General features: G+C 44.1%; 45 protein-coding genes. 24 read left to right on the forward strand and 21 right to left on the reverse strand.

Annotated features, from left to right (window positions below; all coding sequences use genetic code 11):
- The first annotated feature begins 380 nt into the window (after window positions 1-380).
- The 8 genes from petA (at window position 381) to AB4135_RS09130 (ending at window position 10,833) form a co-directional block, all read left to right on the forward strand.
- Window positions 381-971, forward strand: a complete 591-nt coding sequence (gene petA / locus AB4135_RS09095; protein WP_020910985.1) for a ubiquinol-cytochrome c reductase iron-sulfur subunit — start codon at window positions 381-383, stop codon at window positions 969-971.
- Window positions 971-2,185 carry a cytochrome bc complex cytochrome b subunit gene (locus AB4135_RS09100; RefSeq protein WP_020910986.1) on the forward strand — a complete coding sequence of 405 codons (1,215 nt, stop codon included), beginning with the start codon at window positions 971-973 and terminating at the stop codon, window positions 2,183-2,185. Before petA ends, AB4135_RS09100 begins: the two co-directional genes overlap by 1 nt.
- On the forward strand, window positions 2,185-2,880 hold the full coding sequence (locus tag AB4135_RS09105) for a cytochrome c1 (protein ID WP_371992211.1): 696 nt from the start codon (window positions 2,185-2,187) through the stop codon (window positions 2,878-2,880). The genes AB4135_RS09100 and AB4135_RS09105 overlap by 1 nt, the downstream gene beginning before the upstream one ends.
- Window positions 2,881-2,989: 109 nt before the next feature.
- Window positions 2,990-3,619, forward strand: a complete 630-nt coding sequence (gene sspA, locus AB4135_RS09110) for a stringent starvation protein SspA (RefSeq protein ID WP_020910988.1) — start codon at window positions 2,990-2,992, stop codon at window positions 3,617-3,619.
- On the forward strand, window positions 3,619-4,074 hold the full coding sequence (locus tag AB4135_RS09115; protein ID WP_371992213.1) for a ClpXP protease specificity-enhancing factor: 456 nt from the start codon (window positions 3,619-3,621) through the stop codon (window positions 4,072-4,074). The genes sspA and AB4135_RS09115 overlap by 1 nt, the downstream gene beginning before the upstream one ends.
- 202 nt (window positions 4,075-4,276) lie before the next feature.
- On the forward strand, window positions 4,277-4,849 hold the full coding sequence (locus tag AB4135_RS09120; RefSeq protein ID WP_371992400.1) for an aminodeoxychorismate/anthranilate synthase component II: 573 nt from the start codon (window positions 4,277-4,279) through the stop codon (window positions 4,847-4,849).
- Window positions 4,850-5,267: 418 nt separating this feature from the next.
- Complete coding sequence (locus AB4135_RS09125; RefSeq protein ID WP_371992215.1) at window positions 5,268-7,751, forward strand: prolyl oligopeptidase family serine peptidase; 2,484 nt, start codon at window positions 5,268-5,270, stop codon at window positions 7,749-7,751.
- 178 nt (window positions 7,752-7,929) lie between these two features.
- A complete protein-coding gene (locus AB4135_RS09130) occupies window positions 7,930-10,833 on the forward strand; it encodes an insulinase family protein (RefSeq protein ID WP_371992217.1) in 2,904 nt (967 codons plus the stop codon).
- Window positions 10,834-10,961: 128 nt separating this feature from the next.
- On the opposite strand, the gene AB4135_RS09135 is transcribed toward AB4135_RS09130, so the two are convergent.
- Window positions 10,962-12,407 (reverse strand): DEAD/DEAH box helicase, encoded by a 1,446-nt coding sequence (locus AB4135_RS09135; protein WP_371992218.1) that lies wholly within the window; start codon window positions 12,405-12,407, stop codon window positions 10,962-10,964.
- A 371-nt stretch (window positions 12,408-12,778) separates the two neighbouring features.
- Here AB4135_RS09135 and AB4135_RS09140 point away from each other — a divergent pair, with 371 nt between their 5' ends.
- From AB4135_RS09140 to cydC, 4 genes are all read left to right on the forward strand, one after another.
- Complete coding sequence (locus tag AB4135_RS09140; protein WP_371992220.1) at window positions 12,779-12,991, forward strand: DUF3565 domain-containing protein; 213 nt, start codon at window positions 12,779-12,781, stop codon at window positions 12,989-12,991.
- A 173-nt stretch (window positions 12,992-13,164) separates the two neighbouring features.
- Window positions 13,165-13,515 carry a DUF3622 domain-containing protein gene (locus AB4135_RS09145; RefSeq protein ID WP_371992222.1) on the forward strand — a complete coding sequence of 117 codons (351 nt, stop codon included), beginning with the start codon at window positions 13,165-13,167 and terminating at the stop codon, window positions 13,513-13,515.
- Window positions 13,516-13,868: 353 nt separating this feature from the next.
- Window positions 13,869-15,686: a heme ABC transporter permease/ATP-binding protein CydD gene (gene cydD / locus AB4135_RS09150; protein WP_371992224.1), complete on the forward strand. Its 1,818-nt coding sequence runs from the start codon at window positions 13,869-13,871 to the stop codon at window positions 15,684-15,686.
- Window positions 15,686-17,425 (forward strand): heme ABC transporter ATP-binding protein/permease CydC, encoded by a 1,740-nt coding sequence (gene cydC, locus AB4135_RS09155; RefSeq protein ID WP_371992226.1) that lies wholly within the window; start codon window positions 15,686-15,688, stop codon window positions 17,423-17,425. The genes cydD and cydC overlap by 1 nt, the downstream gene beginning before the upstream one ends.
- 85 nt (window positions 17,426-17,510) lie before the next feature.
- Here cydC and AB4135_RS09160 read toward each other — a convergent pair whose 3' ends face one another.
- From AB4135_RS09160 to AB4135_RS09180, 5 genes are all read right to left on the reverse strand, one after another.
- Window positions 17,511-19,394 carry a methyl-accepting chemotaxis protein gene (locus AB4135_RS09160; protein WP_371992228.1) on the reverse strand — a complete coding sequence of 628 codons (1,884 nt, stop codon included), beginning with the start codon at window positions 19,392-19,394 and terminating at the stop codon, window positions 17,511-17,513.
- A 281-nt stretch (window positions 19,395-19,675) separates the two neighbouring features.
- Window positions 19,676-22,870 (reverse strand): bifunctional proline dehydrogenase/L-glutamate gamma-semialdehyde dehydrogenase PutA, encoded by a 3,195-nt coding sequence (putA, locus tag AB4135_RS09165; protein WP_371992229.1) that lies wholly within the window; start codon window positions 22,868-22,870, stop codon window positions 19,676-19,678.
- A gap of 261 nt (window positions 22,871-23,131) precedes the next feature.
- The gene (locus AB4135_RS09170; RefSeq protein WP_371992231.1) at window positions 23,132-23,707 is read right to left on the reverse strand and encodes a TIGR04211 family SH3 domain-containing protein; all 576 of its coding nucleotides are present in this window, start codon (window positions 23,705-23,707) and stop codon (window positions 23,132-23,134) included.
- Window positions 23,708-23,871: 164 nt separating this feature from the next.
- Window positions 23,872-25,140 (reverse strand): inorganic phosphate transporter, encoded by a 1,269-nt coding sequence (locus AB4135_RS09175; protein WP_371992233.1) that lies wholly within the window; start codon window positions 25,138-25,140, stop codon window positions 23,872-23,874.
- A 24-nt stretch (window positions 25,141-25,164) separates the two neighbouring features.
- Window positions 25,165-25,845, reverse strand: coding sequence for a TIGR00153 family protein (locus AB4135_RS09180; RefSeq protein WP_248973457.1), 681 nt, complete (start codon window positions 25,843-25,845; stop codon window positions 25,165-25,167).
- Window positions 25,846-26,076: 231 nt separating this feature from the next.
- Between AB4135_RS09180 and AB4135_RS09185 the strand changes: the two genes are divergently transcribed.
- Window positions 26,077-27,564, forward strand: a complete 1,488-nt coding sequence (locus AB4135_RS09185) for a CYTH domain-containing protein (protein ID WP_371992235.1) — start codon at window positions 26,077-26,079, stop codon at window positions 27,562-27,564.
- Between the two features lie 77 nt (window positions 27,565-27,641).
- Here AB4135_RS09185 and AB4135_RS09190 read toward each other — a convergent pair whose 3' ends face one another.
- From AB4135_RS09190 to AB4135_RS09230, 9 genes are all read right to left on the reverse strand, one after another.
- Window positions 27,642-28,334, reverse strand: coding sequence for a hypothetical protein (locus tag AB4135_RS09190; protein WP_371992237.1), 693 nt, complete (start codon window positions 28,332-28,334; stop codon window positions 27,642-27,644).
- Between the two features lie 682 nt (window positions 28,335-29,016).
- The gene (locus tag AB4135_RS09195) at window positions 29,017-29,808 is read right to left on the reverse strand and encodes a potassium channel family protein (RefSeq protein ID WP_371992239.1); all 792 of its coding nucleotides are present in this window, start codon (window positions 29,806-29,808) and stop codon (window positions 29,017-29,019) included.
- A gap of 50 nt (window positions 29,809-29,858) precedes the next feature.
- Window positions 29,859-30,188, reverse strand: a complete 330-nt coding sequence (locus AB4135_RS09200; protein ID WP_220736530.1) for a hypothetical protein — start codon at window positions 30,186-30,188, stop codon at window positions 29,859-29,861.
- Window positions 30,189-30,294: 106 nt separating this feature from the next.
- Window positions 30,295-30,948 (reverse strand): hypothetical protein, encoded by a 654-nt coding sequence (locus tag AB4135_RS09205; RefSeq protein ID WP_371992241.1) that lies wholly within the window; start codon window positions 30,946-30,948, stop codon window positions 30,295-30,297.
- Between the two features lie 11 nt (window positions 30,949-30,959).
- Window positions 30,960-31,649 carry a PspA/IM30 family protein gene (locus AB4135_RS09210; RefSeq protein ID WP_220736528.1) on the reverse strand — a complete coding sequence of 230 codons (690 nt, stop codon included), beginning with the start codon at window positions 31,647-31,649 and terminating at the stop codon, window positions 30,960-30,962.
- A gap of 12 nt (window positions 31,650-31,661) precedes the next feature.
- Window positions 31,662-32,075: a YjfI family protein gene (locus tag AB4135_RS09215; protein ID WP_220736527.1), complete on the reverse strand. Its 414-nt coding sequence runs from the start codon at window positions 32,073-32,075 to the stop codon at window positions 31,662-31,664.
- 91 nt (window positions 32,076-32,166) lie between these two features.
- Window positions 32,167-33,888 carry a polyamine aminopropyltransferase gene (locus AB4135_RS09220; protein WP_371992244.1) on the reverse strand — a complete coding sequence of 574 codons (1,722 nt, stop codon included), beginning with the start codon at window positions 33,886-33,888 and terminating at the stop codon, window positions 32,167-32,169.
- A 67-nt stretch (window positions 33,889-33,955) separates the two neighbouring features.
- Window positions 33,956-34,855 carry a DUF350 domain-containing protein gene (locus AB4135_RS09225; RefSeq protein ID WP_371992245.1) on the reverse strand — a complete coding sequence of 300 codons (900 nt, stop codon included), beginning with the start codon at window positions 34,853-34,855 and terminating at the stop codon, window positions 33,956-33,958.
- A gap of 13 nt (window positions 34,856-34,868) precedes the next feature.
- Window positions 34,869-35,828, reverse strand: coding sequence for a hypothetical protein (locus tag AB4135_RS09230; protein ID WP_371992247.1), 960 nt, complete (start codon window positions 35,826-35,828; stop codon window positions 34,869-34,871).
- Window positions 35,829-36,160: 332 nt separating this feature from the next.
- Between AB4135_RS09230 and glnE the strand changes: the two genes are divergently transcribed.
- The 5 genes from glnE to AB4135_RS09255 all read left to right on the forward strand — a co-directional run bounded on the left by glnE (window position 36,161) and on the right by AB4135_RS09255 (window position 41,634).
- A complete protein-coding gene (gene glnE, locus AB4135_RS09235; protein ID WP_371992249.1) occupies window positions 36,161-39,010 on the forward strand; it encodes a bifunctional [glutamate--ammonia ligase]-adenylyl-L-tyrosine phosphorylase/[glutamate--ammonia-ligase] adenylyltransferase in 2,850 nt (949 codons plus the stop codon).
- 225 nt (window positions 39,011-39,235) lie between these two features.
- On the forward strand, window positions 39,236-39,892 hold the full coding sequence (locus tag AB4135_RS09240; protein WP_371992251.1) for a DUF4347 domain-containing protein: 657 nt from the start codon (window positions 39,236-39,238) through the stop codon (window positions 39,890-39,892).
- Between the two features lie 123 nt (window positions 39,893-40,015).
- Window positions 40,016-40,408, forward strand: a complete 393-nt coding sequence (locus tag AB4135_RS09245; RefSeq protein WP_371992253.1) for a hypothetical protein — start codon at window positions 40,016-40,018, stop codon at window positions 40,406-40,408.
- Window positions 40,409-40,678: 270 nt separating this feature from the next.
- Complete coding sequence (locus tag AB4135_RS09250) at window positions 40,679-41,146, forward strand: nuclear transport factor 2 family protein (protein ID WP_371992402.1); 468 nt, start codon at window positions 40,679-40,681, stop codon at window positions 41,144-41,146.
- A gap of 101 nt (window positions 41,147-41,247) precedes the next feature.
- On the forward strand, window positions 41,248-41,634 hold the full coding sequence (locus AB4135_RS09255; RefSeq protein ID WP_371992255.1) for a DUF3224 domain-containing protein: 387 nt from the start codon (window positions 41,248-41,250) through the stop codon (window positions 41,632-41,634).
- Window positions 41,635-41,661: 27 nt separating this feature from the next.
- On the opposite strand, the gene zapE is transcribed toward AB4135_RS09255, so the two are convergent.
- From zapE to AB4135_RS09285, 6 genes are all read right to left on the reverse strand, one after another.
- On the reverse strand, window positions 41,662-42,849 hold the full coding sequence (gene zapE / locus AB4135_RS09260; RefSeq protein ID WP_371992257.1) for a cell division protein ZapE: 1,188 nt from the start codon (window positions 42,847-42,849) through the stop codon (window positions 41,662-41,664).
- A gap of 82 nt (window positions 42,850-42,931) precedes the next feature.
- A complete protein-coding gene (locus AB4135_RS09265; protein WP_371992259.1) occupies window positions 42,932-44,443 on the reverse strand; it encodes a M16 family metallopeptidase in 1,512 nt (503 codons plus the stop codon).
- Window positions 44,444-44,466: 23 nt separating this feature from the next.
- Window positions 44,467-45,894 carry a M16 family metallopeptidase gene (locus tag AB4135_RS09270; protein ID WP_371992403.1) on the reverse strand — a complete coding sequence of 476 codons (1,428 nt, stop codon included), beginning with the start codon at window positions 45,892-45,894 and terminating at the stop codon, window positions 44,467-44,469.
- Between the two features lie 125 nt (window positions 45,895-46,019).
- Window positions 46,020-47,558, reverse strand: coding sequence for a nitric oxide reductase transcriptional regulator NorR (norR, locus tag AB4135_RS09275; RefSeq protein WP_371992260.1), 1,539 nt, complete (start codon window positions 47,556-47,558; stop codon window positions 46,020-46,022).
- A 167-nt stretch (window positions 47,559-47,725) separates the two neighbouring features.
- Window positions 47,726-50,017: a nitric-oxide reductase large subunit gene (locus AB4135_RS09280; protein ID WP_371992262.1), complete on the reverse strand. Its 2,292-nt coding sequence runs from the start codon at window positions 50,015-50,017 to the stop codon at window positions 47,726-47,728.
- Between the two features lie 347 nt (window positions 50,018-50,364).
- Window positions 50,365-51,291: an LpxL/LpxP family Kdo(2)-lipid IV(A) lauroyl/palmitoleoyl acyltransferase gene (locus AB4135_RS09285; RefSeq protein ID WP_371992264.1), complete on the reverse strand. Its 927-nt coding sequence runs from the start codon at window positions 51,289-51,291 to the stop codon at window positions 50,365-50,367.
- Between the two features lie 101 nt (window positions 51,292-51,392).
- Between AB4135_RS09285 and AB4135_RS09290 the strand changes: the two genes are divergently transcribed.
- The 6 genes from AB4135_RS09290 (at window position 51,393) to AB4135_RS09315 (ending at window position 57,093) form a co-directional block, all read left to right on the forward strand.
- Complete coding sequence (locus AB4135_RS09290) at window positions 51,393-51,521, forward strand: hypothetical protein (protein ID WP_371992266.1); 129 nt, start codon at window positions 51,393-51,395, stop codon at window positions 51,519-51,521.
- 12 nt (window positions 51,522-51,533) lie between these two features.
- Window positions 51,534-52,397 carry a hypothetical protein gene (locus tag AB4135_RS09295; protein ID WP_371992268.1) on the forward strand — a complete coding sequence of 288 codons (864 nt, stop codon included), beginning with the start codon at window positions 51,534-51,536 and terminating at the stop codon, window positions 52,395-52,397.
- A gap of 551 nt (window positions 52,398-52,948) precedes the next feature.
- A complete protein-coding gene (locus AB4135_RS09300; RefSeq protein ID WP_371992270.1) occupies window positions 52,949-54,070 on the forward strand; it encodes a hypothetical protein in 1,122 nt (373 codons plus the stop codon).
- A 3-nt stretch (window positions 54,071-54,073) separates the two neighbouring features.
- Entirely contained in the window at window positions 54,074-55,804 is a 1,731-nt protein-coding gene (locus tag AB4135_RS09305) for a hypothetical protein (protein ID WP_371992271.1), read from the forward strand.
- Between the two features lie 608 nt (window positions 55,805-56,412).
- Window positions 56,413-56,535: a hypothetical protein gene (locus tag AB4135_RS09310; RefSeq protein WP_371992273.1), complete on the forward strand. Its 123-nt coding sequence runs from the start codon at window positions 56,413-56,415 to the stop codon at window positions 56,533-56,535.
- A gap of 429 nt (window positions 56,536-56,964) precedes the next feature.
- The gene (locus AB4135_RS09315; RefSeq protein WP_371992275.1) at window positions 56,965-57,093 is read left to right on the forward strand and encodes a hypothetical protein; all 129 of its coding nucleotides are present in this window, start codon (window positions 56,965-56,967) and stop codon (window positions 57,091-57,093) included.
- Window positions 57,094-57,671: the final 578 nt, after the last annotated feature.

Genomic DNA, 57,671 nt, shown 5'->3' on the forward strand with positions numbered 1-57,671 from the left:
CCTATTTTAGGACTAGACAAAAGATTTAATTTTTAGGCCTGAATTTTATTCCTACCTATTCAGTCAACTATTCTGCTGTATCCACAATAACATCACTTTAGATCGCATAAGTGGCTAATTTAGAACAAGATAATTAAAATGCATTTTCATGTTCTTTTAAGTTAATTTGCATAAAATGTTAGCCGAGATGCTTTCTTTTTGCGCAGAATGGCCACTAAAAGCAACATAGTTAACTTTGTTGTGTGTTTTAACTATGATCTGGTTCTAATTTTTGGCTATAATGAGCCCCGCCTCAAATTTAGATTTTTAATCTCTGGCTTAAGTCAGAATTTAAGAAACTTAATAAAACAAAAATTCCAACACTCTCTGGAGACAAGTGGATGAGCAATGCGCCAGTCGATACCGGACGTCGCAGATTTCTGACCGCAGCAACCGCCGTAGTAGGTGGTGCTGGTGCCGCTGCTGTAGCGGTTCCGTTTATAAAGTCATGGAATCCGAGTGCCAAAGCGAAAGCAGCAGGTGCGCCGGTTGAAGTAAACATAAGTAAAGTCGAGCCAGGTCAACTTATTCGAGTTGAATGGCGTGGTAAACCTGTATGGGTTGTTCGTCGTACACAGGAGATCTTAGATGGTCTACCTACTATTGACGCTCAGCTTCGCGATCCAGACTCTGTTGAACCACAGCAGCCTGTATACGCACAAAACCCAGGGCGTTCAATTAAGGCAGAGTACTTCATAGCCGTTGGCTTATGTACGCACCTAGGTTGTTCTCCAACTTACTTACCAGACACATTTGGTGAGCAAGTCGAGGGTGTTGCTTCAGGATTCTTCTGTCCTTGTCACGGTTCTAAGTTTGATATGGCTGGTCGCGTATTCCAAGGTGTACCTGCGCCACTCAACTTAGTTATCCCTCCACATCAATATATTGATGATGGCACCGTGATTATCGGTGTTGATAAAGGAGCTGCGTAATGGTTAAGAATATCATTGATTGGATTGATGCTCGTATCCCGATGACCGCGACGTATAATCGTCACGTAGGTCAATATGCGACACCAACCAACTTTAACTTTTGGTACTTTTTTGGCTCACTAGCCATGTTAGTACTTGTTAACCAACTGCTTACCGGTATTTGGTTAACAATGAACTATGTGCCAACCGCAGAAGGTGCATTTGCTTCAATTGAATACATCATGCGTGATGTTGAGTACGGTTGGTTGCTGCGGTATATGCACTCTACCGGCGCCTCGGCCTTCTTTGTGGTTATCTATCTGCATATGTTCCGTGGACTTATCTACGGCTCATACCAGAAGCCTAGAGAGTTACTATGGCTATTCGGTATGCTTATCTTCCTGGTGTTGATGGCAGAAGCGTTTATGGGTTACTTGCTACCTTGGGGACAGATGTCTTACTGGGGCGCACAGGTAATTATCTCATTGTTTGGTGCCATTCCCGTTATCGGTGATGACTTAACATTGTGGATCCGTGGTGACTTTGTTGTCTCCGGTGCAACCTTGAACCGTTTCTTCGCACTGCACGTTATCGCGCTACCGTTAGTACTTGTTGTGTTGGTGTTCTTACACCTAATTGCACTGCATGAAGTGGGGTCAAATAACCCTGATGGTATCGAGATTAAGAAGAACAAAGATGAGAATGGCTGGCCAAAAGATGGTATCCCATTCCACCCTTACTACACAGTTAAAGATATCATGGGCGTTGCTGGCTTCTTGATTGTCTTCTGTTATGTATTGTTCTTTATGCCAGAAGGTGGTGGTTACTTCCTTGAGAAGCCAAACTTTGAAGCGGCTAACCCAATGAAGACACCTGAGCATATCGCGCCAGTTTGGTACTTCACACCTTTCTACGCAATTTTACGTGCGATTCCTGATAAGTTAATGGGTGTTATCGGCATGGGCTTAGCCATTGCTGTACTGTTTATCTTACCTTGGTTAGATCGTTGTAGTGTTAAGTCAATTCGCTACCGCAGCATGGCTCACAAGCTGAACATTAGTCAGTTTGCTGTTTCATTTGTAGTATTGGGCTACTTGGGCGCCGTTCCAGCAACCCCAGCACTAACAATTGCAGCACGTATCTTTACGGTGACTTATTTTGGCTTCTTCTTACTACTATGGATTTACAGTAAGAATGAGAAAACTAAGCCAGTTCCAGAGAGGTTGACACACTAATGAAAAAATTATTGATTGCATTAGTCGCCTTGGTTCCAACTATGGCAATGTCTGCAGGCGGCGGTGCGCACCTTGAAAGTGCTAACATCGACCTGAATGACCAAGAGTCACTGCAACGTGGATTGGATCACTTCCAAAATAACTGTGCAGGTTGTCATAGTACTCAGTATCAGCGTTACGAGCGTGTAGCGACTGATTTGGGTATTTCGCTAGACGATATGCGTACTAACTATATCCATGATGACGCCAAAATTGGTGAGTTGATGGAAAATTCAATTCCAGAAGCAGATGCAGCTAAGTGGTTTGGTGCAACACCACCTGACTTAACTTTGGTTGCCCGTGTTCGTGGTGAAGATTGGATATATACATACCTAAAAGGTTTTTATAAAGATGAAAGCCGTCCATTTGGTGTGAATAATACCGTGTTCCCATCTGTTGGTATGCCGCATGTACTTGAAGAACTTCAAGGACTTGCTGTTAAACAGGAAGACGGCACTTTAGTTGCGACTGGCGGTGCCCTATCTGCTGAAGAGTATGATCAATATGTCCGTGATATCACTGGCTACTTGGTTTACGCTGGCGACCCAGTAAAACTTGAGCGTGAAAGCTTAGGTTGGTGGGTGATGGGCTTCCTATTTATTTTCTTTATTGTGGCCTACCTCTTAAAGAAAGAATACTGGAAAGATGTACACTAAGCCCTATTAAAGGGTAGAATGTATTATCCGCATATTGTAAACGGGGAGCTTTGCTCCTCGTTTGCTTTTGCATTTTTGCTTTTTGAATTGTGAATCCCGGAGGGTATCAATGGCTGTTGCTGCCAACAAACGCTCAATCATGACCCTGTATTCAGGCGCAGATGACCTTTATAGTCATCAGGTACGTATCGTTCTTGCTGAAAAAGGCGTAACGGTTGACGTATTGCAGGTTGATCCAGATGAGATCCCTGAAGACTTGATCGAGCTTAACCCGTACAACACTGTACCTACACTGGTTGACAGAGAATTAGTACTGTATAACTCACGCATTATTATGGAATATTTAGATGAGCGTTTTCCTCATCCTCCACTAATGCCTGTTTATCCGGTTTCACGTGGTCAAACTCGTCTTTGGATGCACCGCATCGAAGAAGACTGGTATGAGCTTGTTGAACGCATCAGAAAAGGCGATCGCGCTGAAGCGGCTCGTAAAGAGTTGACTGAAAGCTTAACCGCTATTGCGCCTATCTTCGGTGAAGTGCCTTACTTTATGAGTGAAGAGTTCGGTTTGGCTGATTGCTACTTAGGCCCACTATTATGGCGTCTACCAGTATTGGGTATCGAACTCGATAACCGTGCTGCAAAAGATATTAAAGCCTACATGACTCGCCTGTTCGATCGCGAATCATTTAAAGCTTCTTTGACAGAGACTGAGCGCGAAATGCGCATGGGTATCTAATGAAAGAGCTAACCCCGAATCGTCCATACTTGTTAAGGGCTTATTATGACTGGCTGATGGATAACCAGTTAACGCCCCATGTTGTTGTTGATGCTTATGTGCCTGGCACCCAAGTTCCGCAGCAGTATGTTAAAGATGGTCAGATTGTACTCAATATTACCGAGAGTGCTGTAGGCGGACTACAGATCACTAATGAGTTTATTGAGTTCAGTGCACGTTTTGGCGGTGTACCTCAACAGGTGTTGTTGCCTATGGCAGCAATCGTCGCCATCTATGCCAGAGAAAATGGCGCGGGTACTGTTTTTGATGTCGAAGAAGCATACCAATTAGAAGAAACTGAAGAAGCGGGGCTTTCTGTTGTAGAGGAACCCATTGCTGAAGTTAGCGAGCCTGAAGAGATCAAAGAAGAGGTTAAGGAACCTAAACGCCGTGGTCATTTGACCTTAGTAAAATAGGTTGTAACCAGACAGAAAAGCCAGTCATTCGACTGGCTTTTTTATTGGAAAAAATTCACGAAAAACTTGAGTGCAGTGAAGATGTGTCAACTCTGTGGTAGCATCTGCGCCCAACTACACTATTACTCAGTGGCATCAAAGGCGCGCTTCTCGCGCTTTGACATTAAATGGCGCTAAAGAAGAACAGGCTTACGGTACAGCTATGATCTTAATGATCGATAACTACGACTCTTTTACTTATAACTTGGTGCAATATTTTCAGCAATTGCAGCAAAGTATTATCGTTAAGCGAAATGACGAGCTTACCCTTGCAGATATAGAGTCTATTAACCCAACTCATATAGTGATCTCCCCTGGTCCATGTACGCCAAATGAAGCAGGACTCTCGCTAAAGGTCATACAAGAATTTGCTGGCAAAGTCCCTATTCTAGGAGTTTGTTTAGGGCACCAAGCCATCGCACAAGTTTTTGGTTCTGACGTGGTAAAAGCTAAAAGAGTGATGCACGGCAAAACCAGTAAAATCGTCCATAACGGAATAGGCCTTTTTGACGGGCTTAATAATCCATTAACAGTTACCCGTTATCACTCGTTATTGATTGATGCTGTCCCACCTGGCTTTGTATTAGATGCTTGGTATGACGACCCTATTCATGGCCGAGAGATAATGGCGATGAGTTGTGCCGCCAAGAAAATTTACTCTGTGCAGTTTCATCCAGAATCTATTTTGACTGAGCAAGGGCATAACTTGTTAGCCAATTTTATTGATATCACCTAAATTGCTACTATCTGTTACAAAGTTTACTCAATTTTAGACAAGTCCCTATAAGAAAGTGTGGTATAAAAGTCCGCAAAAATACTAATACCAATCAGTATAAAGGTTTTATCGCTCAGCGAGAGTTTAGCGGCTTTGAGGCAAGGTCATTAAATGCTCCTGCATTAATGACATTCACCACATCCATGTGGTTTGCAATGAATGAAGAGCATAGTTATTCTACGTTCAAGCTCATTAACGCAGAATCAAAGCCGCTAATACTCGCCTGTAAGGAGTGCTTTAGGCTTCCTACTTCAGTGTTGGATAAATGCAAATGGGAACAACCATTCTGTCAATTATCCGCCTTGAATTAGTTCGCCAAAAAACACTCTGGGTAGATCAACTACTTATACCGATTGGTATATAACAAAAGGGATGGATAATGAAAGACGTCATTCGTCATATCGGATTGAGTGCGCTAACAGTCGCTATTTTAGCGGGTTGCTCTTCGACAACGACTACAGATGCACCAGTAGTAGAAAAGAATCTCTCAACAAATGTTGTGGCTTTATCTGCACCGCCACAAGTAGACCAAGCGCTTACACTAAACCAAATCATGGCTAATCCTGATTGGATGGGGCTGCAAGCAAAGGGTGCATATTGGAGTGACGATGGTCAGTCAATCTACTTTGCTCGCCAAGCTCACGGTTCACCGACTCGCACTTATTACCAGCAAAGTATTACTGACTCGGTTGCTAGTGAACTGGCCTTAAATCAGCTACATGCTGCTGATCAAGAGTATGGCGTACTAGATAATAACAAAGCCCGTAAAGCCTATATCTATCAGGGCAACTTATTCGTTAAAGATCTCAGCTCGTCAAAAGTCACTCAATTAACACGTCAAAACACTAAAGTCGATGGCGTACGTTTTCTTAATAATGGCGATATCGCTTATTGGCAAGGCGATAACATTTTCAAGATAGACCATAACTCAGGTCTGTCAGAGCAGCTAGCAAACATCAAAATGGCAGCAGAGCCAAATGGGGTGCAAGAACCAACAAGCTATATTGCTAAACAGCAACATCGCCTAATCGAATATGTCGCTTTGCAACAAAGCAATGCTAAATCTAAGCAGCAGTATAAAGAGGCGCTAGCTAAAGCTGACCCGACAATGTCTGCCAAGACGTGGTATTTGGGCGATGCAGAAATGGTGACAGAATTGAGTCTATCACCAGATGGGCGCTATGTTTTGTTGTCACTGCGAGACAAGGATTATAGCTGGCGCTCAGACCATGACATTATGCCTAATTACCTTGGTAAGGATGGATATGTTGACGCCGTGCCTGCTCGCGCTCGCGTAGCGGAAGATACTCCACCTGGTGAACGCCTTGTGTTGCTTGACTTAGAAACACATAGCAAAAAAGATATCACTATCGAAGGTCTTACTGGCTTTGATGAAGATGTACTTGCCAGTGTGAAAGCTGAAAACGCCAAAGCGAAAGGCCAAAGCTATACAAGCGAAAAAGCTCCTCGAAAAATACAACGTATTCAAGATTGGGGCTGGTCACAAAGTGCTATGCAGTGGAGTCCATCTGGCGACAAACTCGCAGTAATGCTTGAAGCCGTTGACAATAAAGACCGTTGGATAGCGACAGTTGATCTTACTAAAGGCAACTTAAATACTGAGCACCGTTTACACGACGATGCCTGGATTAACTACAACTTTAATCAATACGGATGGTTACCTAATAGCGACAGCCTTTACTACCTTTCGGAAGAGACGGGTTATTCACATATCTATCTTAAAGCCAAAGGTCAGAAAGCGCGTGCTTTGACACAAGGCCAATACGTGGTGAGTGATATTACCCTCGGCCCTAAAGCGCAGTTTATTTATTACAAAGCCAACAAGAGCCACCCTGGTATTGATAATGTTTACCGAGTTGAGATTGCGACAGGTAAAGACGAGCAGTTAACGCAGTGGCAAGGGCAGTTAGATTACAGCTTAAGCCCTGATGGCAAACAGTTACTGCTTAATGCATCGACTCGCATCAAACCTGCTGAGCTATTTGTACAGCCACTTGGCGGCGAAATGAAGCAGCTAACAGATTACACCAGTGATGCCTTTAAAGATTACGCTTGGCAAGCGCCAGAGGTTGTTGCTGTACCGTCAACGCATGGTGCAGGTGAAGTGTATACACGGGTTTATTTGCCACAAGGGTACAGCAAAGACAATGCTGACAAGTATCCAGCGGTTATTTTTAACCATGGTGCCGGTTACTTGCAAAATGCTCACTACGGCTTCTCAGGCTACTTCAGAGAGTTCATGTTCCACAACTTGCTAGCACAACAAGGTTACGTGGTAATGGACATGGATTACCGTGGCTCAAAAGGCTATGGCCGTGATTGGCGTACTGCCGTTTACCGTCAAATGGGAACACCTGAGGTTGAAGATCTTAAAGATGGCGTGAGTTGGATGGCGGCAAACGTTAATGTTGATGCAGCTAAAGTGGGTACTTATGGTGGTTCATATGGTGGCTTCTTAACCTTTATGGCGCTATTTAATGAGCCTGAACTGTTCCAAGCGGGTGCAGCTCTGCGCCCTGTGACAGATTGGGCACATTACAATGCACCCTACACCTCGAATATCTTAAACACCCCAGATGTTGATCCGATTGCTTACGAGAGAAGCTCACCGATTGAGCATGCTCAAGGATTGCAGAAGCCGTTATTGATCATGAGCGGTGTATTAGATGACAACGTATTTTTTCAAGATAGCGTGCGTTTAGTACAACGTTTGATTGAACTGGAAAAACCGATGTTCGAAACGGCTATCTATCCTGTCGAGCCCCACGGTTTCCGTCAGCCATCAAGTTGGTTGGATGAATATCGCCGTATACATAAGCTTTTCGAGCAAGAGCTAAAATAGTAGTTGTTGCTTATCGACTTAAAAGGTTCCATTGATGGAGCCTTTTTTATTGATATCGTTAACAAATGTTTAACTTTTGAGTGTGCCAATAGCTGTCATTTCTAGCTTTACATATAGCCAGTGTATAAAGTATACCTTGTTGTGGTTAATATTTTGAACCGTACATCAAGGAAGAGCAATGACAACAACAAAACACTTATGTTTTACCTTTAGCTTATGCGCAGTGGCTATTTTTAGTAGTGCTTGCAGTAAACAAACACCCCCTCAAGAGACAAGCATTGCTGTCGCGACCGCGGCTATTGATACCGAATCTAACATCATTAATAAAAGCGTTAATGATAAGCGACATTACCGCTCGATCACCTTAGAAAACCAGCTTGAAGTGGTATTAGTATCAGATCCTAGCATTGAAAAGTCAGCCGCGGCGCTTAGCGTGGGGGTCGGCTCTTACCAAGAACCAGCTGATTTTGGTGGCTTAGCTCACTACTTAGAACATATGCTGTTTCTCGGTACCAAGAGTTACCCAGAGGTGGGTGAGTACAGCAAATTTGTCACCAAAAATGGTGGCGCAGTAAATGCCTATACACAACTTGATCATACAAATTATATGATTGCTGTGAACAATGCGGCCTATGATGAAGGCCTAGCCCGTTTCTCTGGTTATTTCTATGAACCCATACTGGATGCTACTTATGCAGATAAAGAGCGTAATGCGGTGCATTCAGAGTGGACCATGAAAGGGCCAAATGATTATGTGATAATGAGTGCATTAGATGGCGCAACACTCAATCAACAACATCCAATTTCACAGTTCAACTGGGGCAACCTTAACTCCTTGTCGGATAAAGGTGAGCGTACACTGCAAAAAGAGTTATTAGCTTTTTACGATAAATATTATTCCGCCAACTTGATGAAAGCCACGTTGATCAGCAATCGCTCACTCGATGAAATGGAAAAACTGGCGAATAAACACTTCTCGGCAATCATTAATAAAAACGTCGATAAGCCTGTGATTAGCACTCTCGCTGCGACAGACAAAGAGACGGCAAAGCTTATCCGTTATCTGCCGCAAACAGAGATCAATCAGCTGCAAGTGAAGTTCGTGATTGATAACAATATTACCCAGTTTGCGGTTAAACCGAATAAATTCCTGACTCACCTGATTAGCAGCGAAATGCCTGATACATTGGCTGCTAGATTACGCCAGTTGGGATTGATTGAAAACCTATACGCTTACGCAGAAGCCGACAAATATGGCAGCCAAGGCAGCTTTATTATTCATGCGGATCTTACTGCAGACGGTTTGAAAAATCGCGAATTAGTGGTTGGCACAATATTTAAATATTTATCCTTGCTACAACAAAAGGGCATTGATGAGCGCTACTTTAAAGAGATTAAGCAGTCACTTGATAATGATTTCCGTTTTATTGAGAAATATAATGATTATGCCTATGCGATGAGAATAGCTGCTGGACTACAAAAATACCCAGCGCAGTCAGTACTAAGCAGTGCCTTTGATTATGCGCGCTTCGATGCAGATGCGATCAACCAAGTGCTATCACAGTTGACGGTTGCTAATGCGCGAGTGCTCTATATCGATAAAAACCAAGCAGTCGATACCGACATGGATAACTTCAAAGGTCGCTATAAAGTCGAATCAATTGATAAGCAAATGAGTGACTCATGGCTCGCTAAAGCGGCGAGTATAGAGTTGGGTTTACCGAGCGTAAATCAGTTGATGCCGGAAAATTTTGATGTTGTAACCGCTAAATATCCGTCTCCGAAACTGATTGTCAATAGTGCCGAGTCAGAGGTGTACTTAACTCACTCTCAATTATTTAGTCAGCCGAAGGGTTATTTTGCTTTGAAGCTTAATAGCGCAGTCGACAAAAGCAGTGTTAAGCAGCAAGTTATGGCACAGTTGCTGATGAAGTCATGGCGCAATAGCGTTTTACCTGAGGTAGAAGGTGAGGCGCGTGCTGCTGGAGTTAACTTAGGGGTGTGGATTGATAATGGTTTGTCTACCTGGGTGAGTGGCTTTACTGACAAGCAGCCAGTGTTATTGAAAACAATGTTGACGCAGTTGCAAAGCGCCAACATAACCGAGGCTGAACTGCAGAACTTAAAAGCCGCACTAGCAGCGGAGTTACGCAGTAACCAGAAACAAATCGTTATTCAGCAATCATTCAAAGCTTTCAATAAACTACTCAACACCGATCAATTTGAAGATGCCAGTTTACTGGCGCAGATTGACTCGATAACAGCTGAAGCGCTGTTGGCATTTAGAAATGAGCTATTTAAAAATGGTAAGCCACGTGTTTTTGCCTATGGTAATTACCAAGAGGATCAGCTGGCGACTACGGTTAAGCAAATGGTTAAGCTATTGCCGCAACAGCGGGTTATTGAACCGGCTTATTTTTCGCCTCTAATTGAGCTAACCTCAGCGTCGATTGTCAATTTGCAAGCCGATATAGACATGACCGACGTGGGGCTAGTGGATGCAAAATTCACTAAGTTGACTCCAAAAACTGCTGCAACAGCGATGGTATTGCAAAATCTGCTGCAACCCAGTGCATTTAATCAACTGCGCACAGAAGAGCAGCTTGGGTATTCTGTTGGCTTCTTTAGTCAGAAAATGCGTGAACATGTATTGATGGCAATGTACATACAGTCGCCTGTAAAGGGGCCTGATGCATTACTCACTCGATTTAATGCTTTTAAAAATCAATTCTCTAAGGAACTCGCTGCCACAACCAATGAAAATATTGCTGCAATAAAAGACAGCGTTATGGTTGGGCTAACGCAGCCACCTAAAAACATTAGAGAAGAGGCACGTCCCCTTTATAAAGATTGGCTCGAATATAAAACAGATTTTGTTAGTCATGAACAGCTAATTGCAGCAGTAAAGCTGGTGAGTTTAGAAGATGTGCAAGCACTCTTTGTCGAACTGGCTGCTGAAGATAAATTGGCAAGAGTGGTCGTTCAGCTACGAGGCACCGAGTTTAAAGATGCCAAGTTTGCTGACTTTAACCAACAAAAGAAGGTCGTTAGTATTGATGAGTTCCATCAGCAAAAGCTGTAACGCTATCGGATCGGTATAAGAGATTTACTTTAGTTAATCTCTTAAAATCATCGCTATAAAAAAAGTCCTAATACATAACTGTATTAGGACTTTTTATTTTTAAGCTGTTGCCTTAAGGCTGAATATGACTAACCTTGCGTGCTGTTGTCATTGCGGCGAGTGCGGCGCTGACCGGATAACGGCGCTGAACCTGGCTTGCTTGATCTAGCGTGTCTTGGGTTCTTATCGTTCGGCTTATGACCACGGGCGGCTTCTCCGCTGCGTTGACCATCTTTATGTTCAGCTTTACCTGCACTATTTTGCTGACCACTGCCTTGGTTGCGGTTAGCGGGCTTGCCACTTGAATTGCCGCGTCTTGGGTTTGAGCTGCGTGAATTGCTATTACGCGGGCCTTTGTTTTGTCCATGAGACTTTTTGGTTAAGTCTGTTTCTGGCAATTTGTGTGTTGGCTCAAAACCTTCAATCACTCTGCGCTCAAGGTTTTGCTTGATAAGTAGTTCGATATCGCGAAGCAGTTTAATCTCTTCATCGCTAACCAGTGATACCGCTTGGCCTGTTGCGCCAGCACGACCTGTACGGCCGATACGATGAACATAATCCTCAGGCACGTTTGGCAAGTCAAAGTTAACGACTTGCGGTAGTTGGTCGATATCTAAGCCACGTGCGGCAATATCGGTTGCAACTAACACACGAACATCGCCACTCTTAAATTCTGCTAATGCTTTAGTACGTGCACCTTGGCTCTTATTACCATGAATCGCAGCAGCAGTAATACCTTTAGCATCTAGGCTTTTAGCGAGGCGGTTTGCACCATGTTTAGTGCGGCTAAACACCAATACTTGCTGCCAATCATGCTGCTTGATTAACTTGACCAATACTGCCGCTTTCTGACCTTTATCAACCGGACATATCCACTGCTTGACGGTATTAGCGGTCGCATTACGTGGCGTCACTGAGATTTCGACTGGATTGTTAACCAAACCTTTAGCCAGTTTACGGATATCATCAGAGAAGGTTGCCGAGAACATAAGGTTCTGACGTTTGGCTGGCAACACGGCAAGGATCTTTTTAATATCGTGAATAAAGCCCATATCAAGCATACGGTCTGCTTCATCAAGCACGAGTACTTCAAGTTGGCTAAAACTCACCGCCCGTTGGTTATAAAGGTCGAGTAGACGACCTGGAGTCGCAACCAAGATGTCAACACCACGGTTTAGCTTAGTAATTTGTGGGCCGATGCCAACGCCGCCAAATACAACAGCTGATTTAAGTGGTAATTGCTTTCCGTAGACCTCAACGCTTTCACCTACTTGCGCAGCTAGCTCGCGCGTTGGTGTTAATACCAAAGCTCTAACTTGTTTTGCCGGGGCTTTAGTGCCTTTTGAAAGTAACTCTAATAAAGGCAAGGTAAAACCTGCCGTTTTACCTGTACCGGTTTGCGCCGCAGCCATGACGTCTTTACCTTCAAGTACCGCTGGAATTGCTTGTGCTTGAATTGGAGAGGGAGTGTCATAGCCTTTATTGGCAACAGCTTTCAAAATTTGGGTAGATAAACCCAGTGACGCAAAACTCATAGATTGGTCTCATTTCGGCCAGCCAAGCTGGCGTAAAGCGCGCTGACTGCAGTTATAGGGGAGCTGGCATATGCTAGCGGCCGTGCAGCTTACAGGATCTGCTTAAAAAGCGCCATTTAATAAACGATAGCACTATTCTATTCATCATCGATTAAGTATAGGGTGAGTATTGAATGATTGTTTATCGTCAAATGCTGAAGATTGTAAGGAAATAGCACTAATTTGCACAAAATCTCTTATTTGTGTGATTTTTAGTCATTTAAAAGATGTTGTTTCGAGGCCGCACGTGTTAATCTCGCGCCCCTGAAAGATTATCTACTGACCTCAACCCAAACGTAGTCGAACATTTTCTGCTATTTAAGGCGTTTGTCTTGCTACAAGCCATTATTAATTATCATCTAGATGATGAACAACACTGGGTTGCTGAACTTGTTTGTGGTCATAACCAGCATGTGCGCCACCGTCCTCCTTGGGAGCGACGTGACTGGGTCACAAGTGTTAGAGGTAGACAATCGATGCTTGGTTATATGCTGTATTGCAAGCAATGCGAGCTGAAGGTGACAGAAAGTCAAAGTAGTGTTTAAGCTTAATTGCTCGTCACACAACTGATTTACGACTATGGTTTATTTTTGGCGTTAAATCGCTGACAGAATATTAAAGGTGATAGCTAAGCATGGCTCTAGCTGTTACTCATTGATTGGGCTCGAACTTTTATAGAGCTCAAAGTATTACGATTATTGTTAGGAAAATAAGTAACATGACACAAACAAAGAAGTATGATTTTCGCGTTGTTCAAGATAAAGAAACTTGGACTGGCCAGATCACTCGTCGCCAATCAGCTAGAAAAATAGTTGTTTCGAAAACCCAAAAAGGTTTTGCGACCGAAGCTGAAGCCACTGCATGGGGCGAAACTGAGCTTAAATCATTCTTAGAAAATCTTGTTAAGCGTAACGAGCGCAAAGCAAAAGCGCGTGAAGAGCGTAATAAAGCTGCCGATGAAAAAGAGTCAGCAGCAGATGCATGGCGCAGTGCACGCGATGAAAAAGCGGATTCAAACAACGATTTTGATGAAGACAACCTTGATTACGGCTCTGACGCTGAACGTTAATTGAGATGACTCGTTGCTAATCGCGACCAGTAGAAGAATAAACCGTGTAGAGCTTAGCTTGCACGGTTTTTTTATGGCTTGAACATAAGCTAATTGATTTTCAATTCACTTGTTTCTTTGATCTAGCTCAATTTTTGTGAGTCTAGTAACAAATACAGAACTGGCGTTTTATTCTGCGTTTAATGCCTGCGATACTACAACCTTATATACCTCAAGCCCGTTATTTGTTTTAGCGTGCGGAACTAACACTTAAGTCAGTCCTCTTAAGTACAGCTCCGTGGCGATAACCCTTAGCCGATTTATTTCGATAATTTATTAAGCTTACCTATCACATACAGTAGATCTGGAAACCAATGGATAAAACCGTAGAGAAAAAGCTCACTCACTGGCTCAAGCTACAAAAATCAGCCTGTGGTTATTACCTTAATTTGTCGATCTTATTTGGGGTACTAACAGGGATTAGCTTGATGTGCCAAGCGTGGTTAATTGCCACTATATTGCAGGGGATCATTATCGATGAACTGCCAAAGTCTGCTTTTACTGACCATTTTTGGCTGCTGCTATTGTTGACCATTTTCAGAGGCGTGCTGGCTTTTGCCAGAGAGCGTTCAAGTTTTAAGGCGGGTGCACAACTGCGGGTGCATATGCGGGCTGCGGTTATGGATAAGCTTGCAGCGCTAGGACCTGCTTTTATTCAAGGAAAACCTGCCGGAAGTTGGGCTAGCATCGTGCTCGAACAGGTAGAAGACTTACAAGATTTTTATGCGCGTTACCTGCCGCAAATTGTATTGGCGGGCTTTATCCCACTGATTATTCTAATCGTCGTGTTTCCTATCAACTGGGCGGCGGGGGCTATTTTACTGGCTACAGCACCACTCATTCCAATGTTTATGATATTGGTGGGAATGGGGGCTGCAGATGCCAACCGCAAGAACTTTGGCGCGTTGGCACGTTTAAGTGGCCATTTTATGGATAGGTTAAAAGGCTTATCGACTTTAAAGTTGTTTAATCAAGGCGCCAAAGAGGCAAAAGCGATTAAGAAGGCGTCCGAAGAGTTTAGGGAGCGCACCATGTCGGTATTGCGGATGGCATTTTTAAGCTCTGCAGTGCTCGAGTTTTTCGCGGCACTATCGATAGCGGTACTGGCGGTGTATTTTGGCTTTAGCTATCTGGGTCATCTTAACTTTGGTCATTACGGCAGCTCAATTAGTTTATTCACTGGTTTGTTTGTACTTATCCTCGCTCCTGAGTTTTACCAGCCGCTGCGCGATATGGGCACACACTATCACGCCAAAGCGCAAGCCATTGGCGCTGCAGAAGAGTTGATGGCGCTGCTTGAGCATCCTGAACAAGATCAAGCTGAACAGCTGGGAGATCGGGTTAACGTTGAGGGACCCATCCAAGTTGAGGCTGTTGATTTAGTCGTGTATAGCATGGACGGCGCTATGTTACTTGGCCCGATTAGCTTCTCCCTAGCGGCAGGTGAGCATATTGCGATTGTGGGCAGTAGTGGGGCAGGTAAAACCAGCTTACTTAGCGCTATTTTGGGTTTTTTACCCTATCAAGGCCAGTTAAAAGTTAATGGCATCGAACTGAATCAGTTACCTAAACCGGTGTGGCGTAAACAGCTGGCTTGGCTTGGGCAAGAGCCCCAGTTATTTTGCGGTACGGTGCGGGAGAATGTTGCCTTAGGCAAGACTGCGCAAGGACAAATATTAGCCGATGATGACATCAAGGCGTTATTAGCTAAAGCTCATATCCTCGATTTTATAGAGTCGCAACCTCTGGGGCTGGATTTTCCAATACAGGAGCAAACCGCTGGGCTATCGGTCGGTCAAGCGCAGCGCATTGCGCTCGCAAGGGCATTAGCGCAACAACCTAAACTCTTTGTTTTGGATGAACCGACAGCTAGCCTCGATAGTTTAAGTGAGCAAGCTGTGCAGCGAGCTTTAACCGCAGCGATGCAAGATAGTGGCTGTTTGATGGTCACCCATAGGCTAGAGTCGTTGCATGCAATGGATCGAGTACTCGTGATGGAAAAAGGTCTGTTAGTGCAACAAGGTACTTACGCGCAGCTTGTCGACGTCGACGGGGCATTTAAGCGGATGCTGGCGCAGTCTAATGCAGCCGAGTTCGCAAAAAGCCCGACTGAACTTAAGGAGGATAAGTGATGCAAGCATTACTTCCTTACATCAAGCGATTTAAAAGCCAGTGGTTTATGATGTTTATCGGACTATTTTTAAGTGTCACCACTTTAATGGCTGGTATTGGTCTTTTGTCGCTTTCCGGCTGGTTCTTATCGGCTACAGCTGTCGCGGGCTTAACAGTCGCAACAGCGCAAATGTTTAACTACTTCACTCCCGCTGGTGGAGTGCGATTCCTCTCGATTGTGCGCACCGCAAGCCGTTACGGTGAGCGATTAGCCACTCACGAAGCGACATTTAGTTTATTAACTGATTTGCGTTGCTGGGTATGGAATAAGTTAATGCCCCTTAGCGCTAAAAACTTACAAGGGATCCGCCGTGGCGATCTGTTGAATCGTTTAGTTGCCGATATCGACACCTTAGATCACCTGTATTTGCGCTTATTAACGCCGCTACTAGCCTCATTATTGATGTTAATGGGCTTGTACTTTTTTGTATCTTGGTTTGATGCCCAGCTTGCCGTTACCCTCTGCAGCATGCTGTTAGCGGTTTGGCTGCTATTACCGACAGTGTTTTACTTTCTGGGGCGGAAACCTGGGATCGAGCAGCTTGAAACTAAACGTCAGCTGCGGGTGCAGTTATTGGAATATCTACAAGGCCAAGCTGAATTAACTCTGTTTGGCGCTCAAGAGGTTTATCGACAGCGCTTGAACGCTGCTGAGCGTTTGATGATAGCGAGCCAAAGCCGGATGAATTTGGTGACATCCCTTAGCCAAGCATGTCTGATTTTTTGTCATGGGTTTGCGGTATTAGTGATGCTGTATATGGCTGCAGCAGGAGTCGGGGAGTCTGTCCCGCCTGGCCCCAAGCTTGCGATGATCGTGTTTATGACGATGGCGACGATTGAGATGATGATGCCTTTAGCGGGCGCATTTCAGCATCTGTCGGCCTGTAGCTCTGCTGCGACACGATTAAACCAAGTCGTTGAACAAACGCCTGATGTAACTTACGCCGCAGAAAGTCAACTTGAGATCAGCAAAGGGCATATTGAGCTGTCTGATATTGACTTTGGTTACGATGCTAAGCATCCAGTGCTAAGTGCGCTTAACTTAACTATTCCGGCAGGCGCTAAAGTCGCGCTGCTTGGGCAAACGGGTTGTGGTAAGTCGAGTTTACTGTCGTTAATCACCAGAGAATGGTTGCCACAAAGTGGGCAAGTGAAGCTCGATGATCGAGACGCAGCGGCTTATTCAGAACAAGCGTTGCGAGATGCTATGTCAGTGGTGAGCCAGCGTATCTATCTGTTTAGTGGCACTTTAAGAGACAATTTGGCAATAGCATTAGAAAATAGCAGCCGTAAAGATGATGACAAGTTAATTGCGGTATTGCAGCAAGTCGGTTTAGGGGCATTACTGCAAGGTGATAAACCACTCGATAATTGGATTGGAGAAGGTGGTCGCCAGCTTTCTGGTGGAGAACAACGCCGGATAGGCGTTGCAAGAGCGCTGCTTAGGGATGCGCCATTACTACTGCTTGATGAGCCTACAGAAGGGTTAGATAAACAAACTGAACGCGAGATATTGGAGCTACTATTTAGCTTTGCTAAAGGCAAAACAGTTCTCATGATTAGTCATCGTTTAACGGCCATGTCACGTATGGATACGATTCACCTGATGGAGCAGGGGCGTATTCGTTGCTCTGGTAACCATCAGCAACTGCTTGAAACTGATAGTTACTATGCCAGCTTGCAGCAAAAACTGATTTAGAGACTTAATTCTCAGTGTTGTCAATTTAAAAAGGGCAGGATGATAATCCTGCCCTTTTGTACTTTATATTTTGAGCGCTATAAATCTAGACTTTGAACTTAGCGACTCTATCGTTAAGCTCAGCGGCGATAGCAAGCAGTTCATCAGCATTACTTGCTACGCTATTGGTTTGGGTGGTTAGTAGGTTTGATACCTCTCTCACCGCTTCTGTATTACGACTAATGTCTTCAGACACTGCACGTTGCTCTTCTGCAGCTCCCGCTATTTGAGTTGCCATATCGGAGATCTCGGTAATCGATAACGTTAACCTTTCGAGGTTATCGAGTGCTTTCTCAGAATTATCAACGCTTTCAACTACGATATTGGTGCTGGTTTTCATATTACTTACTGCTAGTTGGCTGTTTTTCTGCAGCGTGATAATCATATTACGGATCTCTTCGGTAGAGTCCTGGGTGCGGTGACTTAGTACTCGTACCTCATCAGCAACCACTGCAAAACCGCGGCCCTGTTCACCGGCACGAGCAGCTTCAATTGCAGCGTTCAGTGCCAGTAGGTTAGTTTGCTCAGCAATAGACTGAATCGTAGCCAGTACCAAGTTGATTTCAGTGGTGTTCTGCTCTAACTCAATAATGACATTGGACGCTTGGTTAAGCTGCTGAGATAGCTGGTTGATGGAGCTATTGCTTTCGCGAATGATCTGCTGTCCTTGTTGGCAATTCTCTGCCGATACGCTGGCTGCACTGGCGGTGGATTCAGCATGATTGGCTACTTCGCCGGCTGTGGCTGACATCTCATGGATTGCTGTCGCTATTTGATCAATATCTTGATGCTGACTATCTATTTGCGCACTGGTCATGCCCACTAGGGTTGAAGAATCATTCGCTTGTTTAGTGAGTTCGTGTGCATTGTTGACGAGCGCAGCAACCATCTGTTGCAAGGAGTGCAAGAATGCATTCATGTGCAGTGATAACGTGCCAATCTCATCAGCTTGTTTGACTTCAAATCGTTGAGTTAGGTCACCTTGTCCTTTGGATAAGTCTTCCAGTGCCAAGGTCAGTTTTTGCAGCGGTGCAAACATGCGATTCAAAGCCAAAGTTGCTAACGCAAGAATGACAATAAATAATCCAGACATTATCACTAATACTCGGGTGATCTGTTTTTGGACACCGGCATAAGCTAACTGCTCATCTTCTACAATACCTAAGGTCCAATCTGTACCTGGTATTGCGGTTAATTGTACTAACTTATCGTGTTGATCACCGCGCCAATTAAGGGTGAGAAGCGCACCTGAACGGCGTGCTTGTTCTACGTTGTGAGAGTTAAAATAGGGATTAAGCTCGGTCGCTGGCTTAAATAGTTGTTGATGATCGTTAACGGCCAGTATTTTATTGCTGCCATCAATAAGAAATGCAAAACCGTTATTAGATACTACTAACTGTTCAACTTGTTCGGTTATCCCATCAACTGTCATATCGGCCGCAACAACGCCGCTGTTTGCGCCAGAAAAAGCTTTGGCCATTGTCACCACAATACTGCCATCAAAGTCGAGGTAGGGGTCAGTAAAGATAAGTTGCTGGCTGCGTTTCGCTTGTTGAAACCAAGGACGTGTGGTTGGATCATAATCACTAGGCCACACCTCATCTTGATTACCATAAACCACATCGCCATTATCAAGGCCTGCATAGACAGACATAAACCCACCCGCTCTAAGCGTCAGTAACATCTCCCGTTCGACGTCGACACTTTTGCTAATGAGAGATTCATTTGCCAGCAGTAAATTACTGCCCATTTGAATATTAGTGGCGATAAAGTTACTGGTGGCAGTACTTGTTTCATTAATTCTATGGGTAATGGTATTTGTCGTTTCTTCAATAAGTTGTGAGATAGATATGTAGGACTGTACAGCACTAATGAACGCACAAGTCAGTAGTATCGCAATTTGAATTTTTCGTTTAATTGTTAGAGTCATTGGATTGATTTTTATCTGCTGTGAAGTAGTGGTTATGCATACTGGTTACGCTTGTGTTTTTGGCGTTAATTGTGCGGCAGTTGCATGCCTTAAAGGGTATTTTGTGCTGATTGTACTTGAGGTAAACAGCAAGGTTTAGCTGAAAATGCTGCTTGAGATCACAGCCTTGAGATTGGGATTTCTAGGTGTTGTAACAATGACAAGTTAACCACAAAAAAAGCCAGGTGTTAGCCTGGCTTTTACTTCAAAACGAAATGTCTTGTTTGCTATATCGTCGCGATCTAGTCTTCACTGTCACCTAAAGACAACAATGTGGCGTTACCACCAATAGCAGTAATATTATTGGTTCTGGTTTTTTCAGTCACAAAGCGAGTTAGGTAGTGTGGACCACCTGCTTTAGGACCGGTACCTGATAAGCCTTGACCGCCAAATGGCTGCACACCAACGACGGCGCCAATTTGGTTACGGTTGATATACACGTTACCAACGTTAACTTTATCAGCCACTTCAAGTGCGTGACCTTCATTACGGCTGTGAATGCCAAGTGTTAAACCAAAGCCAGTAGAGTTTATCTCGTCGATAACTTTATTGAGCTCAGATGCTTTGTAGCGAATGACATGCAGAATTGGTCCAAAGTGTTCTTTCTCAAGTACCTTGATAGAGTCAATTTCGACTGCTGTTGGGGTAACGAAGTGACCGTTCTCTGTGCCAGCGGGTAGCTCTATTTGCTTGAGCAGCGTGCCAACTTGCTTAATATGGTCGATATGAGCATTTAGGTTCGCAGCTGCTGTAGCATCAATAACTGGACCGACGTCAGTTTTCACTGAGCTTGGATCGCCAATAGTTAGTTCTTCCATCGCGCCTTTCATCACATCGAGAACGCGTTCAGCAACGTCCTCTTGTAAGAACAGAACGCGAAGTGCTGAACAGCGTTGACCTGCACTGGTAAAGGATGATGCAACAACATCTGTTACTACTTGTTCAGGTTGTGAGGTTGAGTCAACAACCATTGCATTCTGGCCACCGGTTTCAGCTATGAGTGGAATAATGGCACCTTCACGCATTGCTAGCGTGCGGTTAATCAATTTTGCGGTGCCGGTTGAACCAGTAAAGCAAACGCCACCAATACGTTCATCGCTAGTGATAGCCGAGCCAACCGTTGCACCAGTGCCTGGAAGGAACTGTAACACTTCTTTTGGAATACCTGCTTCGTGGGCAAGTTGAACTGCACGATAGCCAACGATAGACGTTTGCTCTGCAGGCTTGGCGACAACAGTGTTACCTGCGGCTAATGCAGCAGCAACTTGACCTAAGAAAATAGCCAGAGGGAAGTTCCATGGGCTAATACAAACAAAGATCCCACGACCTTGCAGGAATAGCTCATTTAGCTCACCTGTTGGCCCAGGAAGAAGCTCTGGTTGACCCATCATCTTCTTAGCTTGTACTGCATAATAGCGACAGAAATCTACGGCTTCACGTACTTCGTCAATACCATCCTGAATACTCTTACCCGCTTCACGAGTACAAAGCGCAATCAGCTCTTCACGGTTCTCTTCAAGCAGGTCGGCAAGCTTCTGTAGCGCGTTTGCACGTACTTCAACAGGGGTTGAACACCAGCTAGAGAAAGAGGCATCAGCACCTGCAAGCGCTTGTTCAATCGCTTGATTATTGGCAAAGGCGACTTTACCAACCACTTTAGTGGTATCAAACGGACTGACAATCTCTTTCACTTCACCGCTGAGGGTTTCGCCGTTAACCAATGGTCCAGCAGACCAAGTTGTTTCTTTAAACTTTTCTATCGCCGCAAAAAATGGCGTAGATTCTGAAATGATGTTCATGTTGAGGCCCTTGGAGTTTTTACGCTCAGCACCGAAGATATCTTCCGGTAAGACGATTTTGTTGTTAGCCAGGGTTTTGTATCCCTTGAGTGTTGATAGTGGGTGTACTACCAGTGACTCAATAGGCGTATTGGGATCGACCAGCTTGTGCACAAATGATGTATTGGCACCATTTTCAAGCAAGCGTCGCACTAGGTACGGCAGCAGGTCTTTGTGGGCGCCAACTGGTGCATAGATACGTACTGTTTTCACGCCACTTTCTGCAAGCAGTGTGTCGTAAAGCTCTTCACCCATGCCATGCAGGCGTTGGAACTCGTAGTTTCTATCGCCAGCCATTGCGGTAATTGAGGCAACGGTTTGGGCGTTGTGGCTAGCAAATTGCGGGTAGATAGCTCCACGTGTCGAATCTGACAGCAAGTATCTAGCACAAGCAAGATAAGATACATCGGTACCCGCTTTGCGGGTATAAAGCGGGTAACCCGCTTCACCGTTTTCTTGTGACCACTTAAGTTCGCTGTCCCAATATGCACCTTTAACAAGACGCAGAGGAATTTCATCGCCTTGAATTTTAGCTAGGCGCGTCAACCAACAAAGTACCGGAAGGGCGCGTTTTGAATATGCCTGAACGACAATGCCCAGTAGTCCCCAGCCTTTAGCTGCTTGTGAATTATAGAGACGTTGGAATAGCTTGAGTGATAGTTCGAGGCGATCCATCTCTTCAGCATCAATCGATACACCGACGTTTAGTGAACGCGCCTGCTTGATTAGCAAGATCAACGTATCGTGCAATTCAGTTAGCGTTCTGTCTTCGTTGGCAACTTCATAGCGTGGGTGTAACGCTGAAAGCTTAATTGAAATAGTAGGGCGCGGTGCCTCTGACTCGTCATACTCTTGCGCACCTAGTGCTGCAATGGCGCTTGAATAGTCGTCAAAATATTTTGCCGCATCTTTTTTGGTTAATGCCGCTTCACCTAGCATATCGTAGCTGTGGGTATAACCCAGCTTGCGCTTATCAACGCTATTTTTTAGCGCTTCTTTCACACTACGGCCTAGTACAAATTGTTTGCCCATAATCTTCATCGCTGCAAGCATGGCTTGGCGGATAACAGGCTCGCCCATTTTATTGACTAAACGGTTTAATAGGTTGCTCGGTCGGCCATCTGTTTTTTGGTCAAGCTTAACGATTTTACCGGTAAGCATTAAGCCCCATGTAGAGGCGTTGACCAACACAGAATCGCTCTTACTTATGTGTTCATCCCATTTTGCACCTGATAATTTATCTTCAATCAAGGCGTCAGCTGTTGCTGAGTCAGGAATACGTAAAAGTGCTTCAGCAAGACACATTAAAATAATGCCTTCCTGAGTTTCTAAGCTATATTGCTGCAAAAATGCGTCAATACCGACCATCAGGCCTTTTTTATCGTATTGACGAACTTTATTGACTAATTCGTGTGCACGGTTTGTCACACGGTCGATCTCTTCATCGCTGGACGGAACCAGTTTTATCAATTCTGATAAATATTGTTCTTCGTCAACGATGTAATTATCGCTGATCGCTTTGAACAGTTCGTTGAGATCGGCTGAGTCATAATGACCAGCTAGTACTTCACTCGCTTTGAACATATTAATCACTTCCATCTTGGCCGTAAGGCATATTGCTGGGATGTTGTCGCGACAAGAGCTTTGTTGTTATTTTTGTATACAATCTAAGGTCTCCGCGCGGCCGATTATACCTGCAAAATGTGACGAGCGACACCTTTGTGAATTGTTGTGTGATGTTTGTTTGATCTGGCGGTGTGGGTATGTGGGCTAGGCCACTTGTAGCGGGAGTTGTTGCGAATAAAATAAAAAGCCAGTGTTTAAAAACACTGGCTATAAACGGCGGATATTACTGTTTTTTTACCAACGATTTTTAGGCTTGCGCTGTGGTCTTGGCAGATAAACGATAATGATCCCCAAAATGAGACCGCCAGCAGCGATAAAGCCACCTTGCTTCCACATTTCGAAACGTTCATTTTTTTGCATACTGGCAAGTTTCACTTGAGCACTATCTCGCTCCTGCGTCGCGCTTGCTAATTCTCTTTGGGCTTTAGATAGCTGAGACTTTATTTGATTTAACTCTTGTACGCTCGCATCCGTTGTCGTCAGAGCTGTAGATAAGTCAGCTTTAGTCTGTTCAAGCTCAGCTTGAAGTGCTGGCAGTTGCTCACGCAGGCTGACCTTAGCGCTAAGCATTTTTGTTTGAACCCAGCCCTCACGACCCTTGTGGTCAATAATCTTGCTGTAATCGCCTTGTGCTTCGCCTAATGAAGTTACCTTCTGACCTGCTTCTACACTGCCTAGTATCCGGAACTGTGTTCCCGGGCCACCATGGAGGTAAATAAAAACATCATCTGAGATGTAACTTGTTTGGTTTGCAGCAAATAAAGAGGGGGAAAGCAGTAACGCTCCCACAATAGTTAAAATTCTTAACACCAATCTATTCTCATCAATGAAATTTAGCCAACATGCTAGGGATTTAAAGGCCCTAATGCAAGAGGCAATAAGGGGCATAAAACGCAAAAAGGGAGCTTGATACAAATATTATCAAACTCCCTTGATGAAATAGCAGAGTATTTCTATGCCATTAGTGCATGTATTTAGTTAAAAATACCTTTAATCATGAAGAAGAACATGATTGAAAGTGCAGCACCAGCTGGTAATGTCACAACCCAAGACACAACAATGTTACGTACAACACCAATATTAATTGCAGCAATACCACGTGCCATACCGACACCTAGCACAGCACCAACTAAGGTTTGTGTTGTTGAGATTGGTAGACCGGTACCCGATGCGATAACAACAGTCGATGCAGCGGCAAGCTCTGCAGCAAAACCACGACTTGGTGTTAAGTGGGTAATGTTCTTACCAATGGTTTGCATTACACGCTTACCAAATATGGCCAAACCTAGCACGATACCGACAGCACCAAGAGGAAGAATCCACCATACTAGCGGCGCTTTACTGCTGATTTCGCCACCACTATTAACAACAGAAACAACTGCTGCTAGTGGACCAATAGCGTTAGCTACGTCGTTTGAACCATGGGCGAAAGCCATACAACATGCAGTGACAACCATCAAGATAGCGAACACTTTCTCAACGTTGCCAAACTGAGTTTGACGATCAGCTTTCTTATCCATTTTTAAACGCTTAATGGCGATCATACCACCAATACCGACTAGCGCTGCTATCGCGATAGCCAATGAATAAGCTTCTAAGTTGTTGAAATGCAAGCCAACGTGCTTAAGGCCTTTCTTAATGGTCACAAGTGCCATCACAAAACCTGCAAGCGCCATATAGAAGGGCACATAACGTTTAGCATTTTCTAATGGGTTATCAGTATTGAAGATGAGCTTCTGTACACTTTGGAATATCATAAAGGCGATAAAGCCTGATATTGCCGGTGTAACGACCCAAGAACCTACGATACCGCCAACTTTGCCCCATTCAACCGCATCAGTTCCAACACCTACCGCTGCGAAGCCAACAATGGCGCCAACAATCGAGTGAGTGGTTGATACAGGCCAGCCTAGTGCTGACGCTGCGATAAGCCAGAGACCAGCAGCAAGCAAAGACGCTATCATGCCGTAAACGAGCAGTTCAGGTTGTTCAATAAAGAACGTTGAGTCAATAATGCCTTTACGAATTGTGCTGGTGACTTCGCCACCTGCTAAATACGCACCTGCAAACTCAAAAATCATAGCGATAATGATCGCTTGTTTAATAGTAATCGCATTGGAACCAACAGAGGTTCCCATTGCATTGGCTACATCATTGGCGCCAATACCCCATGCCATTAAAAAACCAAACAGAGCCGCTATGCCAATAAGCCATGGGCCGTTGGTGACTAATACATCAACCATGTTATTACCTTGATAATCTTTTGATTAGACGCGAGCTAACATTAGCTCTAGGCGGGAACCGACTCGCTCGGCAAGATCTGCCAAGTCGCCAACCCACTCAATTATCTTGTAGAGGAACATTACATCTACAGGGTTTAATTCAGATTCGATAGCAAACAGCTGCCTACGGATCTTAATTTGTAAGTCATCAGTGTCATCTTCAATTGAATCTAGTTCACTGATCATTTTTGCCACAAGATCCACTTCACGGCCTCTAAAACCTGTTTCTAGTAGGTCATCGAGTTCGTTAATTGCTTCTTTTGACAAAGCGACTGCATCAATACAGCGCTGCAAATAAGCAATAAAGGGTTCTTGGATTGCATGAGGGACAACAAGTTGACGGCCAATGATACGGCCGGAGATGTCTTTCGCTTTGTTAGCGATCTTATCTTGCTGGGTTAGTAGCTCCAGTAAGTCAGTACGCTCGACTGGCATAAACAAACCACCGGGCAGAGTTAAGCGGATTTCACGTTTTAGTGAATCAGCTTCTTGCTCTGCAAAGCTTATTTGCTTGCGCAGTTGAACTGCTTTGTCCCAGTCACCTGAGGCAGTAGCTTCGAAAAATGGGACAAGAGTAGACGCACAGTCATACACTTTGTCGATATGCTCTTGAAGAGGCTTAATTGGCGATTTTGCAAACACGCCCAAAATAGAGTTTACTGGCATTGCCGTTTACCTATTTAGGTTATTCCAATATTGGAAAAAGCGGGCGCATGTTAACCCAAGCGGCCGCGTAAGAAAACTGTGTTTTGTATTTAACTAAACAGTTTTTTATTCTAACGAGTTATATCTTAACTGCAAAGCGAATCCTACGGCGTTTTTATTACAAAAATATTACACTGTGTAGATTTAGTGACAGATTGATTAAATTTTGATGACAAGGTGAAAAAAAGATAGATGGAAGCTGAGATAGAACTCAAACTTTTCTTTAATGAAAAACAGAAAGAAAAGCTTATAAATCTGTTAGATAGTATACCTAATTCAGATGCTAAGGGCAGGGAAAAACTAACCAATGGTTATTTTGAAACACCTGAGCTGACTTTACGACAGTGGGATATGGGTTTACGTGTCCGTGGTATAAATAATCACCGAGAGCAAACGATTAAGACTGCAGGTCAGGTAGTAGGCGGCATTCATTCTCGACCTGAATTTAATGTTGATATTGATCACGACTTTCCTAAATTAAATTTATTCCCGAACAAAATTTGGCCAGAAGACGCTGATATTGAACTGGTGCAGTCAACATTATGCTGCCTATTTAATACCGATTTTGTCCGTCAAAAGTGGCATGTTTTTGTTGAAGATAGTTTAGTTGAGGTCGCTTTAGATATCGGTGAAATCCGTGTGGGTGATCGCTCTGAACCTATTTGTGAATTGGAATTTGAATTACTTGCGGGTGATACCAATGCATTGCTAGTACTCGCTGGCATCGTCAGCAGAGAAATTCCTGTGAGATTAGGTAAAGCCAGTAAGGCGCAGCGTGGTTACCAATTAGCGGCGCAGGCAAGTCCATTTAATTTGGAAGTGTTGGACTTTATTGCGTTAAAGCCAGAGCAAAACCTTAGACAGGTCGCTATCAATTTGCTCGAGGTCGGTTTAGACAGATGGCAACAGCTTGAAGCAATGATCCTCGATGTAGCGCTCAATCCCGTAGAGTTACCAATGCTGTGTTACCGATTAAGGGCTTGTATTCGACTGCTTCGAAGCACCTTATCTCAATTTGCATTGTTAGCGGATGACTTTGAACAAGACTTTGATTCTATTGAGCAAAGGCTGAGCTTTATCGAAGAGTCTCTGAGCCTATATTCGATATTAGAGAAAGACGGTTCCCTAATTACTAAGTTGCCAATGTCTGACGCGCTCATGGATATTGCTCATGCAAAATTACAACAACTCGACATTTCTGCCCAGTTTATCAATTTGTTGGATGATATATGTTACGGCAGGCTTCAGGTACACCTTGTTGATCTATTAATGCAAATTAGTAGTCGCAACGTTGTGATAGGTAAAGATTTAGGCCTAAGAGATTTTGCTGATAAGTTACAAGAAAAGTCGTGGCAGAAGATTTTGCAAGTGATGCCGATAGATGATGATTTAAGCAGCCGAGACTATCTGTCTGTGGCAAAAGCGCTCGATAACAGTATGTTTGTTGGGGTAGCTTATGGAGAGCTTTACTCCAATAAGTCGCGAGACCAATTTAGAACGCCTTGGCAAGATCTGGCTTTAGGCATAAGAACGTTAGCTGCTTACCGCCAATTAAAGCAGATTAGTGAATTAGCCTATATTGATATTAGCGATTGGCTAGAGAATAAAGAGTCAAGTTTGGTACAAGCGATGGAGTTTTCTCGTCGCAGTGCGATGAAGAACGAGCCTTATTGGCGCTAAATAAACACTGCTTAATTTGAAAAGTTCTATCGCAGAAAGCCCACTTAAAAGTGGGCTTTCTTATGCCAAATACAGAGTTAGAAGCTGTAAGTAAGGCCGATAACGCTTTTAGTTTCCCATTCGTCGTTAAGTGTCTTTTTCATTAGTACGGCTTTTGGTTCACCAGTATCTGCCTGGCCTACTTTGGCGTAGACTTTAAAACTGTCAGATACTTGGTAACCCGCGACTGCGAAGATTTCGCGTTTTTCATCTTTAAGGCCTTCGAAGCGGTCTTGAGTAAACGACGCTTCAATACCTGCGCTTAGGCCATTGTCAAACTGGTAGCCTGTGCCAACTTCAGCGCGGTACTCTTTAACTGTGCTATTAATCAAGTAGGGGCTGTCGTTCATTGGTACAGCTACTGGGCTGCCAACCTTAATACGGTCTTTGCGCATTGCGCGCCCTTCTACATAGGCGTAGAAGTTGTCGAAGTTAGTCTGCACCTTGATACCGCCACCTAGGCCGCCGTTGTCAAAACCTTCGCGCTTACCATCTTCGAGGTTACGCTCGCCAGAATATGCAGTTTCTGCTGCGACAAATGGGATTACTGATACTGCGCCAAAGTTAAAGTCGTAACCAATTTGAGTTTCAACGTTAACGTGTTTGTCTTGAGTGGTGAACTCCGCTTCAATCTTACCGGTTACGCCATTCATGACGTCTGCATTTGCTGCGCCGATTGAACCGAATGTAAGTGCTGCTAGCGTTGATAGTGCAATAAGTGATTTTTTCATGTTCGTATCATCCAAAGTAAATGGCAAATTATTTTGCCTATTAGTTAAAAGTTCGTTTTAGCTACTTAAAACCTTGAAATTAAATGTTTTAAGTTTCGACTCGGCTTTTGTCTTTTGCCGTGTGTTTGTCGAGTGAGGCTAGTATCTACGAATCTTCAGGTAGGATGGAGTTGGTTACTATGCGCATATCGAATAGGTGTGGCTAAGGCGTTGATATTAGAGTGCAATACCAATCGGTATAAAGGTTTGGTCGCTCAGCGAGAGTTTAGCGGTTTTGAGGCAAGGCAATGAGTGAAGTACATAGTTATTCTACGTTCAAGTTCATTAACGCAGTATCAGAGCCGCTAAAGCTCGCCTGTAAGGAGTGTTTTTGGCTTCCTACTTCGGTGTTGGACAAAGGCAAAAGGGAACAACCATTCTGCCAATTATCCGCCTTGAATTAGTTCGCCAAAAAACACTCTGAGTAGTCCAACTACTTATGCCGATTGGTATAAGCTCTATTTGTTTTCTTCAGTGGGAAGTTATTTATCACGCATTTTGCCAGAACAGGTCTAAACAGCGCGTTTGGAGTTAGCATTTAGGCATGATTATGAGCTTGGATTATGAGCTTGGATTTGCTTACTGGTGTTAAAGCTGTTGTTAGGAATAATCGCAGCACAGACTTGTCAGCGCTGCTTGTTAACTAATCCTTGTTTTTAATGGATTCCTTTAAGGTAGCGATTTCTTTTAACAGCATTTGCTGATTAGCTTCCATGCGAACAAGGCTATTATGAAGTTCAGAGCGGATCTCTTCACTATGAGATTCAAGCTTTTCTGATTCGTCTGGAGAGACAAAGACTGATGCCATGTAACCGGAAATAACACCAAAAAAGCTTACACCACAGACAATAACTACGCCGCCGATGATATGGCCTGCAGTTGTAACTGGATAATAATCGCCATAACCTACCGTTGATATGGTCACTAGCGCCCACCAAATAGCATCTTCAGCAGTTTCAATATTGGCACCTTCAACGCCGCTTTCAACAATAAGCACCAACACTGATGCGAACGTCAAAATAGTAATTAGGGCAACCAGTAAGCTTGCAAGAGTGGCCTGACGGCGCTGTTTGATCATCGGCACAATCAATGACCGGGTCATACGTATAAGTCTTACGACGCGGAGGATCTGAAACAGTCGCGCCATTCTAAGGGCTTCAATTGCTGGAATACTGGCAACAAAATCTATCCAGTGGAGCTTAAAGTAAATCTTCTTATTATCGGCTTTGAATAAGCCATAGAAAAAGTGCGACATAAAGATAAGGCAAATACTGGTATCAATAAAAAACAGTAAACGCCGAGTCTCACCGTCAAGCCCGCCAAATGTCAGTACCAGCACCACCACGACTGAAAGTAGCGACAGCAGCATCATCGCGAGTTGAAAAGGTGTTGGTGGCGTCTCTGGTTGTACTAGCCAGCGCTTCTCTGTGGTCATTTTTCGGTCCGTCGTAATAGCTGCGCAGTCCCTTGAGGGGGGAAGCGAGGTTAATCGTCTGTGCTAAATTGAACTAAATCATCCAAAACGTGCTTTTTAATCTCTAGCTGTTGCTCCGCAGTTAGGTTGTATTTTTCAGCCAGTAAAGCGTAGTCCTCCGCACTTAAAGAAACGGTAAGGCGAGGGCGTTTAGGGCGCTTGGTAACGGTTAACCCAAGAATATCTCTTATTTGATCAGATGGGCTAACACCTGCATCAAGCGCTGCTTTACGAATGGCGTATTGAAATTTTTCGTCCAAATCAAAGGCAATTTGCGTTGCCTTGGCGGCTTTTTGGTTTTGTTGCCATTGTTCAGGCAAGGTGTTTTTGGGCTTGCTCATGTGTCAGGTATTACCTTTCCATTGGATCTGCTTTATCAGTTTATGCTATCACTCATAGGCTCAGAAATAAAAAAGGTTCTAAACCTTTAAGTTTAGAACCTTTCATTTACTGACCTGGCCAGTAGTCTCTAATGTCAGACAGAGGACGATAAAGGGTCAACATGACATCGGTTTCACCGCCATCATAGACCTCTATATCAATGGCTTTATCTTCGTCATCATCCAATAATTGATATGACTCAAAAGGGTCACCCGTTGCACCATCAGCATCTTGAGGTGGTTTCTTACCGCGATAATCTTGACGGTGAAAATAACCAAAACCTGCAAAACTAACCTGATGATATTGCGGTGATAACCACTGTTCAAACTCTGGCGATAATTCAGATGACAACTCTTTAGTGGTCAATTCTGCTTTACCTGGCTCTTCAAAAATGGCGCTAAACTGCTCCAAATCGAAAAGCTCATCTACTAAACCGCGGTTAACCTTAATCGACAAGGCGAGGTAGGTTTCATCATCTTCATCAAGTCCGAGGAAGATGGTGTCGCTACCGTGACCTTTAAGCACCCATTCAGTTTGTTGTTTACGTTCATACTCATAGGTATTGACCGCTTCAACTCGCAGTTGCTGACCCCGCAGTTGCGGAGGCAGCGCAAAGCTATCATCAAGGGAGATCATATCCCCCTTATTTAACTTTGATGGGTGATCGAGTTGACGTTTAGGTTCCTCTTTCTTGCCAAATAGGCTACTTAGAAATCCCACGTCACTCTCCTTTAGCCTTTACGGGCTTTAATGCGATCAAGTACAGCGTTAGCGTTAGACTTCTGCTCACCAATACCAGCTTCAGCTAGTTTATCGTGCAGGGCTTTATCGCTATTTTCTTCCGCTAATGTCTCAGAGGCTTTAAGACGGTCATCAAATGACTGCTGACGAGCCTTGATGCGCTCTAATGAGTCTTTAGCATTAAGCAGTTTAGAGTTGCTACCTGCAAATGAGTCAGTAATTGTCGCTGTCGCTTTCTGTACGCTTTCAGTGGTTTTAACCATTGTTAGCTGACGTTGGTAATCAGTGACTTGACGTTCAGTTTTACGCACTAGCTCTTTTAAGCGAGTTGCATGTGCGCCAAAGCTTTCGTTAGCAGACTGTTGGTCATTTAGCTCTTGGTCTAGTTCAGCGATTTTCTCAGCCACTTCTAGGGCCAATGCTTCGTTACCTTTTTCAAGTGCTTGTGCTACGTAACCTTCATGTTCAGCTACAGCACGCTTTAAACGGTCAACTTCACGGCTAGCTTGCATCTCTTTAGCCATGACTTCTGTTAGGTCGCGTTTTGCTTTAGTGAGGTGCTTCTCAGCATCACGGATCTCTTGTTCAAAAATACGTGTTGAGTTAGCGTCTACAATACCTTGGCCAACTTCAGTTGCGCCACCACGAAAAGCAGTAAGAATTTTGTTTAGAATGCCCATAATGTGGCTCCTTTATTTAAGGTAGTCGACGAGTTCGTCGATAACTTCAAGACAGTTGTCAGATAGAACAGACAATTCTTGCTCTATCTCTTCCATGCTTGATTGCACAGATAGCGCGCCGTAAACCACATATTTGTCGTCGATCTTTGCAAATGACGAAAGTGGCATTGGGATGTTGAGTTCTAACATGGTCTCAAACATCTCACTACGTCGCTCTTGATTCACTTCATCCTCGCCCCACAGGTAACTGATGCAAAGGATTTGGTTGTCCGTAACCGATACGAATACGGGGATCTCTTCTCGGCCAACAACGTTAACCTGCAAGACTTCCACGTCGCCATCAATTGGATAACAATCAAATTGAAAGCCAGTATGGCTATTGTCGCCAAGTTCATTTAGATGGTTGGCAATGTTGTGGATATTCATATTTGTCCTCATTGACATATTATGTCTGCGATTAAAGATACCACTGCGACATAATATGTCAAGCGCTATCTTCAGTGTTTAAAAATAAACCTTACTGATTTTCTAGCCAAGCCTGCTGGTGGTACTGATACAGCTGGCTTGAGCCTAAGGTATTGGGTTTAATTGCTTGCTTGTCGATATAAAAATTACCCGGAAAAGCAAAAGCAGCATGCATCAGCTCTGGGGTAAACCAAGCATCATCTATGGGCAGTTGCTTTATTTCATTTAGCCTAGATTTGGCGCTTTTGCCACTTAAGGTAGCAATAGTCCAACCCCATTCGCCAAAACTAGGTACATTATGGTGGTACTGGTCAACATTAAAGCCTGCTAGCTCTAAGGTATTACCGACAGAGATAAATGCGTTCGGTGCATGATATGGCGATGTTGACTGTACCGTTAAGGCAGCATCACGACTCATAAGTTCCTTAAGCTTTAAATAGAAAGCATCGGAATAGAGCTTATTAAGATCCGGATGGCTTGGATCGGGAAGGTCGACAATAATCGCATCGAACTTCTCCTCGTTTTTAAGCAGTTTATCGACACCATTAAACGCATCATCAAAGATTAATCTTACTCGCGGATCATTTAGCGCGTCTTTATTAAGCGACATCAAGGCTTGGGATAAATGCGCTGGCATATCGGTATCCGGATTTTTGAATAGCTTAACCAGCTCTTCATCTAAGTCCATTAAGGTGACTTGCTTAGGTTGCCACTTAAGCACTTGAGTGAGCCCTAAACCATCTCCACCACCAATGATCAATATTTTGTCATGGCGAGCGCTGGCAGCCAATGTCGGATGCACTAAGAAAGAGTGATAGATATGCTCGTCACTGCTGGCGAACTGCAAGCGGCCATTAATATAGAGCGAGTGAACAGGGCCTAGGCCATTGCCGCGAAGGCGTTCAGTGAACGTTAGCTGTTGGAATCGCGTCGCCTTGGCGTAAACCACATTGTCTTTATAAAGCAGGTTATTAAAGCTTTGCTCCCAAGTAGGGCCATGCAATGCTAATAAAATGAGTATACCAGTTGCAGCAATGTGTCCCGCTAGTAGTATTTTTACGTGGCGGATCTGTGCCCAAAAGCGCCAGATAAACAGTAAGCCTGCAAGCAGATTGAAACTTGCGGTTAACGCTGCTGCTAATTGGATATCGATGGCGAGCATAAACATCACCCAGATGGCTGCTCCAATGCCTGCGCCGATATAATCAGCACCATAGATAGTGCCAGCATTATGCATCAGGTGGGCTTCAGAGAGTGCTTGGCGTACCCGGGCAATAAGTGGGATCTCCATCCCAATCATTAAACCTAACAGCACGCCCCAAAAGTAGGGCAAGTACTCACTGAGTTTCTGTAAGGTGCCAATAAAGCCGCCATCAGGTAGCTGATCGCCAGGAAGGCCGAGTGTTTGGGCCACAATTAAAGGCAGCTGTTGGCCGAAGCCAATGACCGCAGCAGTGATTAAAATGGCTAATGAGCCACATAAGGCTACAGTGAGCTCAAGTACCGCAAAGCCGGTAAATGCACAGCGGATCTTACGCGCCGCAAAAGCACCGACGCCCATAGAGACAATCATCAGCCCTATCATGGTATAAATGGCCGCTTCTAGTGCACCAAGAATGCGGCCGGCATAATGGGATAACAAGTATTCGTAGATCAGGCCACAACCTGCAAGTACTGCCATTATTCCAAGTAGTAGTACATCATCGAACCAGCCAAGTTTGCCTGGTTTGCTAGTGTTTGGCGCTAAGGTATCTATTTGAGAGCTGTTTGGCATGCTAAGTCTATTGGGTTAACGGTATGATGAAAATGGGAGCAAAGTTGCTCCCATTTCTAGGTGGTGATTAGGCCATTAATGCCGCGAGAATAAGCGCAATGGAAACACTAATTGCCATTTCAACAGCGGCGACGCCGACATTATGCTGCTTCTCTACTTCATCAAATAGATCAATGTTAGCGAGTACTAACTTTTTGACGATTTTTATTAAAATAGACAATGATAACAACATAATGACTGAGAATATCAACCAACCAATCAAGTTAGCTACATAAGCTTCTGGATCGAAAATAATAAAATGGCTGGCAGCATTGAAACTGAATGCCATTGCCAACATGTATCCAGCGTGTCTAATAGCTAATGCTGTGTGCCCTTGGGCTAATGCTTCTTGCATTGACGCGCCTTGATTACGCTTAGCATAACGATTGGCACGTACACGAGTCAGGATCACTAGCATCAATTGCGAGATTGCAAAGGCACTAAAGATAGCGATGAAGGTGTAGACGGTAAGATCTTCTGCCCACATCAATACCGAGCGAATAATAATGGCGGTCGCGATAGCGGCTGCTGCATCTACAATCGCGACAGACACATTGCCCTTTACAATGAGTGCATTCTTATCAATTTCATTCAGTGCCACTTTGTCATGTAAAAAACGACCAAGTTTGATGAGGAATAAACCAAATAAGCCGTAAGCACTCATGCCAATGGCTTCGACCAAGTATGATTCTGCTGCTTCACCTGTTATCGCGCCAGTCAGTACAATGCCTAACGCAGCCACCGCGCCAGCGGTACTTATCCCAAAGGCAAAGTTATCATTTTCTGCAAGCTCCTGGCGGCTATTAACCTTAACAGTCCAGCCCTGTAGGTAGCGCATTAAGGTCAGCAGCAATACTGCGATTGTAAGATCAATCGCTAAAATAATGAGTAGATCTGGCGTAATACCGTTGTTTAGAAAAAATGTCATTTGAGTCCCTTAATTATTTGCCTCGGCGAACACCGCGAGTAGTACGACTGCTGGAATTACGAAAGCTACTGTCTTTAGAATAGTTAGAGCGGAACTTGCTCTTACTGCTCGCAGTGCGTCCTGTTGAGCTTGCTTTGGGTGTACTCGTACTTTGTCTAGATAAACTGGTTGAGCCGGTACGTGATTTGGCGTAGGGGCTATCAAACCTTTTACCCTGGGAGCTGTACTGCTTTTTAGTGCGCTCATAAGTTTGAGTTTGTGCGCGCGCTTGTTTGGGCGATGTATAGCGGTAGCGACCCACATCATTGTAGTAGCTATAGTTACGACGACTAGACCAGCGGTCATAACCAATAGGACCACGTGTTAAGTTAGAGAACATGGAATACATGCCGTACCATGCCCAAAATGACATGCCATTAGAGCCTGTTTGCCAGTTACCGTAAGAGGGGTTGCCGACCAGTTGGCTGCCTGCACCAAAGTCTTCTGAACCATTCGCTAATGCAGCCGCTTCGCGGCTAATAGAGTTAACCCGCGCCAGTGCGCCATCAGACATATCTGCCACTACGTTGAGTGGATCTGAGAGCATATCGTTATATAGGCTAGGATCTGCTGCTTGGTAGAGGTTCTCTACCTCGGCCAGTTGCTGATCGAGATCGACAAAATTAGCTGCATTTTGTGCCTCTGTTGACCTTCTAACCAGGGAGGTAAACATTGGACCCCGATTGGTCGCATCGGTTGCTAGCTCGTTTAACAACGGCACCAAATCAGGCTTCTGCTGCGAGAGGACGCTAGTATATTGCTGCAACAAACTTGCATTACGCACTTGGCCGTCATTGAGCATGGTACTAAGCGAGTCCAAACGCTGTTGAGTCAGCTGCTGGTACTTTGCAATTTGCTCAGGTCTATCATCACCGCATCCTGCGAGCGAAAACGCCAATATAACGGTGAGAACACGAATTAGCATTCCTGCCATGTTTTCTCCAAAAATTCAGTTAAGGTAAGGCATTGGTCGTTGTCAGTATCTTGCGGCTATTTTCTCTGCCTAGCATGCTATTTTAGTACATGAACTGGATCTTTCATGTGCTGAAATATTGAATTCTCAAGAGAAACAACCTTGCTGTACTGCAATTACTAATGCTTTGGGTATAGTATTCTGTATTAGAGCACAAAAATACAATGATTGATGTTTCAAAGGCATATAAGCGTTAATTTACTCATGTAGCCAACATCAAATAAAAAACTCAATCACATTTTTATAGCACTCGAGACATAATATGTCGAGAGTCAAAATTGTTAGGGATTATTATGCGCGCGGCTTTACTGGGTAAAAGAGAAGTTTCCACTCAAATGGCTGCTAACGTTGAAAACTATTGGCAAAGACTCATTGCTCTATCCCCAGAGGCGCTTGCCTCCTTATCTAAAGAGCAGCTACACGAACTTAAAACCATGATGGCGCTAAGTGACTTTGTTGCGACTCAATTGTGTAGACATCCAAGCTGGATCGAAAGCCTTTTCACACAGCAGCTTAATGGTCTTGAAAGAAATCTATTTGATAGTGAATTACACGAATTGTTAGCTGTGGTAAGCGATGAAGATCAGGTCAGAAAAATTTTACGCGACTTTCGCAACCGTCAAATGGTGTGTATCGCATGGCGAGATTTTATGGGCTACACCCCGCTGGAGGGGTCGCTATTAGATCTATCTGCACTCGCTGAGGCATTAGTTATTGCTGGGCGTGATTGGCTATATCAAGATATGTGCCGCTCGCTTGGTACGCCAACTAGCCCCGAAGGTGTTGCACAAAAGCTGTTGATTTTGGGGATGGGAAAACTCGGTGGACGAGAGCTTAATTTTTCATCCGACATTGATCTGGTATTCACTTTTCCTGAGCACGGTGAAACAGTCGGTGGTCGTCGCTCCCTCGACAATCAGCAATTTTTCATTCGCATGGGACAGCGCTTGGTTAATCTATTGCACCAAGTCACAGTAGACGGCTTTGTTTATCGAGTCGATATGAGGCTACGTCCTTATGGCGAGAGTGGCCCACTGGTTGTCAGTTTTAGTGGTCTTGAAGACTACTATCAAGAGCAGGGGCGTGATTGGGAACGTTATGCCATGGTCAAAGCGCGAGCGCTAGGCCCATGGACTGCAGATTCAGATGAATTGCACGACTTGTTAAGGCCTTTTATTTATCGCCGTTACCTTGATTTTTCAGCGATTGAATCATTACGAAAAATGAAAGGTCTTATTACTCAAGAAGTACGCCGTAGAAAGCTCAATGATAATATAAAGCTGGGCGCTGGTGGCATTCGAGAGGTTGAATTCGTGGTGCAGAGTTTTCAGCTTATTCGTGGTGGTCGTGAGCCGGCATTACGGCAGCAGAGTTTGTTTGCGGCGATTGAAACTCTTTATAACCTTGGACAAATAGAGTATTTAGCACTTGATGAACTCAAGCAAAGTTACTTGTTGCTGCGTCGAGTAGAAAATCTTTTGCAAGCCATTAACGACGAACAAACTCAAACTTTACCTGCCAATGAACTTGATTGGCAGCGGTTATGTTGGGCATTTGATGCTGACAATGAGATGGATTTGAGGCAACAGATCGAAGCTGCGATGAGCTGCATACATCGCCATTTTAAAGAGACTGTTGGTGGTAATGACCAAGAAGATAGTAATGAAACTTGGTCACAACAACTGTGGAATGCGCAAGAGCAAGAGACTGCATTTGCGATTTTAGAAGAGCAAGCAGTCGATTTGCAGTTGTGGCCGATGCTTAATCGCTGGCATGATACGGTGGTGCGCAGAACTATTGGTCCTCGTGGTAGAGAAACGCTCGATAAATTGATGCCACGGTTATTGTGTGACCTGTCTGCTCATTCGCAGCCAACCAAGGCATTTGATCCTGTATCAAAAGTATTAGATCAAATTCTAACCCGCACCACCTACCTCGAACTACTTTGTGAAAACCCTGGGGCTCGCCAACAGCTGGTTAGTTTATGCTGCGCCAGCCCTTGGATTGCTCATCAGTTAGCAAAATTTCCCATGCTGCTTGATGAGTTAATTGACCCTGCTCAGTTATATGACACCACATCTTTAGATGATTACAGCAGTGAGCTTAGGCAGTATCTACTCCGGGTGCCTGAAGATGATATGGAGCAGCAGATGGAAGCATTGCGACAGTTCAAGTTGTCGCAGCAGCTAAAAATTGCTGCTGCCGATGTAACTGGAGTATTACCTGTAATGCAGGTGAGTGATCACCTTACCTTTTTGGCCGAAGCCATTATTGAACAGGTGGTACAACAAGCTTGGGCGCAGATTTCTGCTCGCCATGGTGTGCCTGACAATCTAAAAGCTAATGAAATGGGTTTTGCGGTTATTGGTTACGGTAAAGCGGGTGGCTTGGAGCTGGGCTATGGTTCAGATCTTGATTTGGTATTCCTGCACAATGCTGCACAAGGTGGGCAGACCAATGGTGACAGAGCCATTGATGTCGGTCATTTTTATTTAAAGTTAGCACAGCGAATATTGCACCTGTTCTCAACCCGTACCATATCGGGGGAGCTCTATGAGGTGGATATGCGTTTACGCCCCTCTGGTGCCTCTGGCTTACTGGTGAGTGAAATTGAAAACTTTGGTGATTATCAGCGCACAGATGCCTGGACATGGGAGCATCAAGCGTTAGTCAGAGCTCGCTTTATGTTTGGCGATAACAGTTTGTCGACTCGCTTTAATGAGCTGCGATCAGACGTTTTAGAGTCTAACCGTGATAATGCAACACTAGCAAAAGAGGTGCGCGATATGCGCCTCAAAATGCGCCAACATTTGCTCAAAGTACCACAAGGAATGTTTGATCTTAAACAGAGCCCCGGTGGCATTGCCGACATTGAATTTATCGCGCAGTATCTAGTACTGGCTCACGCTTGCGAGTATCAAGCGCTGTCTTTTTGGTCTGACAATGTGCGCATCTTTGAGCAACTCGCAGAGCTGGAACTGATCCCAATCGCGAGTGCTCAAGCGCTAACTCAAGCCTATTGCTACTTGCGCGATGAGAGCCACAGGTTAACACTGCAGCAAGTTGAAACAACGCGGCCATACGCCAGCGTACAACATCATGCCGACAAAGTAGTAGAGATCTATCAACAGATCCTTCACTAGCGCTCGAGTCAAAAGAGGGGTTAGAAAACAAAGGCTAAGCTTAATCGCTTAGCCTGTTACTTTTGGCTTTTGCTAATTGCAAACTGCAGCGCAAATTAAAAAAACAGCTAAATCCTAGTCAATGAAAATTGTTTTTAATCAATAAAATCAATTTATTAAAATTTTGGTTCATTCTATGCAGTATCTCGATTAAACGAGATAATTTCTGAGTGCAAGGGGCAAGATATGAACAGCCTTAACCAAGATTCAACCTATTCAACGTTTAACGACAACCTGACTCATTTGGAGTTATTTAGCAGCGCAGAATCAGATCTAGCAGCTAGAGAGATAAGGTTTCCTAGACAGTTCCCTATCTCATGGTTACTTCTGCTGTGCTGCCTGCTCTTCGTAAACGAGGTAACCGCATCAGAACAACCTTTGGCGGCGACTCTGCTCAATGTTGAAAGCTCAAAGGTTTTGGTCATTGTAGATAATAGCGTGCAAGATTTAGAGGGCTTACTTCAAAGTTTACAAGGCGATATAGACCTACTTGTGCTCAATGAAATCGAAGAGCCATTTTTACAGATAAACCAGGTGCTTAGCGATGATAAAAAATACATTGGGGTGGTGATGGTTGCAGCAGCTGCCAGTGATGCGCTCTATATCGCTGGACGTTGGGTTGATAAACATTATCTAATGCAGCACAGGGATAGTGTTGCCCTGTTTGGTGATAAATTTGCTCGAAGGAGTCATTTCATGCTGTTGACCTCAGAGAGTATAGTAAGTCCTAAAGGAGATGGTTTTATAACCTTGTTGACTGGACTTACTCAGCTGGATGTTAGCGTATTCGGTGGTGCAGAACATCATTATCTAGCCGCTAATGATTTCGTCGGTTTTTTCTAATTATAACAGTAATTTAACTTGATACGTTTTGTAGCATGTTTTACTTTTCATTAACTAGGATTTTAAGAAATTACTGCTACTATGCACATCAGTATAACTTGCAGTTGTGTATAGGGCTATTTGATGACAAACGTTAACGGGGTCAACAGTAATTTGACCAATAATTTAGATGCGTTAGCAAACGTTAAAAGTCGATTAGAGCAAACTCAAGCCAATACCGCAGTGGGAGCTGACGTTGCCAAGCAACAGATTACTGCTCCCCTGAGTGTTCAGCCATCTGTGGCAGAGTCTTCTGTAACCCTTTCCGATGCTGCAAAAAACAAATTGGCGCAAGAGCAACAGGCAAGCGTAACGACAGAGAACGATGAGGGAGCAGATCTAAAGTCATTTACTTTTGGTGCCTTAGGTCTAGATCATCCTGATAAAGTCGAAGAAAAAGAAGACTCTTCCTACACTGCAGGCCAATACGTCAAAGCTGCTGCGACGATTGGCGGTATGATTGCTATGTTTATTTAAATTTCTTAGCGGCTCCATCATCTTTTACTCACTCTTTAAACAAGTCTCATTGACTTCAATATGCCTTTTTGTAGGCGAAGTGCTGTTTTCAATTTCAATGTAACTTTTTAGCTCACGACAATCTTTTGTTTTGTTGCTGATTAGCTAAATAATTGAAAGGTAAATTAAAGCAGTGTTATGGTATCTCTTTATGTTGCTGCTGTTAGCCAAATAATTAGGTTATCAACGGCTTAAATGAGTCAGTAAAGGGAATTTATTTTGAAGCGATTGATGATTGCAGTATTGATTACAACATTAAGTTTATTAAGCATAAATTGTGTTCGAGCTGAAGACGACAAAGAGACGATGCAACAAATTGCCCAGCGTTATTTTGAGGTGATGGTTGCGTCCCAAGCCCCCGGTGCGACAGAGGAAGAGTTGGAGAATTATTTAGCGTTACTTAGTGACGATGTCGGCCATCAGCATATTCCCTATGAAACCGATGACAGTCGTCACCCTGATGGCAAGCAGAGTATGCGTAAAGGGATGACTTTTTATCTAGGCGCACATAGCGAATATAGCGCAGAATTACTCAATCTATTTACCTTTAACGATACCGCGGTTGCGATTCGCTACACGCATAGTGCTAAAGGGATCCACCCACAGAGTAATCAACCCGTTAGTTATACTTCAATCATGATGGAAGTGTTAGAGATTGAAGATGGCAAAGTGGTGATGATCCGTAAATATCATGAGTAAATCACTCACTTATTTATGTGAATCTATGTATAAAAGTGTTTTCACCAAAGAGCTGCCCTAATTAATCAGGTTTAATTGAATATTGAATATTGGAGATCGCGATGATAGCGACTGGAGAGTTTTCTATAGAGCTAACCCCTGCTGAGGATGATGCCGTTGAAGCGGGTAGAATGTCATTTACTAAGTTATTTTCTGGTGGTATTGCTGGCACGAGTGAAGGGCAGATGTTGAGTAAGCGCACCGCGACTGTCGGGTCGGCAGCATACGTCGCCATTGAAACCTTTGTCGGCACTATCGATGGGCGACAGGGAGAAATATCTTTTCACCATACCGGTGTGATGGATAAAGGAATAGACAGTTTATCTGTGCTGGTGGTGCCCGATTCTGGTACTGCAGAGCTTGCCGGGATCTCTGGCTCGATGATGATTAAGATAGAATCTGGTGTTCACCGTTATCATTTTGACTACGAGATCAATCCGCAGAAATAACACGGCTGCATATTACGGCGTGAGTGCTTAATTACTTGAATAGGCCTTTGACTGCATCTGAGTGAGCCGACTTAAAGTACGCCTAAACTCAAAGCTTAACGCGCCGCCGGTATATAACGCCTCCATAGCTACATCGGCCTGGATATACAGAGTGACGCCCTGATCGTATAACTCATCGACCAAACTGATGAAACGCCTGGCAGGGTCATCATTAACCGCATAGGACAACTGTCTCTCACCCGTCTCTATGGCTACAGCGCCGTCTTCGGTGCCACGGGCGCGGATCCAGCTTCTCGGCTCACCGCCTAGTACTGGCACAGCAGACAAGATCACCACCTTAAAGCGGCTGGCGATGTCGATATAATCTAATTGTGAACGTGGGCCATCGCATAGGGCATCAAAGTTAAACCAGGCTATGTGCTCGTTATATTTGATAGTCTCAATCAGCCGCCCATGAACGATGAGTGCTGTTGAAATAGGCGCTGACGAATTCAACATTGAGTCAAAGTACGCAGCAGAGTCACTATGTTGCTGTCGAGCATCGTTAACAAAATAACGTTGTTTGTAAGCTGTATCATGCAGCCTGTGGTCAACGTCACCACTAAGGTGTAACTGCTGAGTATGCTGGTTTAACAGTGCAATGGTGGCGAGAAAACGTTGCCTTTGCAGGCCGTTCTTATATAACTCATCGATAGGGATATTGGAGGTGGCAACTAAGGTTACTCCTTCACTAAACAATGCTTCAAAAAGTTTACCAAGTAGCATTGCATCGCCAATATCCGATACAAAGAACTCATCAAAACAGAGCACACGGCACTCAGCTGCAATATTTTTAGCAATACGCTGTAGCGGATCTCTATGACCTGACTCCGTGATTAACGCTTTGTGAATACGTGCCATAAAGCGGTGAAAGTGCAACCTTAACCGAGGGACACCCTCGACGCTGTTATAAAATAGATCCATCAAAAAGGTCTTGCCGCGACCAACATCGCCCCACAAATATAAGCCGTTAATTGCTTGATAAGGCGGTTTGTTAGCGTGCGTGGATGTCAGTGCTTGGTACAATTTCTCTAAAGCTTCTATCGCTTGATATTGGCTTTTATCGTCGACAAATCCTGATTGGCTTAGATGCTGCTGATAGCGCGCCAATGGGCTTGATTCTTGCTGCTCAACGTTTGCAGTAGATAGTTGCAATGGTGCGCTAAAAGATGTCATCAATAATTCGTTCTCTTACTCACAATGGCGCGCATTATAACAAGCTAATTTAATAAGTAATCTGTTTAAGCCCAAATGGATACTAGTCATTGGCTGACACTTCAATAATCTGCCAATTCGGTAATTTTTGCTGTAGATCCTGACGTATTTTATCCAGATCGCCGCGGATCACGATATAAGGTGTACGGCTAAATACATGACTGGCGATAGCTTGCAACTCGTCAGCATTCAACTGAGCAATTTTATCGGCAAACATCTGTGGGTATGCCGGAGAATAACCTGAGGTCAACTGGCGAATAGTATCGGCCTCTAGTGCCATTGGGTTGTCTTGACGAAGCAGCAGCTTACTGCTGTTATAGGTCTTTATTGCCTTGAGTTCAGCTTGGCTGACAGGGCTGTCGGCCGCGAGCGTAAGATGCTTAAGTACCCCATCAATAAAGGCGCCGGTATGCTGCAACTGGGTGCTACCATAGAACTTAATTGTGCGTGAAAGTGGATTGTCATAGCAGCGACCATAGATGCCATAAGTTAGGCCGCGCACCTCTCGCAAATCGTAATACAGTCGGCCGCTAAAACTGCGACCTAGCCAGCTGGCTAATAGCTGGCAGTCTTGCGCGCCTGCGCTGTTATCTAAGATGACTTGTGCTTGGTTGGTTGCGGATGTGCTCGACTTTCTAGCGAGTGGGTAACCGACTCTTATTTGTGTCTGCACGCTGTCTGGGGCGTCAATAACATAGAGGTTCTTCGGTTCATTTCCGAGCGCGATATCAGGCTGTTTTTTTTGGGGAGTATCACTGTAATCTGTTGCTGCTTTGACTGCTATCGATAATGCAGCAGCATCAGACAAGAGTATATTGGGTAAGCTTTTTTCGCCAGTTTCGCCGGAAAATAGAGCTTGATTACTTAATACCGCCCAAGATGATTGTGACAGTATTGTATTTCTAACTGCGTTAAGCTTTGCAAGGGTTAAGTTATCGGCAAGCTCGCTATCATTGAGCGCTTGATTGTAGATATGCGCTTCGCCCAAGATGGTTTTAGCCCAAACTGTATCTATCTCTGCACCGCTAAAGGCGTTGATATGTTTAGCCAGTTTTAACTGCCGTTTTACGTTGCCAATATCAATTTCGGTAAAACTATCTGCTTGCCAAAAATCGCTTAATAGCGTGGCGGCCTCAGTGGGCAGCTGATAGCAGCTAATACTGATGGCAATACTGTGTAAGGAGGGGCGAAAACGTATGCTATCGGCGCAGCTTAAACTTTGTTTTGCACTAAGCCTGCGGCGCTTCTGTTCAAATGCAGCGAGCAGTACATCGACATTGGCAAAGGGGAGTTTGCTGTATGCCACAAGAGTAAGCTTATCTAGGCCAGATTGTGGGTCGGAAAATATAAATAGTTTGCTGCCATCAACATAATTTTGCTGTTCAACGCTATGCTTGAGTTCAAAGTGCATTGCATTAACCACAGGCGCGGCTTGGATCTTGTCGAACTGCGGTAACGTGGCCGTTGCGCTATCGGTAAAATCAATTTGAGTTTGTTGGCAACCTAACAGGTACAGACCTAAATAGCCTATCAATGCGATACTTGTCAGTTTCATCCGCTGCTTTATCCAATGTCTCATCACATTACACTCTCTTCAAGGCTATCTGCAGCGCCCTTTGGTAGCCACTCAAGAATCGTCTTTGCTGCACGTATATGCCACGGTGGTAGTAGATCTAGCCGCACCCGTTTGTGACTAAAGTAGCGCTCGCTTGCCCGCTGTAAGTCACTAGCGCTAACAGAGTTAATTCTTTGCCACTCGCCAGTTAATGGCGTAGCGCTGTCCTGTGGCTGAGTTGCAGATAAGGCTCGAGCCATTAGTGATGGGTTATCTAATCTTGCTAAGCGTTTATCGAGCCAGATCTGTTTTAGCTGGCAAAGCTGCTGTGCAGCAATCGGCTTAGTCGTTACCGATGCGATAAGCTGCTCTACATTGTCGGTTAAGGTATCAAGCGAGGTACGCGCTCGAGGCACCAGTACCAGATTAGTGACGCCATGATGCTGCATTTGTAGCGGAATGGAGTAAGTCAGTAGCTGGTCGGGATCTTCAAGGCTAGTGCGTTCAATGAGACTACTTTTATTTTGAAACAGATAAGCCTCTAGCAGTGCCAGTGCTGCTGCATCTTCTGAGCCTGCGCCAGCGGTATGCCAAGCTAGTAATACGGCTGGCCAAGGGCCACGTTCATCGATAATCTCACCATGCACAGCCTTGGCATTAATGTTGAGTTCTGCCAATGGCTGACGTTTATCACTAGGCTGTTCCCAACTGGCAAAGCTATTGTCTATCCAAGTATCAGCCTGCTTAGGAATATTACCGACTAAACTCAATTGCATGGCATCTGGCCGATAGAAACGCTGATGAAACGCATTGAGCGATGCAGGTGTCGCGGCTTTTACATCGGTAACAGAGCCTATCACCGCATGGCCGTAGGGCGTACCTTCAACTTGAGATAACAAGAACTCCATTGCTTTGCGCACATAAGGTTGGTTATCGATGCTGGTGGCCATCTCTTCAAGTACGGCAGCTTGTTGATTTTTTACTGTGGTTGCAGTGAGCGCTGGATAGCGGAAGCGATCTGCCTCTAACCACAAACTGAGTTCCAATGCCGGAGCTGGAATCGTGAGGTAATAATTGGTGAAGTCGAAAAAGGTGCTGGCGTTGAATTGACCACTCAGCTCGCTCATGGTTTGGGTATAGCTGTCGCCGGGAGCGTTTTTGCTGCCTTTAAACAGCATATGTTCAAACAGATGGGCATAACCCGTTTGGCCCTTTACTTCATCTCGGGAGCCGACATCAAACTGGCTTGCAATTGATACAGATGATGAGCCGTCGACAACTAAAGTTCTCACTTGTAAGCCGTTGCTTAATTGGCGATAGTGGATCTGCTGCTCTGCTTGATACAAAGGCGCTGCTTGGAGGCTAAGATCGCAACTGGCATTAATGCTTGTATGCGGTTCTTGTGCTGCATAAGCACTGCTGCAGCTAATGCTTACACCACAAATTAGCATGGTGAAAAAATGAGTGTTTGTCGATGTTCTCAATGTGCTTAATCCTTTTGCAACGTAATAGAACGACCTGATTGTTTCTGTTTTGCTTATACGTGCCAGCTAACTTTATCGCTTGTTTAAATTAGCTATTTTATGCCAATACGTTTAGCCAATCGGTGCAAATTACCTGAGTCGAGCGCTAATGCTCTGGCTGTAGCAGCCCAGTTGCCTTGGTTTTCTGTGAGTACCTGCTGAATGTATTGCGACTGAAATGTCGCCGTAGCCTGTTTTAAGGTTTGATTGCTTGGCAGCGCCTTAGCACCAGACTTAGGTTTGCTAGTAACACTCTGGATTGCTTCTGCTTGAAAGTCAAAATGCTGCGGTGCGATAAGACAACTATCTGATGTTGATTGCGCTCTTGAAAGCACCGCGGCGCGGTGCAGAACATGTTCCAGTTCTCGAATGTTACCAGGCCAGTCGTAACCATTGAGTAGCGCTAAGCTGTGGCTATCGAGCCTTAAGCTTTTCAGGGTTAGCTTTTGTCGGCAACGTTCGACAAAAAAACCGCTCAGCAAGGTGATATCGCCATCTCGTTCTCGCAGAGGTGGCACCATAATCGGAAATACGCTGAGTCGATGATACAAGTCAGCTCTAAAGCGCCCAGCCAGCACCTCTTGTTTGAGATCTTTATTGGTGGCAGCAATGATCCGCACGTCGACCTTAAGGCTTTTATCGGAACCAACTTTTTGTAGATCGCCATACTGCAGTACGCGTAATAGTTTAGCTTGCAGCCCTAACGGTAACTCACCAATTTCATCAAGAAACAGCGTGCCATTGTCAGCTTTTTCGAACTTACCACTACGATGACTAATAGCACCGGTAAATGCGCCTTTCACATGACCAAAAAGCTCGCTTTCAGCGACTGATTCCGGCAGTGCAGCGCAGTTCAAATATACCAATGGCTGCTTGGCGCGGTTAGATAGCTGATGTATTGATTGAGCAACCAACTCTTTACCTGTACCTGTCTCACCTAAAATCAATACGTTTAAATCGGTCCCAGCCACAACATTTAGCTCATTTTGCAGTGTGTTCATTGCGGCAGACTGGCCAATCATCTCCACTGGTGCATCGGTATTAATCCTTGCAACGGCGGTGACCTCTTGCGATTGAACCGCTTGTTTCTCCAGTTTGTCGATCATCAAGGCATTACTGAGTGACGCTGCAGCTATCGCACTCAAGGTACGTAGTTCGTTGTCGCTAAAAGCACTAAACTGCTGTGGATCGAAACCATCGATGGTGACCGCACCAATAAGATCGCCATTAGCTAATAGCGGTAAGCCAATACAGGCATGCACCACTAAGTGATCGCCTTGATGGGGAATAAGGCCATCGTATGGGTCGGGCAGCTCACTGTCTGCTGGAAAACGCACAATATCACCGGCGCGAGCGATAGCTTCAAGTCTTGGGTGTTCGCTGAGAATAAAGCGCCGTCCAAGCACATCTGGACTCAGACCATCGATAGCAAGTGGATTGAATTGCTGACCAGTAAATTGCAGTAGCGCTGCAGCGTCACAGTGCAAAGTTTGTCTTATGGTATCGAGTAAGCGCGAGAAGCGGTCGTGATCAGACAGACCTGCAGTAATATCTAAGGCGATACGAGTAAGGTCTGTTTGGCTTAAAGACATAGGTTATATCCATAGCGTCGCCAAGCGACGATCTGCTTTTGTTGAGTGCGATGTGAGTTTTGTCTTTTTGACATTAAAGCTCAAGACTAGTGGTGTCAAATATACTGTCATACTGATAGCAAAAGGGGGCACAAAGTGGCCCCCTCAATTAACACTATTTTTATGGTTTATGCACTTGCTGACGCTTGGTCATTGTCCAGTTCAGCAGCTTTCTTCTTGCCAAGCGCCTTTTTGATAATGTCGAATAGGAAGTAGCCCATAAACAGACCGCCAAAACCAAATAATACATCACCTGGCATACGCATCCACACTAAGGTTTCAACCAGTGGGCTATGGATCACCTCTGGTGAGCGAGCAAACCAGTAGCCATTGTCGATAACTGCAAAGAACTGCACGATACCCACAGGCAGTAGCGACATAAACACCATTGCCGCCAAGCCAATGTTCATGGTCCAGAAAGCGCCTTTTAATAGCTTTTCATTCCACTGCATTTGCCCGGTTAGTCCACGTAAGCAGAACAACATCAGTCCCATGCCTAGCATGCCGTATACGCCCATAAATGCGGCGTGAGCATGAGTTGCTGTGGTGTTTAGACCTTGAATAAAGTACAGCGCAATCGGTGGGTTAATGAGGAAGCCTAATATGCCTGCTCCGACTAAGTTCCAGAAGGCTGTTGCCACAAAGAACATAATCGCCCATTTATAACGGATCATCCACGGACTTGCAGCACGTAGACGATAGCTTTCAACCGCTTCGAAGCCAATCAATGCTAGCGGAACCACTTCAAGCGCGGAGAAGATCGCGCCCCATGCAATCACAGACGTTGGTGTACCGGTAAAGTACAGGTGATGCAAAGTACCAATCAAACCACCGGTTAAGAAGATAACCGTAGCAAATAGAACCGCAGCATTAGCGCTGCGAGCTCGGATGAGTCCTAGGCGAACCAACATCAAGGCAATCACAGAGGTGGCAAAGGTTTCAAAGAAGCCTTCAACCCATAAGTGAACGACCCACCAACGCCAATATTCTGCAATCGCGAGGTTGGTGTGTTTACCCATGAATAGTCCTGCACCGTAAAATAAGCCAATCGCTACACATGAAGCGTATAGCACCCAAATGACTGGACGCATCTCACCTTTAACTTTTAACGCTGGACGCATGGCAGCGGTAACTAGCGCTAGCCAGATAAGCAGGCCTACAAGTAATAGCACCTGCCACACACGGCCTAAATCAATATATTCATAACCCTGATGGCCAAATAGGAAGTTCATGTCTAGGTCAAAGTACTGCTGAACGCCTATCCATTCACCAGCCATAGATCCAAGGACTACAACCACTAAGGCAACCCAGAGTACGTTAACGCCAATGCGCTGGAACTTAGGTTCGTGACCTGACAGTGCTGGTGCAATGTAAAGCCCCGTGCCTAACCAAGCGGTGGCAATCCAAAATACTGCCAGCTGGGTGTGCCAAGTTCGCGTGACCGAGTAGGGCAAGATCTCTGATAGTGGAATGCCATAAAAGTTTTGCCCTTCGACGGCATAGTGGGCGGTGATCCCACCGAGCAATATCTGCAGTAAAAACAGACCTATCGCGGTGACAAAGTATTTACCTACAGCCTTCTGCGACTTCGTCGGTTTAGTCAAAAACAAAGGATCTTGATTGGCAGGCTTGGGTAAGCTTTCATGTTTACCACTGGCATGGTGCCAAACCAGTGCACCAATACCAGCGATTAGAGTGACAATACTTAAAATTGACCAAACAACGTTATCTGAGGTTGGTGTGTTACCAATTTGCGGATCGAACGGCCAGTTATTGGTGTAGGTGTAGTCGGTATCAGGGCGCTCAGTAACAGCAGCCCAAGCCCCCCAAAATAGAAAGGCATTAAGTTTTTCGCGGCGATCTAAGCTAGGAACGGTTGCCTCTTTCATCGCGTACTGTTCGCGCAGCGATGATAACTTAGGATCGTCACCAAATAGCGCTACATAGTGCTGCTCAACCTGTTTTATCGCTTCGATACGAGTGGTTGAAAGGGTGATATTTGTATCGCCATTGGCTTGCTGAACCACTGTATTGCGACGAATATCTTCTCGTAGAGCTTGCTCAAGTCCTGCTTGTTGCTGTGAATCGAGTTGAGCAAAGTCTTTATTAAAGCGTTGCATCGCAGTGATATCTAACCAAGCCTGAGCTTCTTTGTGTAGCCAGTCTGCAGTCCAGTCTGGCGCAACGTATGAGCCATGACCCCAAATAGACCCCAGTTGATGCCCGCCCATAGAGCGCCAAACTAACTGACCCTGTTCGATATCATCTTTGCTAAACAATGTTTGTCCTTGGTTATCGATAAAAGCGGTCGGGATCGGTGGCTTCTCTCGATAGATCTCACTACCAATACTCAGCAGTACGGTAAATGAAGCAATTAGCACCAGCAGTAATGCGATTGCAGTTAGTCTTTGTTTGCTCATAAGTCCTCTTAGCGCAACGTTATTGTTATTCAGGCGAACCTTGCTAGAGCAGATACCGTGCCAACTACTTATGTTGTTGATTTATATTGTTTTGGTGGGTTTTTAGTGTGGCGGGGTGTGTCATTTTAACAGTTGTGCGTGCTGTCTATATGACATTGCGTGTCTTTTTGACAGCGAGCAAGTGTCTTAAATACCTTAGAATTCAAATTTATATTAGCAAGGTATTGTGTACGCTAGGGATTCACACCTATTTGGCTTTTGGCAAGCTATTCGCTTGGAGTTATAGTAAGAGAGCTGCTAGCAAGGAGAGGGTAGCCCTTTGTCAGTTTAACAAAGGGCTGTAATAACTATTTGTACAGTGACGGATCTTCTGGGTTCGGGCGGGTTTTAAAGCGTCGATGTAGCCACATGTATTGTGATTTGTTACGGCTGATAATTTGCTCAATGATGCGATTACCACGCTTAGCATCTTCAATTTCATTGTCACCAGGGAAATTATCTAGCGGCGCTTGGATCTCGATGTTGTAACCAGTATCAGTGCTATTTCGCTCTACAAAAAACGGCAGCACTTTAGCTTTGCCAAGCTTTGCCAGCGTGGTTGCCCCTGTAATTGTCGCGGCTTGTTCAACTGCAAAGAAAGGGATGAAAGTGGCACTCGAGCGGCCAAAATCTTGATCGGCGGTATACCAGATAACATTAGGCGCTCGTAAGCTTCGTACCATTTGGCGTAAATCTCTTTTCGGCACTAGCGCTTTGTTAGAACGCAAACGCCCTTTAACCTGCAAATACTCCATCACCGCGTTATTGTGCGGACGGTAAACGCCGACACCGGGTTGGAACTGGCCAAAGATGCGTGCGCCCATCTCTAACGGTAAGCAGTGAACAGCAAATAGGATCACCCCTTGGCCATTATCTAATGTCTGCTGCACATGTTGTTGGCCTTTTATACTCATATGCTGCTGGATTTTTTCATCCGACCACCACCAACCATTAATGGTATCGAAGATCGCTTTACCTGTTTGTTCGAAATTCTCACGTAGCAGAGTTTGCTGTTCGGCAGCGCTCATCTCAGGAAAACATAGCTCTAAATTACGTTTAGCAGTATTCACCCGTTTGCCAACAATACGCATTGCTAGTCTGCCAAGCGCTGCGCCCATTTTCATTTGAATACGCAGAGGCAATAGTTGCGTGAGACGCATAAGTCCTACTCCTAGCCACAGGAGCCAGTACTTAGGATGATAAAGATGAGATGAAAACTGCGCTTTTTCTACCACGGAAAACTCGAATATATTGAAAAATTACTCATTATTCTAACGCAAACTAGCGCAGATTTGCTCAACATCATTAAAAATTAGGTACAATCAGGGGGGAATCTGTGAAAGAGCCCGCCATTGTGGCATTTTTTCTACATTTGAGTGCATTAAGCCGTAACAACCAAGTTGCTGTTGAGTTTGCAAAGGAGCATCTCGTTGACCCTATTAAGATTACCATGGCAAGCCTATAGCGAAGTAGCACAATGGCTATAGTGTTAGCTGCGGGTTTACTGCTTTCAAGTGGTATTATTTGGGTGGATGTTGCAAGCCAAAAGGCTCTCATCTGCGAACGTGACACACTAGCGACTTGTTTAGAAACACTGCCTCAGTCAGCTAGATCCCAGTTGCCTAACAGCCAATTACTTCAGCTCTCAATGGGCGCACGTGCAGCCATGGTGTTACCGATCCTTCACCGCGAAATTGCCGGAGTCTTGGTGACTGATTTTGCTAAACTGCCGCATAAGCGCAGCGTAAACTGGGGCACGGGTCATTACTCGTTAGCGCTTAATCGGCAAGATGAACTGACCTACTGGCATGAGTTGGGTCACCTTGAAGCGATAGCGGCAATGCAAAGCCTAAATCTACAGATTAACAGCACCTACCAGCATGAGTGGTTATCTGATCTTTACCTAGTTTGGCGGGTAGCCAATGAAACGAATAGCCTAGATTTAGCTTGGCAGCAATACCATCGGCGCAATATCGATGTGATAGCCAATACCGAGTTTATGTCCCACTGGAGCGTTCCTATTTTGGCGCAAGCATTACAGCGCTACAGTGTAAAGCAGCTGCAATCCTTTGATAGTTTTAATGCCTTTTTAACCGATTTTTGGCCGCTGCTAACAGTACCTAATGATGATAGTATTGCGGAGTTTTCTAGCCTTATACAGCGCACCTTTGGCGCAGGCACTGTACAACCCTTACCTGGTTACATGTATTGGCGTAAACCCGATTTAGGTCGTTACCTAGAGCCGACGTTGATTAAGATTATGGGGCAATCAAGTGCAAAGCGCTGGTTAGCAGAGCAAAGCATGCAGCCAGAGTCGTCGAGCGTAGTTCCTCGACTGTAACTGTAAAGTCTCGTTTGGTGACTTAATTCTGGATAGGATTGATTTAACGTAGCGAGCCTTAAGATCAGTATCGAGCTTAAGGGGATATATGGCAATCAAGCGTAATTCAGCTGCATTGAACCTTTGCAAGTCGCCGTGAATATATCCCTATAGGCTCTACTAAATCATCCATGATTTAGAAGCTTGCACAGCCCAATTCAGATGAATACCTAGCAAGCTCATGGTAGTCGCTAGCTCGTTTTTGGACATAAACGTGCTACATCATAAGCAAAATTAAAATTACTTGAGGTATGGCAAATCCTGCTTGTAATGCCTCCTAAAAGCTTCTAAGCCGCCAGAAGGGTCTACGGAAGTTGTTGGATAAACTCTTAAATTCGGTTGCTCTCCTAGAAGGTTGGCATGCGATTTTTTATCATTACTAATGAGTAATGGCAATTCATCTAAGCATATGTATTAAAAGAAAATCATTACAAAATCTTTATCAAATATGATATAAAGACACTCAGACTAGCAAGTTATTAGAGCAAAACAATAGATTCAAGGAAATGGTGTTGGTTGATCAAAGCGTAAATGCAGGAGTTAGGGCACAGCAAGGCTTTTCTTTGCAGAGAAACATGGCTCTTTTCATCATACTGGATAACTACGATAGCAAATTTGATGGAACGAAGTATTTCCTATCTCTTGAGCATCTAGAAGATATACTGTTCTGCTATCTTGATGACCATGGGAAAGCAGTCAAAGTAGAAACCTATCAATCGAAAAAGAAATCCAGTGGTAGTTGGAAAATTGGTGTTGATCTTGCCGAAATAATAGTCAAGATACTCAAGGTAGGTAAATCACTCATTTCAGATGAGCATCCTAAATGTTGCAGCTATAATCATGACCTGTACTTTTCATCAAATACAACCATGCAACTCGAAAAGAAAGTAACTCGCAAGGTTGGTAATAAAAGTCAAAGTAAAACTTATGCTCAGGCTGTAAACGAGGAAGACTCTGAAGTCATTTATGATGAGTTAGACCCAATTATACAAAAGGCTATAACCACCAAACTTGAAAAATACGAATCATACAATATCGAAAACTTGTGTGATGAGTTAGGAAATTTGAAGTTCTTATATATAGATTTTAATAAAACGAATAAAGAACAAGAAAATCAATTAAGAACCAAACTTGAAGATATTTTTGATAGAAAAATTAGTGATTCTAAAGCAGCGTTAGAGTCTATATTTAGATTGTTTAAGGGTGTTGAGCTAGCTTACAACCAAAAGAGCATTGCTAGACTTTCTGATAAGTCAAAACAAGTACAAAGCCAAGACATTAATAATGCTATAGAGATCATTACAACAAAATCTAAAGCCTTTCAGTTCTGGCGAGATCATAAGAGAGAAGTTGGTAAAAAGCTAGGGGTTAAGCCATTCGAACGTGAAACCTTTGAGATGAAATTCAGTTTGGCCTTTGATTTATTTAAAAGTAAAGATGAAGCTGAGCATCAGAAAATCCTAGAGTTTGTAAAATCTAACTACCGTCAATGTAGCGGTTTCAGCGAAGATGACTGTATAGAAGAATTGGCTAAAAAGTTTAAGGATGAAAGTAGTTCAAGTTTGGACGATCAAACATTAAAAGCCACGATGTATGCAGCATACTTTGAATCAATTAATAAAGTGGATGATTAAAAATTGAGTGTTTCAGTAGAATATAACAATTTCTTTGCTTATAGCAGCAAGGGACAAAAATATTTCAACACTATATTTACCGAAGGTATTAATATCGTTCATGGTAAGAATACGTCTGGAAAAAGTACCTTTATACAAGCACTTCTCTATACATTCGGCATAAATGATGAGAAGATAAAACTTGCAGAGCTACTTAAAGAAGGAGTGATTTTTAGACTAGACTTCACCATTTACAACCCTACCACAACAAAAGTTTCAATTGTAAGAGACGATGAAATAGTTTCTATAAGAGTTGCAGAAAAGCCACCAGTGAAGTTTATAGGTATAGGTGGTAACAAATCTAGAGAACACGTAAAGTTAAAAGCGTTTCTATCTGAATTATTTGGTTTCACTCTACATCTAGAGTATGACAACGATTACAAACCAGCTTCACTTGAAGCAATGTTTTTGCCTTATTACATAGCTCAAGATGTTGGTTGGGTTTATCGTCATAAATCATTTAGAGGATTGGATTTCGTCAAAAACTTCAAGAATGATTTCTTTGATTACTTCCTAGGTATAACAAATAACTATGATCACCTGGAGAAAAGCCGACTCGATAAAGAAAAGAAAGATCTAGAAGCTGAATCTAGACTTCTTCACAAGATAGAGCAAAACGATAAGAAACTTAAACTTGCTAAGTTGAAGGACGAAGTATTCACAGCAAAGACAATTGAATATATCGAGCCATACAAAGAGAACAAGTCCAAGCTAATAGAGTTAGAAAAAGAATACCTTTCAATATGTAATAAAATAACACTGTTAGAAGAAAGCAGAAAGGTGCTGCGTAGAGTAAAACGAAGTTTAAATAATGATATTTTAGCTGATACAAAGTGCCCAACATGCTCACACGAGTTATCTCACTCTGTTGGAGATACATATAATTATCTTCAGGACTTAAATGACACAGATAAACAACTTGAAGAGTTAAACAAGAACATTAAAGAACTTAAAGATTCACAGGGAAAACTCAACTCTATAATCAATGACATTAATGAGAAGAAGAAGGTCGTTGAGGAAGAGTATTATGAGCTTCTAGAATACAAAGTGGATAATGTCACGTTCGAATCATGGTTAAAAAATAAAGTAAACGTCGAATTGTCAGGTGAGTTAAAGAGCAAGCTAGGCGAAATTACATCAAAGATATATGAGGTAGAAGGTAAACTCAGTAAGTTAAAGACTGACGATGCAGTTAAAAAAGAAAGGCGCAGTGCTAGTTACACCTTTAAGTCTATATTTGCAAAATATGCCTCAGAGTTAAAAATCAAACCATTTGAAGATGAACGTTTCTATTTGTTGTATGATATTCCAGCTTTTCCTAGACAAGGTGTTGAGTTACTGAAAACTCTTCTAGCTTACAATTTTTCATTTGTTGAAATGATAAAGAAAACTGATTACACACATGTGCTTCCTTTTGTCCTTGATGCTATATTCGAAGGTGACTTTGAAGACGAAAGTAAGAATGAAATACTTGGATTTATCAAGAAGAATTCTTCAGTTAGTCAGCAGTTAATATTTTCGATAGCAGATTCTAAAAGTAATGCCAACTCGGCTACAACATACAACGAAAAACACTTCAAAAACAAAGCAAAACTCATTTGTATTGGTGAAAATACTAAACAAAGATCGTTTCTTGCAAAATACAACGGTGAGTTTGAAGAGTACATTGATGAAACTATGGAAATTTTGAGTTAAGACCCTCGGGTGTGACCATATTACTTGGTCACACTAGTAAGCTTCTAACTCTGTAGACAGAGTTACTGATATGAGAAAAAGTAAGTCAAATATCTCTTTGGTGAAGTGAGTGGTCAGTCGGTGATAACTTACAATGGGGCATTTCCGCGTTAAGCATCAAGCCGCAAGAGTATAAATTGAAACACCAGTTAACCAGTGCAGATACGGCTGAAGCCGTCGAAAACAGGGATGTTTTCGTTGAGCCTACACGGACGTACTAGCGGCGAGCTTCAGCAGTGTCTGCACATGAGGTCGTTCCTTCACATCCATGTGTTCACGACATTCGGACATCCTGTCCAGCACCCGCTGCAGGCGATTGATAACAGTGAAGCTGCAACTCATAACTCGCTATCTTGTAGCGCTACCCCAAAAATGTAATCAACCTTCACTCAAAGGCTAACCAACTTTGGGGCAAAAGTGAGTTACAAAACTAGCGGAAAACATCTATTTCCCCATCGGAGTTGCCGAACTCATCGAAGACAAATCGCGTGAGTGAGGCATGGATGCCGAGTTAGCCTTAGGTGAGCCATGGATGGCGAATATAAGGCGATAGCTATTTTCGAAAATGAGTGAGGCTGAACAACTTCGTCGGGGCGGCAGGGGTGATCCAAGAGGGGATTGCTGTTGATCCCCTTTTGGCCGAGTGTGAGCTGGAAGCTCACGACTTTGGTCAAGCGCAGTTTGATAAATAATAGAGGGCTAAGCTACTTTGGGCCATTTCCGCGTTAAGCTTCAAACCGCAAGGGTATAAATTGAAACACCTGTTAACCAGTGTAGATACGGCTGAAGCCGTCGAAAACATGACCAATTCCGTTCCATACATAATTTGGCATTCCCTCCGTCCATGGAGGTCTGATGTTTTCGTTGAGCTTACACGGACGTACTTGAAGCGTGCTTCAGCAGTGTCTGCACATACCCCGCTGGAGGCGATTAATAGCCATGAGGCCACAAGTTCAAACAGGTTGCTTGGTAACACCAGTCAAAAATGTAATTAGTCTTCATGCGAAGGCTAACCAACTTTGGGGCATTTCCAAGTTCGCCCCTAAACGACTAGCTCTAATGAGTACACCAATTACTAGGTGTAGATACGGCTGAAGCCGTCGAAAACAGGGATGTTTTCGTTGAGCCAACACGGACGTACTAGCGGCGAGCTTCAGCAGTGTCTGCACATGCGCCCGCTGCAGGCGATTGATAACAGTGAAGCTGCAACTCATAACTCGCTATCTGGTAGCGCTACCTCAAAAATGTAATCAACCTTCACTCAAAGGCTAACCAACTTTGGGGCAAAATTGAGTTACAAAACTCGTAGAGCACACCGATTCCCCATCGGAGTTGCCGAAGTGCGGAGATGAAAATGCCGTAGAACCATCATGGTCTTTCCCGTGCATCCATGCACTTCAAGACATTCAGGCATCCTGCCTATCAGATGATGGTTCAGGCTCGGCGGGACATGGATGTCTCATCTGAGCCGTTAGGCCATTTTTATTGGAGCATGAGGAGCAACAACTTCGTCGGGGCGTCATGGTGGATGCAAGGAGGATAAGGACGAGCAGTCCTCCTTGCTCGGGTGTGGGCGAAGCGCCACGACTTTTCTTTTCTAGAATTGAAAGCGAAGCTTGATATACCTAATAGCTAACTAAAACGTTTTGGCGCAAAAGAAAGCTAGTATTTATCTAACGTGATCCCAACGTGCTAATACCTGCAAGTCTGCTGATAAAGTCCAATCTTAATAAGCATAGCAACCGTATTTAGCTGAACCTAAGCTGAACACCAGTCAGATTGCTACACAAGATGCGAGTTTCAGTAGCATGCTTTTGATAGAGTGAGA

The organism is Shewanella sp. 10N.286.54.B9 (genome assembly GCF_041468565.1).
Lineage (GTDB): Bacteria > Pseudomonadota > Gammaproteobacteria > Enterobacterales > Shewanellaceae > Shewanella.

Excerpts from the sequence above, each read along its gene's own strand:
- AB4135_RS09240 (WP_371992251.1), top strand. The coding sequence starts at position 39,236 with ATGAACAGCCTTAACCAAGATTCAACCTATTCAACGTTTAACGACAAC.
- sspA (WP_020910988.1), top strand. The coding sequence starts at position 2,990 with ATGGCTGTTGCTGCCAACAAACGCTCAATCATGACCCTGTATTCAGGC.
- AB4135_RS09100 (WP_020910986.1), top strand. The coding sequence starts at position 971 with ATGGTTAAGAATATCATTGATTGGATTGATGCTCGTATCCCGATGACC.
- AB4135_RS09125 (WP_371992215.1), top strand. The coding sequence starts at position 5,268 with ATGAAAGACGTCATTCGTCATATCGGATTGAGTGCGCTAACAGTCGCT.
- cydD (WP_371992224.1), top strand. The coding sequence starts at position 13,869 with ATGGATAAAACCGTAGAGAAAAAGCTCACTCACTGGCTCAAGCTACAA.
- cydC (WP_371992226.1), top strand. The coding sequence starts at position 15,686 with ATGCAAGCATTACTTCCTTACATCAAGCGATTTAAAAGCCAGTGGTTT.
- zapE (WP_371992257.1), bottom strand. The coding sequence starts at position 42,849 with ATGACATCTTTTAGCGCACCATTGCAACTATCTACTGCAAACGTTGAG.
- AB4135_RS09145 (WP_371992222.1), top strand. The coding sequence starts at position 13,165 with ATGACACAAACAAAGAAGTATGATTTTCGCGTTGTTCAAGATAAAGAA.
- AB4135_RS09200 (WP_220736530.1), bottom strand. The coding sequence starts at position 30,188 with ATGAGCAAGCCCAAAAACACCTTGCCTGAACAATGGCAACAAAACCAA.
- AB4135_RS09255 (WP_371992255.1), top strand. The coding sequence starts at position 41,248 with ATGATAGCGACTGGAGAGTTTTCTATAGAGCTAACCCCTGCTGAGGAT.
- AB4135_RS09265 (WP_371992259.1), bottom strand. The coding sequence starts at position 44,443 with ATGAAACTGACAAGTATCGCATTGATAGGCTATTTAGGTCTGTACCTG.
- putA (WP_371992229.1), bottom strand. The coding sequence starts at position 22,870 with ATGGAAGTGATTAATATGTTCAAAGCGAGTGAAGTACTAGCTGGTCAT.
- AB4135_RS09120 (WP_371992400.1), top strand. The coding sequence starts at position 4,277 with ATGATCTTAATGATCGATAACTACGACTCTTTTACTTATAACTTGGTG.
- AB4135_RS09245 (WP_371992253.1), top strand. The coding sequence starts at position 40,016 with ATGACAAACGTTAACGGGGTCAACAGTAATTTGACCAATAATTTAGAT.
- AB4135_RS09195 (WP_371992239.1), bottom strand. The coding sequence starts at position 29,808 with ATGACCACAGAGAAGCGCTGGCTAGTACAACCAGAGACGCCACCAACA.
- AB4135_RS09225 (WP_371992245.1), bottom strand. The coding sequence starts at position 34,855 with ATGACATTTTTTCTAAACAACGGTATTACGCCAGATCTACTCATTATT.
- AB4135_RS09280 (WP_371992262.1), bottom strand. The coding sequence starts at position 50,017 with ATGAGCAAACAAAGACTAACTGCAATCGCATTACTGCTGGTGCTAATT.
- AB4135_RS09175 (WP_371992233.1), bottom strand. The coding sequence starts at position 25,140 with ATGGTTGATGTATTAGTCACCAACGGCCCATGGCTTATTGGCATAGCG.
- AB4135_RS09135 (WP_371992218.1), bottom strand. The coding sequence starts at position 12,407 with ATGAGTTTTGCGTCACTGGGTTTATCTACCCAAATTTTGAAAGCTGTT.
- petA (WP_020910985.1), top strand. The coding sequence starts at position 381 with ATGAGCAATGCGCCAGTCGATACCGGACGTCGCAGATTTCTGACCGCA.
- AB4135_RS09295 (WP_371992268.1), top strand. The coding sequence starts at position 51,534 with ATGGCTATAGTGTTAGCTGCGGGTTTACTGCTTTCAAGTGGTATTATT.
- AB4135_RS09180 (WP_248973457.1), bottom strand. The coding sequence starts at position 25,845 with ATGCCAGTAAACTCTATTTTGGGCGTGTTTGCAAAATCGCCAATTAAG.
- AB4135_RS09190 (WP_371992237.1), bottom strand. The coding sequence starts at position 28,334 with ATGAAAAAATCACTTATTGCACTATCAACGCTAGCAGCACTTACATTC.
- AB4135_RS09215 (WP_220736527.1), bottom strand. The coding sequence starts at position 32,075 with ATGAATATCCACAACATTGCCAACCATCTAAATGAACTTGGCGACAAT.
- AB4135_RS09185 (WP_371992235.1), top strand. The coding sequence starts at position 26,077 with ATGGAAGCTGAGATAGAACTCAAACTTTTCTTTAATGAAAAACAGAAA.
- norR (WP_371992260.1), bottom strand. The coding sequence starts at position 47,558 with ATGTCTTTAAGCCAAACAGACCTTACTCGTATCGCCTTAGATATTACT.
- AB4135_RS09130 (WP_371992217.1), top strand. The coding sequence starts at position 7,930 with ATGACAACAACAAAACACTTATGTTTTACCTTTAGCTTATGCGCAGTG.
- AB4135_RS09210 (WP_220736528.1), bottom strand. The coding sequence starts at position 31,649 with ATGGGCATTCTAAACAAAATTCTTACTGCTTTTCGTGGTGGCGCAACT.
- AB4135_RS09160 (WP_371992228.1), bottom strand. The coding sequence starts at position 19,394 with ATGACTCTAACAATTAAACGAAAAATTCAAATTGCGATACTACTGACT.
- AB4135_RS09115 (WP_371992213.1), top strand. The coding sequence starts at position 3,619 with ATGAAAGAGCTAACCCCGAATCGTCCATACTTGTTAAGGGCTTATTAT.
- AB4135_RS09250 (WP_371992402.1), top strand. The coding sequence starts at position 40,679 with ATGATTGCAGTATTGATTACAACATTAAGTTTATTAAGCATAAATTGT.
- glnE (WP_371992249.1), top strand. The coding sequence starts at position 36,161 with ATGCGCGCGGCTTTACTGGGTAAAAGAGAAGTTTCCACTCAAATGGCT.
- AB4135_RS09105 (WP_371992211.1), top strand. The coding sequence starts at position 2,185 with ATGAAAAAATTATTGATTGCATTAGTCGCCTTGGTTCCAACTATGGCA.
- AB4135_RS09230 (WP_371992247.1), bottom strand. The coding sequence starts at position 35,828 with ATGGCAGGAATGCTAATTCGTGTTCTCACCGTTATATTGGCGTTTTCG.
- AB4135_RS09220 (WP_371992244.1), bottom strand. The coding sequence starts at position 33,888 with ATGCCAAACAGCTCTCAAATAGATACCTTAGCGCCAAACACTAGCAAA.
- AB4135_RS09270 (WP_371992403.1), bottom strand. The coding sequence starts at position 45,894 with ATGCTAATTTGTGGTGTAAGCATTAGCTGCAGCAGTGCTTATGCAGCA.